49 protein-coding genes (2 of these 49 running past the window's edge) are annotated in these 57,671 nt (G+C 71.3%); 36 read left to right on the top strand and 13 right to left on the bottom strand.

Translation table 11 applies throughout. The annotated features are described in order from the left end of the window. A protein-coding gene (locus CGQ25_RS12750; protein WP_208710257.1) for a PTS mannitol transporter subunit IICBA crosses the window boundary here: on the top strand, positions 1-1,774 show its 3' portion. Its footprint begins 263 nt before the window's first position; 1,774 of the gene's 2,037 nt are visible here — the last part of the coding sequence; the start codon falls outside the window, past its left edge; the stop codon is at positions 1,772-1,774. Then, complete coding sequence (locus tag CGQ25_RS12745) at positions 1,771-2,958, top strand: mannitol-1-phosphate 5-dehydrogenase (protein WP_208710255.1); 1,188 nt, start codon at positions 1,771-1,773, stop codon at positions 2,956-2,958. The genes CGQ25_RS12750 and CGQ25_RS12745 overlap by 4 nt, the downstream gene beginning before the upstream one ends. A gap of 89 nt (positions 2,959-3,047) precedes the next feature. Here CGQ25_RS12745 and CGQ25_RS12740 read toward each other — a convergent pair whose 3' ends face one another. From CGQ25_RS12740 to CGQ25_RS12720, 5 genes are all read right to left on the bottom strand, one after another. Then, the gene (locus CGQ25_RS12740) at positions 3,048-4,172 is read right to left on the bottom strand and encodes a sorbosone dehydrogenase family protein (protein ID WP_208710252.1); all 1,125 of its coding nucleotides are present in this window, start codon (positions 4,170-4,172) and stop codon (positions 3,048-3,050) included. A gap of 124 nt (positions 4,173-4,296) precedes the next feature. Next, complete coding sequence (locus tag CGQ25_RS12735; protein WP_208710250.1) at positions 4,297-5,103, bottom strand: DUF427 domain-containing protein; 807 nt, start codon at positions 5,101-5,103, stop codon at positions 4,297-4,299. Positions 5,104-5,156: 53 nt separating this feature from the next. Then, entirely contained in the window at positions 5,157-5,810 is a 654-nt protein-coding gene (locus CGQ25_RS12730; RefSeq protein WP_208710248.1) for a TetR/AcrR family transcriptional regulator, read from the bottom strand. Positions 5,811-5,873: 63 nt separating this feature from the next. Continuing rightward, positions 5,874-7,148 (bottom strand): phenylacetate--CoA ligase PaaK, encoded by a 1,275-nt coding sequence (gene paaK, locus CGQ25_RS12725; protein ID WP_208713074.1) that lies wholly within the window; start codon positions 7,146-7,148, stop codon positions 5,874-5,876. 193 nt (positions 7,149-7,341) lie between these two features. Continuing rightward, a complete protein-coding gene (locus CGQ25_RS12720) occupies positions 7,342-7,806 on the bottom strand; it encodes a hotdog fold thioesterase (protein ID WP_208710246.1) in 465 nt (154 codons plus the stop codon). Between the two features lie 212 nt (positions 7,807-8,018). Here CGQ25_RS12720 and pta point away from each other — a divergent pair, with 212 nt between their 5' ends. The 3 genes from pta to CGQ25_RS12705 all read left to right on the top strand — a co-directional run bounded on the left by pta (position 8,019) and on the right by CGQ25_RS12705 (position 12,979). Then, positions 8,019-10,121 carry a phosphate acetyltransferase gene (gene pta, locus CGQ25_RS12715; protein WP_208710244.1) on the top strand — a complete coding sequence of 701 codons (2,103 nt, stop codon included), beginning with the start codon at positions 8,019-8,021 and terminating at the stop codon, positions 10,119-10,121. An 8-nt stretch (positions 10,122-10,129) separates the two neighbouring features. Next, positions 10,130-11,296: an acetate/propionate family kinase gene (locus tag CGQ25_RS12710; protein ID WP_208710242.1), complete on the top strand. Its 1,167-nt coding sequence runs from the start codon at positions 10,130-10,132 to the stop codon at positions 11,294-11,296. Between the two features lie 216 nt (positions 11,297-11,512). Continuing rightward, entirely contained in the window at positions 11,513-12,979 is a 1,467-nt protein-coding gene (locus CGQ25_RS12705) for an amino acid permease (protein WP_255405301.1), read from the top strand. A gap of 48 nt (positions 12,980-13,027) precedes the next feature. Here the strand turns inward: CGQ25_RS12705 and CGQ25_RS12700 are convergent, their stop codons facing one another. Then, positions 13,028-15,286 (bottom strand): S9 family peptidase, encoded by a 2,259-nt coding sequence (locus CGQ25_RS12700; protein ID WP_208710240.1) that lies wholly within the window; start codon positions 15,284-15,286, stop codon positions 13,028-13,030. 113 nt (positions 15,287-15,399) lie between these two features. Here CGQ25_RS12700 and CGQ25_RS12695 point away from each other — a divergent pair, with 113 nt between their 5' ends. From CGQ25_RS12695 to CGQ25_RS12680, 4 genes are all read left to right on the top strand, one after another. Beyond that, positions 15,400-17,235, top strand: a complete 1,836-nt coding sequence (locus tag CGQ25_RS12695; protein ID WP_208710238.1) for a DUF4012 domain-containing protein — start codon at positions 15,400-15,402, stop codon at positions 17,233-17,235. 173 nt (positions 17,236-17,408) lie between these two features. Then, positions 17,409-17,996: a peptidase gene (locus CGQ25_RS12690; protein WP_208710236.1), complete on the top strand. Its 588-nt coding sequence runs from the start codon at positions 17,409-17,411 to the stop codon at positions 17,994-17,996. A 102-nt stretch (positions 17,997-18,098) separates the two neighbouring features. Then, entirely contained in the window at positions 18,099-18,677 is a 579-nt protein-coding gene (locus tag CGQ25_RS12685) for a low molecular weight phosphatase family protein (protein ID WP_208710234.1), read from the top strand. 72 nt (positions 18,678-18,749) lie between these two features. Next, entirely contained in the window at positions 18,750-20,477 is a 1,728-nt protein-coding gene (locus tag CGQ25_RS12680; protein WP_255405300.1) for a polysaccharide biosynthesis tyrosine autokinase, read from the top strand. 50 nt (positions 20,478-20,527) lie between these two features. Here the strand turns inward: CGQ25_RS12680 and CGQ25_RS12675 are convergent, their stop codons facing one another. Next, complete coding sequence (locus CGQ25_RS12675) at positions 20,528-21,604, bottom strand: LCP family protein (RefSeq protein ID WP_208710232.1); 1,077 nt, start codon at positions 21,602-21,604, stop codon at positions 20,528-20,530. Between the two features lie 181 nt (positions 21,605-21,785). Here CGQ25_RS12675 and paaA point away from each other — a divergent pair, with 181 nt between their 5' ends. From paaA to CGQ25_RS12645, 6 genes are read left to right on the top strand one after another with little or no spacing between them, the layout of a single operon-like run. Further along, positions 21,786-22,808 carry a 1,2-phenylacetyl-CoA epoxidase subunit PaaA gene (gene paaA / locus CGQ25_RS12670; protein ID WP_208710230.1) on the top strand — a complete coding sequence of 341 codons (1,023 nt, stop codon included), beginning with the start codon at positions 21,786-21,788 and terminating at the stop codon, positions 22,806-22,808. Continuing rightward, entirely contained in the window at positions 22,809-23,102 is a 294-nt protein-coding gene (gene paaB, locus CGQ25_RS12665; RefSeq protein ID WP_208710228.1) for a 1,2-phenylacetyl-CoA epoxidase subunit PaaB, read from the top strand. Beyond that, complete coding sequence (gene paaC / locus CGQ25_RS12660; RefSeq protein WP_208710226.1) at positions 23,099-23,956, top strand: 1,2-phenylacetyl-CoA epoxidase subunit PaaC; 858 nt, start codon at positions 23,099-23,101, stop codon at positions 23,954-23,956. Before paaB ends, paaC begins: the two co-directional genes overlap by 4 nt. Before the next feature lie 22 nt (positions 23,957-23,978). Further along, positions 23,979-24,464: a 1,2-phenylacetyl-CoA epoxidase subunit PaaD gene (paaD, locus tag CGQ25_RS12655; RefSeq protein ID WP_208710224.1), complete on the top strand. Its 486-nt coding sequence runs from the start codon at positions 23,979-23,981 to the stop codon at positions 24,462-24,464. Then, entirely contained in the window at positions 24,465-25,700 is a 1,236-nt protein-coding gene (paaE, locus tag CGQ25_RS12650; RefSeq protein ID WP_208710222.1) for a 1,2-phenylacetyl-CoA epoxidase subunit PaaE, read from the top strand. Between the two features lie 35 nt (positions 25,701-25,735). Beyond that, positions 25,736-26,518, top strand: coding sequence for an enoyl-CoA hydratase/isomerase family protein (locus CGQ25_RS12645; protein ID WP_208710220.1), 783 nt, complete (start codon positions 25,736-25,738; stop codon positions 26,516-26,518). A 27-nt stretch (positions 26,519-26,545) separates the two neighbouring features. On the opposite strand, the gene CGQ25_RS12640 is transcribed toward CGQ25_RS12645, so the two are convergent. After that, positions 26,546-27,370, bottom strand: a complete 825-nt coding sequence (locus tag CGQ25_RS12640) for a hypothetical protein (RefSeq protein WP_208710218.1) — start codon at positions 27,368-27,370, stop codon at positions 26,546-26,548. A gap of 56 nt (positions 27,371-27,426) precedes the next feature. After that, a complete protein-coding gene (locus tag CGQ25_RS12635) occupies positions 27,427-27,912 on the bottom strand; it encodes an Lrp/AsnC family transcriptional regulator (protein ID WP_208710217.1) in 486 nt (161 codons plus the stop codon). 149 nt (positions 27,913-28,061) lie between these two features. On the opposite strand from CGQ25_RS12635, the gene pdhA reads away from it, so the two are divergent. The 6 genes from pdhA (at position 28,062) to CGQ25_RS12605 (ending at position 35,722) form a co-directional block, all read left to right on the top strand. After that, positions 28,062-29,243 carry a pyruvate dehydrogenase (acetyl-transferring) E1 component subunit alpha gene (gene pdhA, locus CGQ25_RS12630; RefSeq protein WP_208710215.1) on the top strand — a complete coding sequence of 394 codons (1,182 nt, stop codon included), beginning with the start codon at positions 28,062-28,064 and terminating at the stop codon, positions 29,241-29,243. Further along, positions 29,240-30,340 carry an alpha-ketoacid dehydrogenase subunit beta gene (locus CGQ25_RS12625; RefSeq protein ID WP_208710213.1) on the top strand — a complete coding sequence of 367 codons (1,101 nt, stop codon included), beginning with the start codon at positions 29,240-29,242 and terminating at the stop codon, positions 30,338-30,340. Before pdhA ends, CGQ25_RS12625 begins: the two co-directional genes overlap by 4 nt. A gap of 1 nt (position 30,341) precedes the next feature. Continuing rightward, positions 30,342-31,844 carry a dihydrolipoamide acetyltransferase family protein gene (locus CGQ25_RS12620; protein ID WP_208710211.1) on the top strand — a complete coding sequence of 501 codons (1,503 nt, stop codon included), beginning with the start codon at positions 30,342-30,344 and terminating at the stop codon, positions 31,842-31,844. Between the two features lie 56 nt (positions 31,845-31,900). After that, entirely contained in the window at positions 31,901-32,713 is an 813-nt protein-coding gene (locus CGQ25_RS12615) for an MBL fold metallo-hydrolase (RefSeq protein WP_208710209.1), read from the top strand. Positions 32,714-32,789: 76 nt separating this feature from the next. Next, positions 32,790-34,310, top strand: a complete 1,521-nt coding sequence (locus CGQ25_RS18485; RefSeq protein WP_255405299.1) for a MinD/ParA family protein — start codon at positions 32,790-32,792, stop codon at positions 34,308-34,310. Between the two features lie 215 nt (positions 34,311-34,525). Then, positions 34,526-35,722, top strand: coding sequence for an MFS transporter (locus tag CGQ25_RS12605; protein WP_208710207.1), 1,197 nt, complete (start codon positions 34,526-34,528; stop codon positions 35,720-35,722). 32 nt (positions 35,723-35,754) lie between these two features. Here CGQ25_RS12605 and CGQ25_RS12600 read toward each other — a convergent pair whose 3' ends face one another. Beyond that, a complete protein-coding gene (locus CGQ25_RS12600) occupies positions 35,755-36,708 on the bottom strand; it encodes a phosphatase PAP2 family protein (protein WP_208710205.1) in 954 nt (317 codons plus the stop codon). Positions 36,709-36,798: 90 nt separating this feature from the next. On the opposite strand from CGQ25_RS12600, the gene CGQ25_RS12595 reads away from it, so the two are divergent. The 7 genes from CGQ25_RS12595 to CGQ25_RS12565 all read left to right on the top strand — a co-directional run bounded on the left by CGQ25_RS12595 (position 36,799) and on the right by CGQ25_RS12565 (position 45,614). After that, positions 36,799-37,542 carry a M50 family metallopeptidase gene (locus CGQ25_RS12595; protein WP_255405298.1) on the top strand — a complete coding sequence of 248 codons (744 nt, stop codon included), beginning with the start codon at positions 36,799-36,801 and terminating at the stop codon, positions 37,540-37,542. Next, entirely contained in the window at positions 37,539-38,561 is a 1,023-nt protein-coding gene (locus tag CGQ25_RS12590; RefSeq protein ID WP_208710203.1) for an o-succinylbenzoate synthase, read from the top strand. Before CGQ25_RS12595 ends, CGQ25_RS12590 begins: the two co-directional genes overlap by 4 nt. Positions 38,562-38,719: 158 nt before the next feature. Next, positions 38,720-40,765 (top strand): PhoX family phosphatase, encoded by a 2,046-nt coding sequence (locus CGQ25_RS12585; protein ID WP_369802331.1) that lies wholly within the window; start codon positions 38,720-38,722, stop codon positions 40,763-40,765. 16 nt (positions 40,766-40,781) lie between these two features. Then, on the top strand, positions 40,782-42,473 hold the full coding sequence (gene menD, locus CGQ25_RS12580) for a 2-succinyl-5-enolpyruvyl-6-hydroxy-3-cyclohexene-1-carboxylic-acid synthase (protein WP_208710199.1): 1,692 nt from the start codon (positions 40,782-40,784) through the stop codon (positions 42,471-42,473). 392 nt (positions 42,474-42,865) lie between these two features. After that, positions 42,866-43,804 carry an ABC transporter substrate-binding protein gene (locus tag CGQ25_RS12575; RefSeq protein ID WP_208710197.1) on the top strand — a complete coding sequence of 313 codons (939 nt, stop codon included), beginning with the start codon at positions 42,866-42,868 and terminating at the stop codon, positions 43,802-43,804. 5 nt (positions 43,805-43,809) lie between these two features. Then, entirely contained in the window at positions 43,810-44,811 is a 1,002-nt protein-coding gene (locus CGQ25_RS12570; protein ID WP_369802221.1) for an amino acid ABC transporter permease, read from the top strand. Next, the gene (locus CGQ25_RS12565) at positions 44,808-45,614 is read left to right on the top strand and encodes an amino acid ABC transporter ATP-binding protein (protein WP_222703650.1); all 807 of its coding nucleotides are present in this window, start codon (positions 44,808-44,810) and stop codon (positions 45,612-45,614) included. The genes CGQ25_RS12570 and CGQ25_RS12565 overlap by 4 nt, the downstream gene beginning before the upstream one ends. A gap of 64 nt (positions 45,615-45,678) precedes the next feature. Here the strand turns inward: CGQ25_RS12565 and CGQ25_RS12560 are convergent, their stop codons facing one another. Next, positions 45,679-47,061, bottom strand: a complete 1,383-nt coding sequence (locus CGQ25_RS12560; protein ID WP_208710193.1) for an isochorismate synthase MenF — start codon at positions 47,059-47,061, stop codon at positions 45,679-45,681. Positions 47,062-47,104: 43 nt separating this feature from the next. On the opposite strand from CGQ25_RS12560, the gene CGQ25_RS12555 reads away from it, so the two are divergent. The 3 genes from CGQ25_RS12555 to CGQ25_RS12545 are packed head-to-tail and all read left to right on the top strand — an operon-like array spanning position 47,105 to position 50,328. Then, a complete protein-coding gene (locus tag CGQ25_RS12555; protein WP_369802220.1) occupies positions 47,105-47,872 on the top strand; it encodes a demethylmenaquinone methyltransferase in 768 nt (255 codons plus the stop codon). 10 nt (positions 47,873-47,882) lie between these two features. Beyond that, complete coding sequence (locus CGQ25_RS12550) at positions 47,883-49,214, top strand: geranylgeranyl reductase family protein (protein ID WP_208710190.1); 1,332 nt, start codon at positions 47,883-47,885, stop codon at positions 49,212-49,214. Between the two features lie 10 nt (positions 49,215-49,224). Continuing rightward, positions 49,225-50,328, top strand: coding sequence for a polyprenyl synthetase family protein (locus CGQ25_RS12545; RefSeq protein WP_208710188.1), 1,104 nt, complete (start codon positions 49,225-49,227; stop codon positions 50,326-50,328). Between the two features lie 57 nt (positions 50,329-50,385). On the opposite strand, the gene CGQ25_RS12540 is transcribed toward CGQ25_RS12545, so the two are convergent. After that, the gene (locus CGQ25_RS12540; protein WP_208710186.1) at positions 50,386-50,988 is read right to left on the bottom strand and encodes a hypothetical protein; all 603 of its coding nucleotides are present in this window, start codon (positions 50,986-50,988) and stop codon (positions 50,386-50,388) included. Positions 50,989-51,645: 657 nt separating this feature from the next. After that, positions 51,646-52,077 (bottom strand): SMI1/KNR4 family protein, encoded by a 432-nt coding sequence (locus CGQ25_RS12535; protein ID WP_208710184.1) that lies wholly within the window; start codon positions 52,075-52,077, stop codon positions 51,646-51,648. A gap of 71 nt (positions 52,078-52,148) precedes the next feature. Between CGQ25_RS12535 and CGQ25_RS12530 the strand changes: the two genes are divergently transcribed. The 5 genes from CGQ25_RS12530 to cysD form a co-directional block, all read left to right on the top strand. Then, positions 52,149-52,871: a sirohydrochlorin chelatase gene (locus CGQ25_RS12530; RefSeq protein WP_208710182.1), complete on the top strand. Its 723-nt coding sequence runs from the start codon at positions 52,149-52,151 to the stop codon at positions 52,869-52,871. After that, positions 52,868-54,076, top strand: coding sequence for an MFS transporter (locus CGQ25_RS12525; protein WP_255405297.1), 1,209 nt, complete (start codon positions 52,868-52,870; stop codon positions 54,074-54,076). The genes CGQ25_RS12530 and CGQ25_RS12525 overlap by 4 nt, the downstream gene beginning before the upstream one ends. A 111-nt stretch (positions 54,077-54,187) precedes the next feature. After that, the gene (locus CGQ25_RS12520; protein WP_208710180.1) at positions 54,188-55,945 is read left to right on the top strand and encodes a nitrite/sulfite reductase; all 1,758 of its coding nucleotides are present in this window, start codon (positions 54,188-54,190) and stop codon (positions 55,943-55,945) included. Between the two features lie 137 nt (positions 55,946-56,082). Next, the gene (locus CGQ25_RS12515) at positions 56,083-56,754 is read left to right on the top strand and encodes a phosphoadenylyl-sulfate reductase (protein WP_255405787.1); all 672 of its coding nucleotides are present in this window, start codon (positions 56,083-56,085) and stop codon (positions 56,752-56,754) included. Beyond that, on the top strand, positions 56,751-57,671 hold the 5' portion of the coding sequence (gene cysD, locus CGQ25_RS12510; RefSeq protein WP_208710178.1) for a sulfate adenylyltransferase subunit CysD. Its footprint extends 45 nt past the window's final position; 921 of the gene's 966 nt are visible here — the first part of the coding sequence; it begins with the start codon at positions 56,751-56,753; the stop codon falls past the right edge of the window. Before CGQ25_RS12515 ends, cysD begins: the two co-directional genes overlap by 4 nt.

Genomic DNA, 57,671 nt, shown 5'->3' with positions numbered 1-57,671 from the left:
CGGCGGCAAGGCTGTGTATGACATGCGCGGCGGCGTGGTCGGGGCCATCGCGACCATGGGCGTCATCGTCGGCGCCGGCATCCCGATGTTCGTCGGCGCCATGATCATGGGGCCGCTCGGCGGCTGGACCATGAAGAAGCTGGATGCGATCTGGTCCCACAAGATCCGGCCCGGCTTCGAGATGCTCATCAACAACTTCTCCGCCGGAATATGGGCCGCGATCCTGGCACTCATCGGCTTCTACGGCATTGCACCAGTCGTCGAGGCCGGCAGCAAGGTGGCCGGCGACGCCGTGCAGTTCCTCGTCAACAACGGGCTCCTCCCGCTCACCTCGCTCCTCATCGAGCCCGCGAAGGTCCTGTTCCTCAACAACGCCATCAACCACGGCGTCCTCACCCCGCTCGGCACCCAGCAGTCCCTTGAGCAGGGCAAGTCGATCCTGTTCCTCCTCGAGGCAAACCCCGGGCCGGGCCTGGGCGTCCTGCTCGCGTACATGTTCTTCGGCCGCGGCGCTGCGAAGGCCTCGGCCTCGGGCGCGGCGATCATCCACTTCCTCGGCGGCATCCACGAGATCTACTTCCCGTACGTGCTCATGAAGCCGATCCTCATCCTCGCCACCATCGGCGGCGGCATGACCGGCATCGCGACCCTCGCGATCACCCATTCCGGCCTCGTCGCCCCTGCCGCCCCGGGCTCCATCATCGCCGTCCTCGCGCAGACCTCGAGGGACAGCTACATCGGGGTGATTCTGGCCGTGATCCTCGCGTGCGCCGTCTCCTTCGTCATCGCGTCGATCATCCTGCGCACCTCCAAGGACAAGGGCGAGGGCGACCTGCAGGCCGCCACGACCCAGATGGAGAGCATGAAGGGCAGGAAGTCCATGGCCTCCAGCGTCCTCGGCGGTGCGGCCGCCGGCGGCGGCGTCGCGACCCTCACGGGAACCGGCGTCAGGAACATCGTCTTCGCGTGCGACGCCGGCATGGGCTCCTCCGCAATGGGCGCCTCGGTGCTGCGCAACAAGATCAAGGCCGCGGGCCACGACGAGGTCACGGTCACCAACTCGTCCATCGCGAGCCTCACCGACACGTACGACATGGTCGTGGTCCACCAGGACCTCGCCCTCCGAGCCCGTCAGAAGACGCCGAGCGCGCAGATCGTGACGGTCGACAACTTCATGGGCAGCCCCCGGTACGACGAGATCGTCGAGTCGCTCGACGCCGGGCCGGAGGCCTCGGCTGGCGAGTCGGCCCCGGCGGCAGGTGCGCCGGCCGCGGCCGCCGCGGCCCCGGCGTCGCCCGCCACGGCACCGTCCACCACGGCAGGCGAGGCGCCCGCTGAAGCCAGGCAGGTGCTGCGCCGCGAGTCCGTCCTCCTGCAGGGCGGGGCAGCGGACATGGCCGGAGCGATCGACGAAGCCGGGCGCCTGCTCATGGCCGTGGACGCGGTCGACGGGCAGTACACCGCGGCGATGCACGAGCGCGAAGGCTCCGTGTCGACCTACATGGGCAACTTCCTCGCCATTCCGCATGGCACCAACGAGGCGAAGGACCACATCAAGGCCTCGGCCGTGACGTTCGCCCGCTACGCCGACCCGATCGACTGGAACGGCAAGCCGGTCAAGTTCGTCGTCGGGATCGCCGGCAAGAACAAGGAGCACCTCGGCATCCTGGCCAAGATCGCCAAGGTCTTCGGCAACAAGGAGGAGGTCGCGCGCCTCGAGGCGGCCTCGAGCGTGGACGAGATCCTGGACATCCTCGGAAAGGTGAACGCGTGAGCGGCGCGCCGTCGGAACAGCAGAAGACCGCAGTCCACTTCGGTGCCGGAAACATCGGCAGGGGGTTCGTCGGGCTCCTCCTGCACAACGCCGGCTACCGACTCGTGTTCGCCGACGTCGCGGCGCCCCTCATCGACGCGCTCAACGACACGCCGTCGTACACGGTGCACGAGGTCGGCGAGGGCGGCACGGACCATGCCGTGGACGGCTACACCGCCGTGAACTCGGCCACCGACGAGGCCGGGCTGGTCGAGCGGATCGCGGCGGCCGACGTCGTCACCACCGCGGTGGGGCCGAACATCCTGAAGTTCGTCGCGCCGGCCATCGCCCGCGGGATCGCGGCGCGCCCCGCCGGCGCGGCGCCGCTCGCCGTCATGGCGTGCGAGAACGCGATCAATGCCACGGACATCCTGGAGAAGGAGATCCGCTCCGCTGCGGCAGGGGAAGGGCTGGACGACGGCGCGGTGGATGCCCGGGCGGTCTTCGCCAACACGGCGGTGGACCGGATCGTCCCGACCCAGGAGGCGGGCGGCGGACTCGACGTGCGTGTCGAGCCCTACTTCGAGTGGGCCATCGAGAAGGGTCCCTTCGGGGACGCCGCTCCCGAGATCCCGGGCGTGACCTGGGTCGATTCGCTCGGCCCGTACATCGAGCGCAAGCTCTTCACGGTTAACACCGGGCACGCCTCCGCCGCGTACTTCGGGCGCCGTGCCGGCGCCGAGAAGATCTCGGACGCCCTCGCCGACCCGGACGTCCGCGCGAAGGTCGAGGCGGTGCTCGCCGAGACGAAGGCCCTCCTCGTGGCCAAATACGGGTTCGCCCCGGAGCAGCAGCAGGCGTACGTGACGAAGATCCTCGGCCGCTTCGCCAACGCCGAGCTGCCAGACACGGTCGAGCGCGTGGGCCGTGCCCCGCTGCGGAAGCTGTCCCGGCATGAGCGGTTCGTCGGCCCCGCCGCCGAGCTCGCCGAGCGGGGCATGCCGGCGGATGCGCTCCTCGCGGCCATGGGCGCGGCCCTCGCCTTCGACGCGCACGACGACGAGGAGGCCGTCCGCCTCCAGGCCCTGCTCGCGTCGGGGGCGTCGGACGCGGAGCTGGCCGAGGAGATCACCGGCCTCGACGCCGGGCACCCGCTGCACGACCGCGTGGTCGCCCTCGTGACGGAGGCCCGCCGCTCCCGTTGAGGGGTCATGTCCCTGCCGGTAAGGAGCCGTCTTCCTCACATTGGCCACAGGGACATGACCCCTCAACGAGGGGACGGTGCGCCGGGCTGTCAGATCGCGACGGCGAGGATCCTCGAGTTCGAGCCCTCGTTCGTCGCGATCCACAGCTCCCGCTGGCCGGGCACCTGCACGACATCCCGGAGCCGGCCGTACTGGCCGCGGAAATGCTCGGTAGCCCCGGGGAGCTGCCCGCTGCCGTCCCCGGTCGAGCCCGCGGCCGGCAGGGGGAGGCGCCACAGCCGCTCCCCACGGAGGCACGCGACGTACGCGACGTCGTCGACGATCGCCAGCGCGCTGGGGGACGCGTCCGCCGTCGAGGGCCAGACGTGGACGGCGGGGACGCTCCCGTTGCTCGACCGGGCGCCGGTCACGGAGGGCCAGCCGTACTGCGAGCCGGCCTGGAGGAGGTTGAGCTCGTCGTCCCGGTCAGGTCCGAGCTCGCTGGCCCAGAGCCGGCCCGAGGAGTCCCACGCGAGGCCTTGGACGTTCCGGTGCCCGTAGGTGAAGACCCGGTTGCCGAAGGGGTTGCCGTCCGCCGGCGCGCCGTCGGACGCGACGCGCAGGACCTTCCCGTCGAGGCTTGCACGGTCCTGGGACGAGGAGCGGTTCGTTGCATCGCCGGTCCCGATGTAGAGGAACCCGTCGCGGCCGGCCTTGATCCGGCCGCCGTTGTGGATGGGGGCCTCGGGGATCCCATCGACGAGGACGCGCTCACCGCCCAGGGAGCTGCCGTCCCAGTGCAGGGAGACGACGCGGTTCGATCGCTCCGCTGTGTAGTAGGCGTAGAGGGTGCCGCTGCTGGCGAAGTCGGGGGCCGCTTCGAGGCCGAGGAGGCCGCCCTCGCTTGTGTCGGTGCGCACTGCGATCGGCGCCGCTTCGCGGGGGTCGCCGCCGGCTCCCAGGCGCAGGATCCGGCCCGAGTCCCGCTCCGAGACGAAGGCGGAGCCGTCGGGCAGGAAGGCGATCGACCACGGTGTGGAGAGCCGCTCGGCCACCGTGCGGGTGACCCGGGGCCCGCCGTCCCCGCCGGGCCCTCCCGTCCCCGAGCCCGCCGCGCCAGATCCGGGATTCGTCGGAGGGTTCGGGGCGTTCGACGGCGTGCACGCGGCGAGTGCCGCGGCGCCGCCACTGGCCCCGAGCAGCGCGAGGAACGTTCGGCGCGCAAGAGCGGGCACAACCTCACCTGCCTACCCGGAAGCAGGCAGAGAAAAACCTGCATCGCGCCGTTGAGATGCAGGTCACTTTCCGACTATAGGTCGGCTCGGCGCCGAAGCCAACCCCATGGCAACGCGTTGCCATCTAGGACCACGTCGTCCTCGGCCGCCCCTGGACGACCCCGTCGACCTCGACGTCCACGCGCTCGTCGAAGAATGCGATGCGGTCCTGGATCTGCAGCATCTCCGGGAAATAGGGGCCATAGCTCCAGGCCACGGGCCGCCCGTCGCCGAGGCCGGGCGCCGCCCAGTACTTCGCGACGCCCTTGTACGGGCACACCGTGCGCAGCGGGTCGGGGACCAGATGCTCCCACCGGATGTCGTCCGGGTGGAAGTAGCTGCGCGGCGGGAGCCGGCCCTCGAAGAGCCGCACCGTGGAGGCGGAGTCCGCGAGCACGACGCCGCCGAGCAGGACGCGCACGTGGGCCTTCGAGGCGCGCACGTCGATGCGGCTGAACGGGTCCCGGGGGTGCCCCAGGATGGGCTCCTCCTCCTCGAACCAGGAGAACGCATCGGTGTCGAAGGCCACGTACCCGGCCAGATCGGGGTCGGCGAGCCTGAACGCGGCACCGGGCACGAGGGTGCCGCCCACGCGGACGGCGAGCGGCTCGCCGTCGGCCGTGTGCGGCGCGAAGGGGAACGGTGAGCTCGGTGGCCCCGGGCGCTCCGGCGGGACGGCGCCGGGCGACGGGCCGGGCTCGAGGCGCGCGACGACGTCGTCCGCGGGCACCGCGTGCACCGGCAGGTACCGGTCCGGCTCCCAGAGCACGACGGCGCGCTGCGAGTCGAGCACGAGCGCGTCGCCGAGCTTCGCGCGGAGGCGCTTGGCGGTGGGCTCGTAGCGCAGCTGGGGGAGCAGCCTCTTGAGTTCCTGCGAGATCCGTACGGCCATGGACCCAGCGTGGGCACGGCGCTGGCCAAATATCAAGGACTGTCGGGCGGCTCTCAGCTGCGGGTGTGCAGGCCGTCGAAGACCACGGTCACGACGTCGTCCGCGAGCCTCTCGGGCGTGAGCGAGCCGCCGGGGCGGTACCACTCGACGATCGAGTTGATGGTGCCGAACAGGAGGCGCGAGACCGTGCGCGGGTCGATGTCCTTCCGCAGGGTGCCCTCCTCGCGGGCCGCGCCGATGAGCTCCGCGACCTTGCGGTCGAAGCTGCGCCGCCGTTCCAGGGCGGCGCGCTCGGTCTCGGTGTTGCCGCGCAGGCGCAGCAGGAGCGTGACGAACGGCAGCTTCTCGGTCAGGACCCGCACGGTGGAGCGGACCACGAATTCGAGGCGGTGCTCCGCTGTCCCGGACTGGGCCTCGGGCGAGGCCCACACCGATTCGAGGCCGCCCAGGGCTTCCTCGAGCGCGAGCGAGAGCAGGTCTTCCTTGGACGGCACGTGGTGGTAGATCGCGGACTTCGAGATGCCGAGGTTCTCGGCGAGGATGCCCATGCTCGTGGCGTCGTAGCCGTGACGGTTGAAGACCTCGACCGCGACGTTGAGCACGGTCTGCTGGTCGTATCCGGGGCGGCCGCGCCGGCCTGTGGTGGCACCGTTGGTGGTGGTGCCGCTGCTGGTGGTGCCGTTGGTGGTGGCGGGGAGGGTGGGCATGGGATCCAGTCTAGGGAGGCCGTGGCCGCCGGCAGGACCGGCGGCCACGGGGAGGAGTGGGTGCTACGCCTTCTGGTCGCGGAGGTCGTAGATGCGGCGGAGCTTGCCGTTGGAGCGCTCGAGCGAGCCCGGCTCGACGACGTCGATCGTGCAGGAGGACCCGATGTGGATCTTGATCTGCTGGCGCAGCGTGGAGCCGGCAGCCTGGCGCTGCTCCGGGGTGGTGCCCTCGCGCGGCTCGATCTTGATCGTGAGGTCGTCCATGCGGCGGCCCTCGGGGCGGGTGAGGATGAGCTGGAAGTGCGGGCTCAGCTCGGGGATCCGCAGGGCGATCTCCTCGATCTGGGACGGGAACAGGTTCACGCCGCGCAGGATGATCATGTCGTCGGTGCGGCCCGAGATGCGGCCCATACGGCGGTGGCCCGGGCGGGCAGTGCCGGGGAGCAGCGTGGAGAGATCCTTGGTCCGGTAGCGGATGATCGGCAGGGCCTGCTTGGTCAGGGACGTGAAGACGAGCTCGCCGGTCTCGCCGTCCGACTTGGTCTTGGCAAGGTCGAACGGGTCCACGATCTCCGGGCGGAAGTGGTCCTCCCAGATGTGCGAGCCGTCCTGGGTCTCGAAGGACTCGCCGGCCACGCCCGGACCCATGACCTCGGAGAGGCCGTAGATGTCGCTCGCCTTGAGGTCGAACATCTCCTCGAGCTCGGCGCGCATCTCGTTGGTCCACGGCTCGGCGCCGAGGACCGCGTACTTCAGCGAGGTCTTCCGCGGGTCGATGCCCTTGTGCATCATCGCGTCACCGATGGTGAGCAGGTAGGTTGGCGTGCAGCAGATCGCGTCCGGGGCGAAGTCCTCGATGAGCTGGATCTGCTTCTCGGTCTGGCCGCCGGACATCGGGATGACGGTCGCCCCGAGCTTCTCGATGCCGGAGTGGGCCCCGAGGCCGCCCGTGAAGAGGCCGTAGCCGTAGGCGTTGTGGACCTTCATGCCGGGGCGGACGCCGGCGGCGCGGAAGCAGCGGGCCACGATCGTGGCCCATGTGTCGAGGTCCTGCTTCGTGTAGCCGACCACGGTGGGGCGCCCGGTGGTGCCGGAGGAGGCGTGGATGCGGGTGACCTCGTTCATCGGCACCGCGAACATGCCGAAGGGGTACTCCTCGCGGAGGTCCTCCTTCGTGGTGTACGGGAACTTGGCGAGGTCGTCGAGCTCCTTGAGGTCCTCGGGGCGGACGCCGGCCTCGTCGAACTTGCGCGTGTAGTGCGGGACGCGCTCGTACGCGTACTTCACCGTCTCCTTGAGGCGGGTCAGCTGGAGGGCCTCGATCTCGTCCCGGCTCATCGTCTCCTCGGCATCGAGGACGGCGGGGCCGAAGGCGGAGGTCTTCGGGGTCTCGGGGGCGGATGCGGTCTGGGTCACGGCGGGCTCACTTCATTGTCGGGCTGGGTGGGGGCGGGGTTCGGGCGGGTCTGGGCGGCGCGCACGACGGCGAGCGGTCGCCGTCCTGCGCGGGTGCGGGTGATGGCGGCGCGGCTCAGCGCTTGGGGATGGTGCGCGAGCGGCCGCGGAACTCGGCGACCAGGCGACCGGGGGCCTCGGCCGTGTGGGGAGTGCCCGCGGGGGAGGAGAAGACCTGGACGTCGTAGATCCCGCTGCGGCCAGCGTGGGCCCGGCGGGCAGCAACTGCCGTGATGAGCTCGCCCTCGTGGGCGGGGGCGAGGAAGTTCACGTCGACGCCGGAGGCGACGGTGACCGTGTTGGCCTGCGCCTCGTCGGGCGTGTGCGGGTTGCAGGCGAGGGCGAAGGCGGAGTCCGCAATGGCGAAGAGCATTCCCCCGTGCGCGATCCCGAAGCCGTTGAGCATCTCCCGGCGCAGGGTCGTCGCCACCGTGGCCGTTCCGTCACCGAGCTCGAGGACGGTCAGGCCCATCCACTCTGTCGCGTAGTCGTCCGTGAGGATCGGGTGGGCAAGCGTGTGGGCGGGAGCAACTTCGCTCATGGGGACACCTCTCGCAATTTTTTACCGAATGTTCATTAGGTAATCTCATGAGCCGCGATGTGTCAAGGAGCACAGCCTGCCGTGAGCAGGCCCGCGGCGCGTCGGCGGGGCGTTTCCGGGGCGGGCCGCGCGGGCACCTGAGAGACTGGTCCAGAGCAGCCCGGAGGAGTCGAGCAGCGCCGCCGGGCCGACCGCCGAGAGCAGGAGCGCCCATGTCACGTGGCATCTACGTCAGCGCGACCACCCCGGGTTCGGGGAAGTCCCTCGTGGCCCTCGGAGTGGCCGAGGCGCTGCACCGCAGCACGGGCAGGATCGGCTTCTTCAAGCCCATCGTCATGGGCGATTCCCCGGACGCGGACCCGATGGTGGCCCTCATGCGCAGCCGCTTCGACCTCGGCGCGGACGTGTGCCGCGGTGGCCTCGGCGCGAGGGAGGTCAGGCGCCTGCTCGCCTCCGGCCAGCGCGAGGAGATCGACTCCCGGTGCGTCGAGATCTTCGCGGAGATCGCCGCGAAGGTGGACGTCGTCGTCGTCGAGGGGACGGACCTGACGGGGCAGGACTCCGCGGTCGAGTTCGCCCTCAACGCGCGGCTGTCCAACGACCTCGGGTGCCCGATGCTCGCCGTCGTGAGCGGCCGCAACCGCACCCCGGAGGAGATCGCGGACGCCGTCGACGTGGCCCGCAAGGAGCTCTACGCCGCGCGGTGCAGCCTCCTCGTGATGATGGTGAACCGCGCCGACCCCGAGCAGATGGACGAGATCAAGGCCGCCATCCGTCCCGGGGCATCCCACCGCCCGGTCTACGTCCTGCCCGAGCTCGCCGAGATCTCCCGCCCCACCACCGGCGAGGTCTCCGGCGCGCTCCGCCTGCGCCAGCTCGCCGGGAGCGCCGACATGGAGCGCGAGGTGCGCGGGGTGAAGGTCGCCGCGATGAACGTCGCAAACTTCATCGCCGCGCTGGACGACGGCGACCTCGTGATCGTCCCCGGCGACCGCGCCGACGTCATGGTCGGCGCCCTCGCCTCGACGTTCTCGCCCGAGTTCCCCGTCCCGGCCGCGATGGTGCTCACCGGCGGCCTCGCCCCGGACCCGCACATCCTCCCGCTCCTGGCCCAGGCCCCGTTCCCGGTCTTCGCGTACGACGAGGACACGTACCACGCTGCCCGCGGCGTCTCGGAGGTGCGCAGCGAGATCTGGACGGGGCACCGGCGCAAGGTCGCCTCCGCGCTCGGGGCCTGGGCCCGCTACGTGGACGACGCCGAGCTCCTCGAGCGGCTCGACCTGCCGCGGCCCGAATCCATGACGCCGCTGCGCTTCCTGCACGAGCTGATCGGCCGCGCGCGCGCCCAGCGCAAGCGGATCGTCCTGCCCGAGGGGACGGACGTGCGCATCCTGCGCGCCGCGGACATCCTGCACCGCCGCGACGTCTGCGACCTCACACTCCTGGGCAGCGAGACCCAGGTCCGCGAGATCGCTGCCGCCAACGGCATCGCGCTCGAGGGGATCGACGTCGTCGACCCCGCCACCTCGGACCTGCGCCAGAAGTTCGCGGAGGAGTACGCGCGGCTGCGCGCCCATCGCGGCGTCGACCTCGCCAAGGCCCTCGAGACGATGCTGGACGTCAGCTACTTCGGGACCATGATGGTCCAGCTCGGCGTCGTGGACGGCATGGTCTCCGGCGCCGCGCACACGACCGCCCACACCATCCGGCCGGCGCTCGAGTTCGTCAAGACCAAGCCCGGGGTGAAGATCGTCTCGTCGGTGTTCCTCATGCTGATGCCCGACCGTGTGCTCGTCTACGGCGACTGCGCAGTCAACCCGGACCCGAACGACGAGCAGCTCGCCGACATCGCCCTGGCCTCGGCCGAGACCGCCGCGCAGTTCGGCGTCGAGCCGCGGGTCGCGATGCTCTCCTACTCGACCGGCGGGTCCGGCTCGGGCGAGGCCGTCGACGAGGTGCGCCGGGCCACCGAGCTCGTGCGTGCCCGCCGGCCCGACCTCGCCGTGGAGGGCCCCATCCAGTACGACGCCGCCGTGGACGCGTCGATCGCGGCCTCCAAGCTGCCCGGCTCGGATGTCGCCGGCCAGGCGACGGTGTTCATCTTCCCGGACCTGAACACCGGCAACAACACGTACAAGGCGGTCCAGCAGTCCTCGGGCGCGGTCGCCGTCGGCCCCGTGCTGCAGGGCCTGAACAAGCCCGTCAACGACCTCTCCCGCGGGTGCACGGTCGAGGACATCGTCAACACCGTCGCCATCACGGCCATCCAGGCGCAGACCGCCGCGCAGGGCACGCCGCAGAAGACCGAGAGCTAGGAGCCCGCATGCTCGTCCTCGTCATCAACTCAGGTTCCTCGTCCCTGAAGTACCAGGTCAGGGACGTCGACGCCGGCACCGTGCTCACCGAGGGGCTCATCGAGCGCATCGGGATGGGCAACGGCGGCGGGGGCGACGGTGAGGCCATCGGGCCGCGCGACCACGCCGAGGCCCTCGACCACGTCGACCGGGCGCTGCACGAGGTCCTGGGGGACCGGGCCATCGACGCGGTCGGGCATCGGGTGGTCCACGGCGGCGAGCGGTTCTCCGAGCCGGTCCTCGCGAACAACGAGATCATCCGCGCCATCGAGCGGCTCAACCCGCTCGCGCCCCTCCACAACCCTGCGAACGTGCTGGGGCTGCGGGCCATCGCGTCGAAGTGGCCGGACATGCCGCAGGTGGCCGTGTTCGACACCGCCTTCCACCGCACCATCCCGGAGCACGCCTGGCGCTACGCCGTGCCGGAGTGGTTCTACACGCACCACGGGATCCGGCGGTACGGGTTCCACGGGACCTCGCACGAGTACGTCTCGCGCCGGGCGGCTGCCCTCCTGGGCCTCGCGCCCGAGGTGTTCGACGGCGTCGTGCTCCACCTCGGCAACGGTGCCTCGGCCACTGCCGTGGCAGGGGGGAAGAGCGTGGACACCTCGATGGGGTTCACGCCCCTCGAAGGCCTCGTGATGGGCACCCGGTCCGGCGACGTCGACCCCTCGATCCTCGTGTTCCTCGCCCGGCAGGGGCACAGCGCGGACGAGATCGACAGCCTCCTCAACCGCGAGTCCGGCCTCCGCGCGCTCGCGGGCTCGAACGACATGCGCACGGTGGTCGAGGCCGCCGAGGCCGGGGACCGGAAGGCGGAGGTCGCGCTCGACGTCGCGTCCTACCGGCTCGCGAAGTACGTCGGGGCGTACCACGTCTCGGTGGGCGGGGCGAAGGCGATCGTGTTCACGGCCGGGATCGGCGAGAACTCGGTGGCGTTCCGGGCCCGCGTGGTGGCCCGGCTCGGCGCGCTCGGCGTCGTGCTCGACGGCGACCGCAACGCCGAGCGCTCCAAGGAGCCGCGCGTCATCTCGGCGCCCGGCTCCGCCATCCCCGTCCTCGTGGTTCCCACCGATGAGGAGCGGGCGATCGCAGAGGCGACCGCCGCCGTCGTGCGCGCCGCCGTCCCGAGCTAGCCCCGCCGAGGTCACCCCGTGTGGCGCCGAGGTCACCGGGTGTGGCGCCGAGGTCACCCCGTGTGGCGCCGAGGTCACCCGGTGCCGGCAGGAGAGACGCGCGCCACAGGAGATCTGTGCCACATCGCCGAGGGGCGCGGTGCAAGGCGTGCCTACACTTGACGGCGGCCCGGCCCCACCGGTGCGGGCAAGCTCCCAGAAGGACAGTCTTTGCCTGTGCACCACCATTCCTCACCCGCCGAAGTCTCCGCCGAGGGCTACCAGAAGTCCCTCACCCGCCGCCATGTGCAGATGATCGCGATGGGAGGTGCGATCGGCGTCGGCCTGTTCATGGGCGCCGGCGGCCGCCTCGCATCCACGGGCCCCGCACTCGTGTTCTCGTACGCGATCGCGGGCGCCATCGCGTACCTGCTGATGCGCGCGCTCGGCGAACTGGTCATGTACCGGCAGACCTCCGGCTCGTTCGTGAGCTACGCCGGCGAGATGTTCGGTCCCAAGGGCGCCTACCTCTCGGGATGGATGTACTTCGTCAACTGGGCCATGACCGGCATCGCAGAGCTCCTTGCGATCGGCCTGTACTTCCAGTACTTCTTCCCGAATGTCCCGGTCGAGGTCTCCGCGCTGTGCGCCCTCGCCCTCCTCGTGGCCGTGAACCTGCTGAGCGTGAAGGCCTTCGGCGAGTTCGAGTTCTGGGCCTCCGTGCTCAAGGTCGGCGCGATCACCCTCTTCCTCGTGGCCGGGACCGCCATGGTCGTCCTCAACGCCCAGGTCGGCGCGACCCACGCCTCCCCGGCCAACCTCCTCGCGGGCGACGGCGGCATGTTCCCCCACGGCTTCTTCGCGATGATCCTCGTGCTCAACGCCGTGATCTTCGCGTACAACGCGATCGAGCTCGTCGGCATCACTGCCGGCGAGATGGAGGACCCGGAGCGGGAGGTGCCCCGCGCCATCCGCGCCGTGGTGGTGCGCATCGTCGTCTTCTACGTCGGGTCGGTGCTGCTGCTGGCTATGCTCCTGCCCTCGGATGACTACAAGGCCGGGGTGAGCCCCTTCGTCACCGTCTTCGACCAGCTCGGGCTCGGCTGGGTGGGGTCCGCGATGAACCTCGTGGTCATCACGGCCGCGCTCAGCTCGTGCAACACGGGCCTGTACTCGATCGGCCGGATCTTCCGCACCATGGCGGCCAACGGCCACGCCCCCGGCTGGCTCACGCGCATGTCGTCGCGCCACGTGCCCTACGCCGCGGTCCTCGCTATCGGCGCCGTGTACCTCGTGGGCATCGTGGTGAACATCTGGGCAGGCGGAACCCACGCGTTCGACCTCGCGCTGAACACCGCCTCGATCGGCGTGATCTTCACGTGGGGTTCCATCTTCGCGTGCCAGATCATGCTGCGGAAGAAGAAGGGCGACGCCGCGTCCACCCTTCCCATGCCCGGCTCACCGTGGACGAGCTGGCTGGGTCTGGCCGCCCTCGCCGCCATCACGGTCCTCATCGCGTTCGACACGATGACGGACAAGGCCACCGGCGAGGTCTTCCCGATCGGCCTCTACACGATCCTGTGCGTGCCCGCGGTCGGCGTTCTCCTGTGGCTCGGATGGCTGCTTGTGAAGCGCGCGGGGGCCAAGCGCTCCGAGGCCTCGGAGCAGGCGGACGACGACGAGCGGGTCGACGCCCGCGCCTAGCGAGCCCCGGACGGCGAGGCGGTGACCTCCAGGAGGTGACCTCCAGACTCAGGGGAGGAGGTCCCTCGCGCCCAGGGCGTCGGCGATGAACGCGTAGTCCCAGGCGCGGTCCTTCCACGCCTCGTACCGGCCCGAGGCGCCGCCGTGGCCGGCGTCCATCTCGGTCTTGAGCACGATCGGCTGCCCCGACGTGGACGCCTCGCGCAGGGCCTGGACCCACTTGGCCGGCTCGACGTACAGCACGCGCGTGTCGTTGAAGCTCGTCACGGCGGCGATCTTCGGATACGGCGCCGCGTGGACGTTCTCGTACGGCGAGTACGACTTCATGTACGCATACACCTCGGCGTCCTCGATCGGGTTGCCCCACTCCTCCCATTCGAGCGCCGAGAGCGGCAGGGCAGGGTCGAGGATCGTAGTGAGCGCGTCCACGAACGGGACCTGCGCAACGGCCGCCGCGTACTTCTCCGGAGCGAGGTTCAGCACCGCGCCGATCAGGAGCCCGCCGGCCGAGCCGCCCATGCACGCGATCCGCCCAGGGTCCGCCCAGCCCGACGACGCGACCCAGTCCGTGGCGGCCACGAAGTCGGTGAACGTGTTCCTCTTGTGCAGCTTCTTGCCGTCCTCGTACCACTTCCGGCCGAGCTCGCCCCCGCCGCGCACGTGCGCGATCACGAAGACGATCCCCCGGTCCAGCAGGCTCAGCCGCGGGATCGCGAAACCGGGATCCATGCTGACCTCGTAGGAGCCGTACCCGTAGACGAGCGCGGGGTTCGTCCCGTCCTGCCGCACCGAGGCGCGCCGGAGCACCGAGAGCGGGACGCGGGTGCCGTCGTCGGCCGTCGCCCAGGCCCGCTCGGCCACGTAGTCCGCCGGGTCGTACCCGCCGCGCACTGGGGTCTCCTTGCGCAGGAGCAGCTCGCCTGTCGCCAGGACGTAGTCGTACACGCGCGGCGGCGTGAAGTAGGACGTGTAGCTCAGGCGCGCCACCGGCGCCGTGAAGTCGGTGACGGCCGCCCCGGCCGTGTAGAGCTCCTCGCCGAACTCGGGCTCCACGAACGACGGCGCGTGCCCGCCGTCCGCCGCCGCGACGGCATCCGCGAGGGGAGCGAACCGGACGGTCGTGATGGTGTCCCGGCGCAGCGAGACGACGAGATGCGTCGCGGTGACGTCGGCACCCTCGACCTTCACGGCGTCGTCGTGGGCGATGAGCGTGGTCCACTCCTGCTCGCCGACGGGCTTGCCGAGCTCGTCCGGGTCGACGAGCGAAACCATGTTGTTCGGCGCCGTACTCGTCGGCACGGCGTCTTCCGGCACGGCTTTGTCCGGCGCGGCGCTCTCCCCGCCCCGGCGCCCGTTGTGCGTCACGAGCAGCCTCGTGCGGCCCGCATGCTCGAACGGCTCCACGGAATGCAGGATGCGCGCCTCACGGCCCAGGACCAGCTGCAGGGCAGCAGCCGGCTCCGTCAGGTCCAGCATGCGGGTCTCGGAGTAGTCCGAGTTGCCGATCCCCACGAGCAGCCACCGCCGGTCGGAGGACAGGTCGATGCCCGTCCACTGCGCGACGTCGTCCTCCTGGTACAGGACCGTGTCCTGCTCGACGGGTGTCCCGATGATGTGCACGCGCACCTGGTAGGGGCGCCACGACTCGTCGGCGACCATGTAGAAGAGCCGCGACCCGTCCGGGTCGAACTCGAGCCCGTAGAACACGCCCTCGATCTGCTCGGGCAGGAGATCTCCCGTGCGCAGGTCCTTGACCCGCAGGGTGAACGTCTCATTGCCTGCCGTGTCGACCGAGTACGCGTAGAGGCTACCGTCCCTGGTCACGGCCGCCCCGCCGAGGGCGAAGAACGGGTGCCCCTCCGCCTCGGCGTTCCCGTCCAGCAGGATCTCCTCCCCGGGGACCGGGGTGCCGGGCACGACGGCGGGCGGGGTCCACGCGCTCAGGACGTCGCCGCCGTCGTGCGTGCCCTCGGCGGGCTCCGCTGCCTTGACACGGCAGTAGATGGGGTACTGCTGCCCTTCGACGGTGCGGGAGTAGTACCACCAGCCGTCCTTGCGCGCGGGGACGGAGAGATCCGTCTCCTGGGTGCGGCGCCTGATCTCCTCGAAGATCGCGTCGCGGAGGGGCTGCTGGTGCTCTGTGACGGCCTCGGTGTAGGCGTTCTCAGCCTTCAGGTGCGCCACGACGTCGGGGTTCTCCTTGTCGCGCAGCCACTCATAGGGGTCGACGAACGTCTCCCCGTGGTGCTCGCGCGTGGCGGGGACCTTCTTCGCGACAGGCGCGGCCGGGGCCGGAGCTTCACTCATGGGCCAACCCTATCCGCCGCACCCTCTCCGCCGCGGCGGCTGTCGGGTTGGGGGCCGCCGCGGGGACCACTAGCATCGGCAGGGGACGATCGGACAAGCGGAAGAGGCAGCAGATGGGGGACCTGCGCAGGGACGGGCGCGCCCGCAGGAGAGCGCGGCGGTCCCGGCGGGCCTGGGCCTTGGCCGCGGCCGCGCTGCTCGCGGCCGTTGTCGTGTGCGGAGCCGTCGTCGCAGTGCAGGCGATGAGCACCCGCGACGAGCTCACGCGGGTGGCAGCCTTGGTGCCTGTCCTCAAGGGCCAGGCTGAGGACGGGCGCTTCGACGACGCGCGTGCCACTGTCCGCGAGATCCAGCAGCACGCGAGCGCGGCCCGAGGAGCGTCGTCCTCGCCCCTGTGGGCACTCGCGGAGGCACTGCCGTGGGCGGGCCCGAACCTGCGGGCGGCCCGGGAGGTGTCCGTGGCGGCCGACGGGCTCGCCACGTCCGCCCTGCCGGCCCTGATGGACGCCGCTTCGGCGGTTGGACCCTCGCTGCTCGCCCCGCCCGGGGGACAGCGCGACCTGTCCGCGCTCGCGGGCGCGGCTCCCCGTCTCGCGGAGGCGGCAGACGCGGTCGACGCCGCCGCGTCACGTCTGCGGGGCATCGACGATTCGGGGGTCCTGCCGCAGCTGCGCGAACCGCTGGCGGAGGGCAGGAAGCAGCTCGACGCCGTGGAGGGTGCGGTCCAGACCGCCGAGGCTATGGCCCGGATCGGCCCGGGCATGCTGGGTTCGGACGGGCCGCGGAGGTACCTCGTCCTCATCCAGAACAACGCAGAGACCCGCGCCGGAGGCGGCATCCCCGGAGCCCTGGTCGAGCTCGTCGCGGAGCGTGGAGCGGTCTCGGTCACGGCCCAGGGCTCTGCCGGCGGGCTGGGCGTCTTCGCGCCGCCCATCGCCGTGGACCCCGTCCAGACGCGCATCTACAGCTCCCGGCTCGGCCGCTTCATGCAGGACGTGACGCTGACGCCCGACTTCCCGACGGCGGCCGCGACCGCGGCGGCCATGTGGGAGGCCTCGACCGGACGGAAGGTCGACGGCGTGGCGTCGCTGGACCCGGTCGCCCTCGCCCAGCTCCTGCGCGCGTGGGGCCCGGTGGACCTTTCGGGGCCGGAATTGTCGCGTTTCCGTGGCGACGGGCTGCCGACGGCGCTCACGAGCGACAATGCCGTGCGGACCCTGCTCTCCGACATCTACCGGATCGAGTCCCCGAAGGAGCAGGACGCCTATTTCGCGGCTGTGGCGCGAAGGGTGTTCGATGCCTTCTCCGCCGGCCAGCCGAAGGAGAAGGCCCTCCTTTCCGCGGTCGGGACAATCGTCGGGGACGGCCGCATGCTCCTCTATTCGACGCATCCTGAGGAACAGGCTGCCCTGAGCGGCTGGGACATTTCCGGGACCGTGGCGGGGCCGGAGCGGGGGGACGCTCGGTTCGGTGCCTATTTCAATGACGGCACGGGCGCAAAAATGGACTATTACGTCCGAAGAACCGTCTCTGTCGTCCGGACGTGCGATTCCCAGGGCTCCCACGCAGTTCTGCGGATCTCGCTGAGGAATGATGCCCCGGCGGATGCGGCGCACTCATTGCCGGCATACGTGACCGGAAATGGGGTGTTCGGAATTCCGCCGGGAATGGTGCAGACGAATGTCGTGGCCTACGGGCCGGCGGGAGCGTACGTGGAGAACGCCGTGGTCGACGGCACACCGGGAGGCATGGCGTCCGACCGGCACGCAGGACGCCCTGTGGGCGTGCTCACAGTTCGGCTCGCCCCCGGGCAGACCACCCAGCTCGAGTTCCGATTCAGCGGGGTGCCGGATGCGCCGCTGCGCATCGACACGAGCCCGGGCGTGCAGCCCCATGCCGAGGTCGTCCAGGACGCTTCCGGCACTGGCTGCGCACCGGGCGCCGGATGAGTTCGGGGAGCGGTTTATTGCGCGTTTTCGGCCTTTTCTCCGGACGTGTTAGTCTCCGAGGGTCCGGGTGAACTCTGAGGTCATCTTCGTGACAGGGGCCGTAGAGAATGATGGTGTGCCCCGTACAGCCGTTGACAGGCGGCGAAACCACTATCGCTAGGGGGAGTTAGACCATGAAGAAGAAGATCGGCGCCGCACTCGCGCTGTCTGGAGCAATCGTTCTCGCCGGGGCACTCCCGGCCGTCGCGGGCCAGTACCCCGCGCCGTCGCCGTCCGCAGTCGTCTCGGATTCGACGGTTGCCCCGGGAGAGGCATTCACCTTCACCGCCTCCGGCTTCGCGCCCGGTGAGACCGTGACGATCAGCTTCAGCCTCGTCGGAGGCCCGCAGGCTGCCGGCGGCGGCCGCGGCGGGGCCAACCTCAGTGTTCCCGGAATCCTCTCTGCGGCTCCCGCGCCGCTGTCCGTCGTCGCCGATGCCAAGGGCGTCGCGACTGCGACCATCGTCCTCAATGAGCCGGGCACCTACCTCATCACCGCCGTCGGAGCGACCTCCGGCCACACGGCGACGGCGCGCGTCGTCGTGGTGGGTTCGGCCGAAGTGGCGCAGGTCAGCGACCAGGGCCAGACCGGGGGCCAGGCCCTCGCCCAGACGGGCGCCGACCCGGCGCTCATCGGCTGGTCCATCGCCGGCGTCGGTGCTGTCGCGGCCGGTGCCGCTGTCACGATCGTCGCCCGCCGCCGCAGCGCGGCCCGCCAGTAGCGACACCCGCATGGGCAACAACGCCGCAGGGACGGGCGCGCGGGAGGGGCATCCCTTCCGCGCGTCCGCCCTCGGACGTTGACCAGCAGCGTGGATCCGGCCATGGATGCGGCGCAGCCCTTCAACATCCTCGTGGTCTGCACGGGCAACGTGTGCCGTTCTCCCCTTGCCGAGCGGTGGCTCCAGCACAGGTTCGACATTCTCGCCCCCGGACGCACCCGCGTCGCGAGTGCCGGGACCCACGCTCTCGTCGGAGAGCCTGTTGCCGGCCCGATCGCGGCCATCGGCCTCGCCGAGGGGGTCACGTTCGACGGGTTTGCCGCCCGTCAGCTCGAGCCCCAGAGCATCCGCGCGGCGGACCTGGTGCTCACGGCAGGCAGGGAGCACCTGGCAGAGGTGCTGCGGGCCGAGCCGGCGGCACTCAAGCGCACGTTCCTGATCCGGGAGCTCGCGCGGATCCTCGGCGATGCATCGTTCGGCGCCGAACGCCGGGGCGTTGCCGAGTGGCGTCCGGGATGGAAGCAGGCCATCACCCGGGCCTCGGCGTTCAGGCGGGCACCCAGCCGGGACGACGAGGTGACCGACCCCTTCCGCAGGGGACACGCCGCCTATGAGGCGATGGCATCGCAGCTGCTTCCAGCGTTGGACGCTCTGCAGGTATACGGCGAACGCCTCGTGTGACGCGGCATGGCGCGCCTTCGGTAGACTCGATCGGGGTATCCGCGGAAGCGGCCAATGGGGAGGACAGTTTTCGTGGAGCATGAGACGGACGCGCGCAAGGGCGGGGAATTGACCCTTGGCGACTATGTGGCGGTCATGCGGCGGCATTGGCGGGGAATCCTCCTGATCACCACGCTCGCGACCGCCATGGCCTTCGGCTGGTATCTCGTCCAGCCCCGCCAGTATGCCGCCGAGGCGAGCGGCGTCGTCATCACGGTGGGTGGCGACAACCTGAGCCTGTCTCTCGCTGGCGACAACCTCGCCAAGTCCCGGGCCAAGAACTACAAGTCGGTCGCCGAGTCGGCGCTCGTCGCCGAGCGCGTGGCCCGCGACCTCGGCCTGGACCGCAGCCCGCAGGACCTCGCCTCCGCCGTCACGGTCACCGTGCCCGTGGACACGACCGAGATCCGCGTCTCGGCGAAGTCCACTGATCCGTCGGAGGCACAGCGCGTTGCCGACGCCTGGATCTCCGCACTCTCCGCCCAGGTCTCGGAGATCGAACGCTCCGCTGGCCAGACCGGCCTCCCCCCAGTCCGCGTCGTGACACTGAGCCGTGCGGTGCTGCCGACCGAGCCGGTCTCGCCCAACATCCGCCTCACCCTCGGCGTCGGGGTGGTCGGTGGCCTACTCCTCGGGTTCGCGTACGCCATGGTCCGCAACCATGTGGACCGTCGCATCCGCACTGCCGCCGAGGTCGAGCGGCAGTTCGCCGTGCCGGTGCTCGGCACCCTTCCCGTCGACCACGACTTCGGGCCGCAGGCCGAGGTCATCGGGGCGGACCAGTGGGGGAGCGCGCTCGGCGAGGCGTTCCGCGAGCTCCGCACGAACCTGCAGTTCGTCGATGTGGACCAGCCTCCGCGGGTCATCCTCGTCACGAGTGCCATGCCCTCCGAAGGCAAGTCGGCCGTGGTGGCCAACCTCGCCGCCGGCATGGTGGCGGCGGGGGAGAAGGTCGTGGTCGTGGACTGCGATCTCCGTCGGCCCATGGTCGACAAGGTCTTCGACCTCGTCCCGGGAGTGGGGGTCACCGACGTCCTCTCGGGCCGCGCGGACATCGAGGATGTCCGGCAGGGCTGGGCGGGCTCGGAGAACCTCACGCTGCTCGGTTCGGGGCGCATCCCCCCGAATCCCGCAGAGCTCCTCGGCTCGCGCGCCATGCAGGCCCTCCTGCGCCGTCTCGCCGAGGACGCGATCGTCCTGGTCGACGCGCCGCCGCTGCTTCCGGTGACCGACGCGGCCGTGCTGTCCCGGGCCGTGGACGGCACCCTCGTCGTCGCCCGCGCGGGCCAGACCACGACCGACCAGCTGGAGCGCGCGTTCGGGAACCTGAGCAGGGTCAACGGCCGGATTCTCGGCGTCGTCCTGAACTGCGTGCCCACCGCGGGTCCGGAGTCCTCGGCCTACTCGTACTACGGCACCTACGGCGAGGACGCCCCCGGGGGGCGGACGAAGGGCCGCCGGCCCTCGGTCAAACGCAAGCCTTCCCGCGCCCCGCGCCGGCCCGTGGACGCCCCCAACGCCGAGCTGCACGAGCCGGCCCCCGACAGCCGGCCTCTGGCTGAGGCCCCGTACGAGCCCGCCTACCGCCCGGCGGCCGTTCCGGGGCACTACGCGGACAGGCAGGACCGCCACGCGCCGGCCTCCGAACGCCTAGGCCAGCTCGCGGACGCGGACGACAGGCTCGGCGAGGACGGTCTGGCCGACGACCTCTGGCTGCCGGCGCAGCTGAGGGATCAGCGCGGCCGCAGGTCGGCCGGCTGAGGAGGCATCTGAGCGAGCGGTCCGACACGGCGTCCACCGCCGTGGACTGCTCAGTTGCCGTTCTGGAGGTTCCGCTCCGCCACGTACTGGGCGACCGTGCCACCGCTCATCGCGGCTGCCAGTGCCTCCGTCGCCCCGTCGTCCATGATCACGATCGACTGCCCGTCGGGTGAGACGCCCGTCCCCGCCGTAGGCAGCGTGAAGCTCACGATGCCCGACGGGCGGATGTCCTTCAGCTCGAAGGCGAGCGCAGACACCGCCTGCGACGTGAAGCCGCTGTCCACCGTGAGGTAGGGCGCGAGCTGCGTGACCACGCGGCTGAGAGTGAAGGGATTGGCCAGCGTCTCCGGCCGCGCGACCTGGCCCACGAGCGACTTGACGAAGATCTGCTGGTCCCGCACGCGCTGGTAGTCGCCGTCCGGGAAGGCATACCGTTCACGGACGAAGGCCAAGGCCTGGTCGCCGGTGAGCTTCTGCCGACCGGCCGCGAACCGGTAGCCCGGGGACTGGGCGGCTGTGAAGGGCACCGGGACGTCCACGTCCACGCCGCCGACGGCATCGGTGACTGCCCTGAACCCCTCGAAGTCGACGAGCGCCACGTGGTCGATGCGCTGATGGAGAAGTGATTCGACGGTCTCGACCATGAGCGGCACGCCGCCGAAGGCGAAGGCGGCATTGACCTTCGCGTTCCCCCGGCCAGGGATGGGCACCCAGGTATCCCGCATGATCGAGATGACGTAGGCGTTCGTCCTGTCGGCGGGGATATGGACCAGCAGCATGGTGTCCGAACGCTGGTCCGAGGGAACGCCGGCTTCGGCCTGCGAGAGGGCGGCCCCCCGGCTGTCGCTGCCGACCAGAAGGATGTTGACGGCGGTCTTGCCGTCTGCGGCCGGCTCCTCCGCGGGCCGCGCGACGTTCTGCGGGAATGCTGTCGGGATCTTCTGCGTCGCGGAGTCGAAGGCCGTCGCGAGCGATCCCAGGAAGACGACGGCGGCGCACGCGGCACCGACGACGGCGGCGAGCGCGACGAGGAGGACCACTGTCCCGCGCCGGGGCCTACGCCTGATGCGATGCTGGACCGGCCGGGCCTCATCGCCGAGCGCCTGGTCGCTGGTCGTCGGGATCATGGAACCAACGGTGACGCCGCGTGAGGGAGCCCGGACAGGGCTCTCCCCCGAAACGAGTAGGGAACCCACCACATTCGAGTGCCGCGGGCGTCTGCGGGGCAAACAGGCTGCGTACCTTGACGGCAGTAGAATCGACCCATATTCTGAACGAACGGTCGGTAATTATTTCTGAGGAGGAGACATGGCAGCTGCGACCCTGCAGTCCGTGCCCCAGCCCCAGCCTGGACAGGGTGACGAGGCCCCGTCGGCTGAGGACATTGCGGGTCAGGCTTACTTTGATCGCATCATCGCCGAGGACTCGCGCATCGAGCCTCGCGACTGGATGCCCGCGGCCTACCGCAAGACGCTCGTGCGCCAGGTGTCCCAGCACGCGCACTCCGAGATCATCGGCATGCAGCCCGAGGCGAACTGGATCACCCGCGCCCCGAGCCTCAAGCGCAAGGCCATCCTGATGGCGAAGGTCCAGGACGAGGCCGGCCACGGCCTCTACCTCTACTCGGCGGCCGAGTCCCTCGGCACCCCGCGCGACGTCCTGAACCAGCAGCTGCTGGACGGCAAGGCCAAGTACTCGTCGATCTTCAACTACCCGGCCCGCACATGGGCCGACATGGGTGCGATCGGCTGGCTCGTGGACGGTGCGGCGATCGCCAACCAGGTCCCCCTCTGCCGCGCGAGCTACGGCCCCTACGGCCGCGCCATGGTGCGCATCTGCAAGGAGGAGTCGTTCCACCAGCGCCAGGGCTTCGAGATCCTGCTCGAGCTCTCGAACGGCACCCCGGCCCAGAAGCAGATGGCCCAGGATGCGGTCAACCGCTTCTACGCCCCGGCCCTGATGATGTTCGGCCCGCCGGACGCCGACTCGCCGAACTCGAAGCAGTCCATGGCCTGGAACATCAAGCGCTTCTCCAACGACGAGCTGCGCCAGCGGTTCGTGGGGATGATCGCCGAGCAGGTCAAGGTCCTCGGCCTGACCCTCCCGGATCCGGAGCTCCGCTACGACGAGGTGAACGGCAGGTGGATCCACAAGGAGCTCGACTGGCAGGAGTTCCACGAGGTCATCGCGGGTCGCGGCCCGTGCAACGCCCAGCGCATGGCGCGCCGCCGCGAGGCGCATGCGGACGGGACGTGGGTCCGCGAGGCGGCCCGGGCGTACGCAGAGAAGCAGGCCGCCAAGGCCGCGAAGAACGAGATCGGAGCAGCTTAAGTGAGCGAGCAGACCAACATCTGGCCCCTCTGGGAGGTTTTCGTCCGCTCGAGCCGCGGACTCTCCCACGTCCACGCCGGTTCTCTCCACGCCCCTGACGCGGCAATGGCGCTGCGCAACGCGCGGGACCTCTACACCCGCCGCAACGAGGGCGTGTCCATCTGGGTCGTCCCCTCGGATGCCATCGCCTCGTCCGACCCGGACTCCAAGGGCGCGTTCTTCGAGTCGCCGCAGGGCAAGGACTACCGCCACGCGACGTACTACACCAAGAGCGAGGGTGTGAAGCACCTGTGACGACGCATACCGACCACTCGCTCGACAGCTTCGGCGACTCCGCGGCGTCGGCCACCCGTGTCACCCCCGGCAACGCGCTGCGTCCGGAGGACATCGCGATCGCCAAGGACAAGCCCACCGAGGACGTGGCGCAGTACGCCCTGCGCCTGGGCGACGACGCCCTCATCCTCGCCCAGCGCCTGAGCCACTGGATCTCACGCGCCCCCGAGCTCGAGGAGGACATCGCCCTCGGCAACATCGCCCTGGACGTCCTCGGCCACGCGCGCTCCTTCCTCTCCTACGCGGGCCACGCGTGGGACAAGACCGAGGACGACCTCGCCTACTGGCGGGAGGAGGACGAGTTCCGCTCGCTCTGGATCGTCGAGCAGCCCAACGGTGACTTCGGCTACACGATTGCGCGCCAGCTCATCGTCTCCGTCTACCAGTACCTCCTCTACACGGAGCTGCTGGCCTCGACCGACGCGACCCTCGCCGCGATCGCCGCGAAGGCCCTCAAGGAGGTGGCCTACCACCGCGACCACGCCGTGCAGTGGACCCTCCGCCTCGGCGACGGCACGGAGGAGTCGCACCGCCGGATGCAGGACGCCCTCGAGCTCGTGTGGCCCTACGTCGACGAGATGTTCGACGACGACGCGCTCATCGACGCTGTCGGCGACGCCGGTGTGCGCCCCTCGAGCCTGCGGGCCGCCTTCGACGCCCAGATCGCATCGGTCCTCGAGGAGGCCACCCTCAGCGTCCCCAACGTCCCGCGTGCCAGCGGCGGCGGCCGCCGCGGCGAGCACACCGAGCACCTCGGCTACATCCTCGCCGAGATGCAGGTCCTCGCGCGCAAGCACCCCGGGGCAACCTGGTAGAGGACCGAGGCAAGGAACTGCCATGATCACCACTGACGACGAGGTCCGCGAGCTCGCGGCCACGGTGACCGACCCCGAGATCCCGGTGCTGTCCATCGCGGACCTCGGGATCCTGCGGGACGGCCGCCTCGACACCGACGGCACGGTCCGCCTCACGATCACCCCGACCTACTCGGGGTGTCCCGCCATGGACACGATCCGGGACGACCTCACGGCGGTGTTCGCCAAGGCCGGCCATTCCAAGGTCGAGGTCGACCTCGTGCTCTCCCCGGCCTGGACCACGGACTGGATGAGCGAGGAGGGGAAGGCCAAGCTCGAGAAGTACGGCATCGCCCCACCTAGTGGAAAGTCCCACGCCGGCCCGATCAAGCTCGGCCTCGCCGTCAAGTGCCCGCAGTGCCACTCCCTCAACACACGCGAGATGTCCCGCTTCGGTTCCACGTCCTGCAAGGCCCTCTACGTCTGCCAGGACTGCAAGGAACCCTTCGACTACTTCAAGGTGCTCTAGATGACTGACCAGCTGAACGAGACCGCCGCTGACGTCGCAGAAGACGCGGCCGCCGGCTCGGACGCGGGGGGGACCACGCGGCGTCGTGCGTCCTTCCACAAGCTCGAGGTGAGCGACGTCCGCAAGCTCACAAACGACGCGATCGAGGTGACGTTCGCGGTTCCCGCCGAGCTCGCCGACGAGTACGACTACATCCCCGGCCAGTACGTGGCCCTCCGGGCCGAGCTGGAGGACCCGAACCAGGGCGGCGAGAAGCGGGAGGTGCGCCGCTCGTACTCGATCTGCGCGGCCCCCCGGCGCTTCGACGACGGCTCGACCGAGATCAAGGTGGCCATCAAGCGTGACCTCGGCGGCATCTTCTCGACCTGGGCGAACGAGAGCCTCGAGCCCGGCACCGTGCTCGACGTCATGAGCCCCGCCGGCGCGTTCATCTCGAAGCACAGGATGACCGGCCTCAACGACCCCTCGAGCATCGACACCGATGTCGAGCACACGTTCGTGGCGGTCGCGGCCGGCTCCGGCATCACGCCCATCATGGCGATCGCGAAGACCGTCCTCGCGGCGGACGAGAACGTCCGCTTCGACCTCATCTACGCGAACAAGGCGGCCATGGACGTCATGTTCGTCGAGGAGCTCGCGGACCTGAAGGACCGCTACCCGTCCCGCTTCGCGCTCCACCACGTGCTCTCGCGCGAGCAGCGCATCTCCCCGCTGCTGTCCGGCAGGGTCGACGACGAGAAGCTCACCACGCTGCTCAACACCGTGATCCACGCCGACGACGTCGACGAGTGGTTCCTGTGCGGCCCGTTCGAGCTCGTCCAGCTCGTGCGCGACACGCTCTCGGCCCGCGGCGTGGAGCCCGAGAAGGTCCGCTACGAGCTCTTCACCACCGGCACCCCGACGAACCTCGAGGGCAACATCGGCCGGCCGGTGGTCGAGGACGCCTCGGGCAAGAACTTCGAGATCGAGTTCCGGCTGGACGGACTCCAGGGCACGGTCAAGTCCCCGGTGTCCGCGAACGAGACGATCCTCAACGCGGCCCTGCGCGTGCGCCCGGACGTGCCGTTCGCGTGCGCTGGCGGCGTCTGCGGGACGTGCCGTGCGAAGCTCGTCTCGGGCACGGTGGAGATGACGGAGAACTACGCGCTTGAGCCGGACGAGGTCGAGCGCGGCTACGTCCTCACGTGCCAGTCCCACCCGACCACGGACAGCGTGTCCGTCGACTTCGACGCGTGACGGCGGTTGAGCAGAGCCGAAACCAAGGAGCCTGAATGATCAACCTCACCATCGCCGGCGGGGTCGCCGAGGTCGTCCTCGACGCGCCCGCCAAGCTCAACTCCCTCGACGAGACCGCGCTCGGCGAGCTCTCGGACGCGTACGACGACGCCGCTGCCGCCGCCTCCCGCGGCGACGTGCGGGTCCTCCTCCTGCGCGGCGAGGGCCGGGCCTTCTGCGCCGGCCGGGACATCTCGGGAGTCGTCCCCGCCGACGACGACGTGCTGGGGTACCTGGGCGGGAAGGTGCAGCCGCTGCTGCAGAAGATGGCGGCCTTCCCGGCGCCCACGTTCGCGGCCGCCCAGGGCGCGTCCCTCGGGGTCGGCCTCGGGCTGCTGCTCGCGACCGACGTCGTGTACGTGGCCGAGAACGCCAAGATCGGCTCGCCGTTCGCGAACCTCGGGGCGACCCTGGACTCTGGCGGCCACTGGTACTTCACCGAGCGCCTCGGCATGCACCGCACGCTCGACCTCGTGTACACAGCCGAGCTCATGAGCGGGGCGGACGCCGTCCGCTCCGGAATGTTCTCGCGTGCCTTCCCGGCCGAGGAACTGCTGCCGCGCACGCGCGAGATCGTCGGCCGTGTCGCCGAGGGTGCCACCGGCGCGTTCGTCGCGTCGAAGGAGCTCGTCGCGCAGATCCGCGACCGGCGCCTCGGGCTCTGGGAGTCCATGGAGGCAGAGAACAAGGCACAGGCCCAGCTCTGCTCCTCGGAGGACTACGCCGAGGGGTTCAAGGCCTTCCAGGAGAAGCGGAAGCCCGCCTTCACCGGCCGCTGACCTGCCAGACCTCTCTCAGCCGGGGCGTCAGCGCGTGGCGATGAAGGCGTGCACGCTCGCGTGGTTCATCGCTGTGGCGGCCTCCTCGGGGGTCGCGCACTCGGCGGACACCTGGAAGGACGCCTGAGCGGACGGCACGGCGCGCACGGCCAGGCGGACGTGCGTGACGGTGCCGTCCGCGTGCTCGACCCGCAAGGTGGCCCCGGCCATGTCGACGAGGGGCCCCGTGAGCGACCCGAGGGTCACGACGACAGGAAAGCCCCTCCCCGTCACCGCGCCGCCGGTACCACTCGCGAGCACGGTGGCCGCCGCGCCCTCGAGCGCTGCGGCCGTCGCCGCCGTCTCGGGATCGTCCGACGCCGCGGCGCCGGCGCTGCCCGAGGGGCCCGAGGACAAGGAGCCCGAGGACGGGGGGCCCGAGGGCGTGGGCGAGCCCGCGGCGGGTGGCGAGGCGGCCGCCGTCGTGCGCGCCGAGGGTGAAGGCGACGGCACGAGCGGGCCGGTGCGGAAGACGAGGGTGCACCCGTTCGAGCCCACGTAGCGGAATTCGCCGGGGGCCGCGGTCAGCGTGTACAGGGCGCTCGGGGCGGCGTGCCAGACAGGGGCGGACGAGAACGGCAGCGGATCGCTGAGCCGGTAGGCGGACAGCTCGCTGTCCCGGGTCGGCGGCGGGGCACTGGCCGTGCCCGGTGCCGGCGCGGGCGGCTGCGGCGGGGCCGCAGTGAACAGTCCAGCGACGGCGACGACGAGTCCCACGCCCACCGCCGCGCAGGCGGCGATGAGCACCCACATCCACACGGGCCTCCCGCGCGACGGGGCGTCCGCTCGCTCCGTCCCCGCATCGCTGCTCATGGTTCTCCTCGTCACGGCTCCCTGCCTCTACCTTCCCACGCCGGACGGGTGAGAGGTCAGCGCGTGTCCAGGTCCTCGAACACCAGGAACGTCTGCGTGTCCAGGACGCCGGGCATGTTCTGCAGCTGGTCGAACACGACGCGGCGCAGGTCGGTGTTGTCCAGCGCCCGCACGAGGATGATGACGTCGAAGTCCCCGCCCACGAGGGCGATGTGGTGCACCTCCGGGATGGCGCGCAGCCGCTCGCGCAGCTCGCGCCACGTCTGCTGGCGCACCTTGAGGGTCACGTACGCGCTCGAGCGCAGGCCAGCCCGCAGCGGGTCGACGAGGGCCGTGAACTTCGTGATGACGCCGTCTGCCTGGAGCCGGGAGATCCGGTTGTAGGCGTGCGCGCGGGAGATGTGCACGTTCTCCGCGATGGTCGTCACGGAGCGGCGGGCATCTGCGGTGAGCTCGGCCAGGATGGCGCGGTCGACGTCGTCGAGCGGCCGCGGCTCCACGGCCCGGGGCGGTGCCTCCCGGCCGGGGTGCAGATCGTCCATGGAACCCTCCTGTGATCCACGTCATTGTGACGTTTCGTCTCTGAATGTGCGCGGTCTGGATCCAGTCTTCCACGATGTGCCCTTCAACGGCATACGAATGGCTACGGAAGCGGATACTTGAGTCAACACGTCCGGCACGAGGAGGAGCCATGACCATTCCCGCCGAGGCACAGGAGGCCATCCGCAGCTTCGGGATCAGCATCGAGGACTACATGCTTCCGGTGCACGGCCGGGTGGCCCAGATCCAGATCCTCGACGAGCACGGGTCGCTGCGCCCCGAGGACGAGCGCGGCTCAGCCCCCGGCCATGAGTACCCGATCCCCGCTGCGGACGAACTGCTCGAGGCGTACCGCCGGCTCGTCATCGGCCGCCGGGTCAACGACCAGAACTCGGCGCTCGTCCGCCAGGGCCGCATGGCGGTCTACCCGTCGAGCCACGGCCAGGAGGCCTGCCAGGTTGCCGCGGCGCTGTGCCTGTCCGACGGTGACTGGATGTTCCCGACGTACCGCGACGCGGTCGCCGTCATGACGCGCGGGGTGGACCCGGTCGAGGCCATGACCATCTTCCGCGGTGACTGGCACGGCGGCTACGACCCGCACGAGCACAAGGTCGGCATCCAGTCCACGCCCCTGACCACGCAGCTGCTGCACGCCGTCGGCGTCGCCCACGCGGCGAAGCTGCGCGGGAAGGACACCGTGGTCCTCGCGATGTGCGGCGACGGCGCCACGAGCGAGGGCGACTTCCACGAGGCGCTCAACTTCGCCGCCGTGTTCCACCTGCCGGTCGTGTTCTTTGTGCAGAACAACCAGTACGCCATCTCGGTGCCGCTCGCCCACCAGACGGTCGCGCCGTCGCTGGCCCACAAGGCGATCGGCTACGGCATGGCGGGGGAGCGCGTGGACGGGAACGACGCCGTTGCCCTCCTCGCCGTCCTCGACCGCGCCGTGCGCCTGGCCCGCTCGGGCTCGGGGCCCCTGCTCGTCGAGGCGTACACCTACCGGATGCAGGCGCACACGAACGCCGACGACGCGACCCGCTACCGCGAGGACGCCGAGGTGGCGGCCTGGGCCGTCAAGGACCCCCTCAAGCGCATGCGCGAGTACCTGCGCACCGAGGGCGTGCTGACCGACGACGTCGAGTCCGCCGTCGCCGCCGACGCCGAGGACGTGGCCCGGCAGCTGCGCGAGGGCCTGGGCGAGGACACCGCCGTCGACCCCCAGGACCTCTTCCGCTTCGTCTACACCGAACCCACCGCGCAGCTGCGCGAGCAGGCCGCCCTCGTGGCCGACGAGCAGTCCCGCGACCTTTCCGGAAAGGAGCACGGAGCATGAGCACCGTCGCCGAGGCCGCCGCGGCCCGCGCCGCCGCCCGCCCCGCAGGCCCCGAACCCCTGACCTTCGCGAAGGCCCTGACCACTGCCATGGCCGACGAGATGCGCGCCGACGCGGGCGTCGTGGTGTTCGGCGAGGATGTCGGAACGCTCGGCGGGGTCTTCCGCGTCACCGACGGCCTCCAGAAGGAGTTCGGCGCGGACCGCTGCTTCGACACGCCGCTCGCCGAGTCCGGCATCGCCGGGATGGCGATCGGCATGGCGATGAACGGCCTGCGCCCGGTCATCGAGATGCAGTTCGACGCGTTCGCCTACCCGGCGTTCGAGCAGATCGTGAGCCACATCGCCAAGATGCACAACCGCACCCGCGGACGGGTCCGGCTGCCTCTCGTGATCCGCGTCCCGTACGCGGGCGGGATCGGCGGCGTCGAGCACCACTGCGACTCCTCCGAGGCGTACTACGCCCACACGCCGGGCCTGAAGGTCTTCACGCCCGCGACCGTCGCGGACGCGTACCGCATGCTCCGCGAGGCCATCGCGAGCGACGACCCGGTCGTGTTCATGGAGCCCAAGAAGCTGTACTGGTCCAAGGACCTTGTGGACCTCGAGGCGCTTCGGTCGGAGTTCGCGGGCCGGGGCGGCGAGGGCCGTGGCGCCGGTGGCGCGCACGACGGCGCGCGGCGGCTCAGCGTCGACGGCGCTGCCGCCGTCGCACGCTCCGGTACGGACGCGACGCTCATCGCCTACGGCCCCTCGGTGCCGACGGCGCTCGCTGCGGCGGAGGCCGCCGCTGCGGAGGGCCGGTCCGTTGAGGTGATCGACGTGCGCACGATCGTCCCCTTCGACGACGAGACCGTGTCCGCGTCCGTGCGCAAGACGGGCCGCGCCGTCGTCGTGGCCGAGGCCGCGGGCTTCGCGTCGGTCGCGTCCGAGATCGTGGCCAGGGTGCAGGAGCGCTGCTTCCACTCGCTCGCCGCGCCCGTGCGGCGCGTGACCGGGTTCGACATCCCGTACCCGGCGCCCAAGCTCGAGCACTGGTACCTGCCCAGCGTCGACCGCATCCTCGACGCCCTCGACGACCTTCAGTGGGAGGACTGACATGGCGACCGCCGTGAGCGCCCAGAACAGCACCGCGCAGAGGACCTTCAGGCTCCCCGACCTCGGGGAGGGCCTGACCGAGGCCGAGCTCGTCCGGTGGCTCGTCGCCGCTGGCGACACCGTGGCCGTGGACCAGCCGGTCGCCGAGGTCGAGACCGCCAAGGCCGTCGTCGAGGTGCCCACGCCGTACGCCGGGACCGTTTCCGAGCTGCACGGCGAGCCGGGCGCCACGATCGACGTCGGCGCCCCCCTCATCACCATCGCCGAGGTCACCCCTGGTGGCGCCGATGTCACCCCGTCTGGTGCCGAGGTCACCCCTGGTGGCGCCGAAGTCATCCCGTCTGGTGCCGAGGTCACCCCGTCTGTGGCTCGGGCAGCCGCCCGGGAGGCGTATCGCGAGGAGGAACGCGCCGGAGCCCGTCCGCCAGCGCCCGCTGAAGCCTCCGGGTCGGGGAATGTCCTCATCGGCTACGGCACGCCTGGTGGGGCGGCAGGCGGCCGCACCCGACGGCGCAAGGGGGCGGCGCCGTCGTCCGCTCCCGTTGCGGAACCGGCGCGCACGACGCCGCCCGCGAACGCCGTGCGCGTCGTCTCACCGCTCGTCCGCAGGCTGGCCCGGGACCTCAACGTCCAGCTCGCCCGGATTTCGGGGTCCGGCCCGGATGGGCTCATCATGCGCCGCGACGTCGAATCGGCAGGGGTGACCTCGGCGCCGCAGGGGGTGACGTCGGCGCCGCAGGGGGTGACCTCGGCGGCAGAGGAGGTGACCTCGGCGGGGGAGGCGGACACCCGGACGGGCCTCGCGATCGCGGCGCGGACCCCCGTCAAGGGAGTGCGCAAGGCAGTCGCGCAGGCCATGGTCCGGTCGCGGACGGAGATCCCCGAGGCGACGGTCTGGGTCGACGCGGACGCGACGGCGCTCGTGGACCTGCGCCACGGCCTCAAGCACCGCGACCCCGGCAGCACGCCGAGCCTGCTCGCCTTCATCGCACGGTTCGTGGTGGCGGGCCTGCAGAAGTTCCCCGAGCTCAACACCAGGATCGAGGAGACAGGCGACGGCCAGGAGATCGTCCAGTTCGACGGCGTCAACCTCGGCTTCGCGGCCCAGACCGACCGCGGGCTCGTGGTCCCGGCGATCCGCAACGCCCACACCCTGAGCGCCCGCGGCCTGGACTCCGAGCTGCGCCGCCTCACGGCCGTCGCCCGAGAGGGGAAGGCCACCCCGGCGGACCTCACGGGAGGCACCTTCACGCTCAACAACTACGGCGTGTTCGGTGTGGACGGCAGCGCGGCGATCATCAACCATCCCGAAGCCGCCATCCTCGGCGTCGGCCGGATCATCGACCGGCCGTGGGCCGTCGACGGCCAGCTGCAGGTCCGCAAGGTCGTCCAGCTCACCCTCACGTTCGACCACCGAGTGTGCGACGGCGGCACGGCCGGCGGCTTCCTGCGGTTCGTCGCCGACGCGGTCGAGCAGCCGGGGGGCGTCCTCGCAGACCTCTAGAGGGCATGGCAGAATCAAGCTCAACCCTGACCCGCCGACGAGAAGGAATGCATCACATGGCGCAATGGCGAGAACTCGGAGCCAGCACATACGTCCTCGCCACCGAGCCGCTGCGGATGAACGTCGGGCTCGTGGTGGGCACCGAACGGGCCCTCGTGGTCGACACGGGACAGGGCCCGCGGCAGGGCGCCGAGATCCTCGCGGCCGTGCGGGAGAAGACGGAGCTGCCGCTCGTCGTCGTCAACACCCACGCCCACTACGACCACTACTTCGGCAACGCGGTTTTCGCCGCGGCGGGCGTGACGGAGTTCTACGCTCACGAGAACGCGGCGGCGGCCATCGCCGAGACGGGCGACGCCGAGCGGCAGTCGGTGGCCGAGGCGGAGCCGGAGATGGCAGCGGGGGAGGGCGAGAACACCCAGATCGTGGTCCCGACTGCGATCGTCCGCGACCAGCCCGTGCTCGTCGACCTGGGCGGGACCTCGGTCACCCTGTTCCACCTCGGCCGCGGCCACACGGACGGCGACCTCCTCGTCGGGACCCAGAGCACGCTCTTCGCCGGCGACCTCGTCGAGGAGGGCGCGTACCCCGAGTTCGGCGACTCGTACCCCGAGGAATGGGCGGACGTCCTGCGGCATATCTCGGCGCTGCGGCACCGCTACGACAACCTGGTCCCGGGGCACGGGGAGCTGTGCAGCGACGCGCTCGTGCGCACCATGGCGGATACGATGGCGACGGCGGTGCGCTCGGCCAGGCAGGCCACGCGCGAGACTCCGGACGACGCCACCAAGGCCGTCCCGATCCTCCCGTACGGCCCCGAGCAGTCCCGCCTGTTCATCCGCCGGCTCAAGGCCAGCAGCCTGAGCTGACGTTCCGGCAGGGCGAGGAAGAGGGGGCAGCATGACGGACGGTCCAGTCGAGCCTGAGGCTGCTTCCCCTGCGCCCATGACTCGGCGGGAGGCCCGGCGGCTGCGCGAAGCCGAGGAAGCGGCGCGGCGGGCGGCGCACGTCGACGAGTCGGCTCCTCCCACCCAGCCCGGCGCCGCGACCACCGGCGCGCACGACGCCGACGGGTCGCCCCGGGCGGCCGCCGCATCCGCGCCGTCGGAGGCGGCCGCCAATCCGGCGGACGCCGTCCTACCTCCGGCGGACACCGCCCAGCCCTCGGGGGACACCGCCCAGCGCACCCGGGACGGCGCCTTGCCTGTGACCGGCGACGAACCGGTCGCCGGCGGCCGACCAGACGCCGAGACCACGCCCGCGACACGCGCAACCGCCGTGGCCGCTGGCCGCAGGCGCCTGCCTCGCACCGTCGGCGAGCCCCCGCCGGGGACTGGCGACAGTGGGAGTCGATCTGTGGAGCCGAGCGCGGGGCCCACAGCCGGGCTGGCACCCGAGCCTGCGCCACAGGCGTCGCCCGTGCCTGAGGCCTCGCCTGCGGCCCAGACCTCACCTGCGCCGACGGCCGCGCCTGCGCCGGCGGGACGGCCAGCACCGCCGCGTCCGGTGCGCGAGCCCACGCCAGTGCCGGCTGCGCCTGAGCACGCGGAGGAGCCGGCGGGCTTCGTCCGCCCGGGCCCGGCCCACCCGCCGAAGGGCCTGCGGGGCCTCCTCTACCGCATCACCGGCGGTGCCGTGAACCTCGGCCCGAGCGAGCGGGAGCGCCGGGAGGAGCTGCTCGAGCGGCAGATCGCGCGGCGCCTCGAGGGCAGCTGGAACACCGCGTTCCTGTCCCTCAAGGGCGGCATCGGCAAGACCTCGACCACTGTGGGCGTCGGGCTCACCCTTGCCGAGCTGCGGCCGGAACCCCCGTGCGCCATCGACGCGAACCCCGACGCAGGGGACCTGGTCGAGCGTGCCCTCGGCGAGGGGGCCTACGAATCCGAGCGCAGCCGCTCCATCACGAGCCTCCTGCGGGACTTCGACTCGGTCACCTCGCGTGCCCGCCTCGTGTCCTACCTGCACCAGGCCGGCAGCCTGCACCTTCTCGCGGGGGAACAGGACCCCGAGCTCTCCGACTCGCTGACGGCAGAGGACTACCGCCGCGTCCACGCGCTCGTGGCCAGGCACTTCGGCGTCACGCTCACCGACTGCGGCACGGGTGTGAGCCGGCCGGCCATGCGGGGCATCCTGCAGGAGGCGGACAACATCGTCGTGGTCGCCGGCTATGCCGTGAGCGGCGCCAAACGGGCCCGGGACACACTGCGCTGGCTGTCGGCCCACGGCTACGACCGCCTCGCGAAGGGCGCGATCGTCGTCGTGACCGACAAGGACGACGTCTCCGCGCGCGTGGACAAGGGCGCGATCGAATCAACCCTCTCGGGCCTGTGCCGCGCCCTGATCACCGTGCCGCACGACCGCTCCATGGCTGACGGCGACCTCGTCTCCCTCCCGGCGCTCCGCCCCGAGACGCGCCAGGCGTACCGCGAGATCGCGGCCGCGATCGTCTCCGGCTACCAGCGCTGACCCTCGTCCGGGGCCGCTGGCCCCAACCGAGCACGAGCCCGAACCGAGCCCCACTGCAGCACGGAGGCGCGGCCGCCCCCAATAGCGGCCGCGTCTCCGGCGTGGTCTCGGCCCGGCAAGAGACGAGATTAGTCCAAGGACTGGATTTACTCTAGCCACTGCGCCCCGTGCGTGCAATGGGGAGGCGCGACCGCGCGCGTCACTAGAGTGGGGGAGTGCAGCGGCCCGGACAGTTCTCCCTCCTGTCGATCGCCGTCCCCGCCTTCGGCCCGTCCGTCCTGTTCTTCCTCGGCGAGGGGGCCGTGCTGCCGGTCGTCGCACTGTCGGCGCGGGACCTCGGCGCGTCCGTGGCCGTCGCTGCGCTGACGGTCACGCTCGTGGGGCTGGGCTCGCTCCTGTTCAACCTGCCCGCGTCCTACCTCACCCTGCGCTTCGGGGAACGCTGGGCGATCGTCGGAGCCCAGCTGGCGGGCGCGGTGGCCCTCGTGCTCGCGGCCCTCGCCCAGGAACTGTGGCAGCTCGTCCCCGCGCTCGTCGTGCTCGGCATGTCGGGCAGCGTGACCGGGCTGGCCCGCCAGAAGTACCTCACCGAGGCCGTCCCGGTGGACTACCGCGCCCGCGCGCTCTCGACCCTCGGCGGGGTGAGCCGCATCGGCATCTTCATCGGCCCCTTCCTCGGCGCGGCGGCGATCCAGTTCTGGGGCCTGCGCGGCGCCTACTGGCTCGGCGCGGTGGTGCTCGCCGGCGCATCGGTGGTCGCCCTGTGGATGCGGGACCTCGCCGTGGACGACGGCGACGGGCCGCGGGCGCCCGAGCCGCGCCTCGCGCAGGTCGCGGCGGGGCACTGGAGGGTGCTGACGACGGTCGGGCTCGGCGTCCTGTTCGTTGCCGCGGTGCGCCAGTCCCGCCAGGTCGTCATCCCGCTGTGGGCGGACCACCTCGGACTCGACGCGACCACCGCCGCTCTCGTCTACGGTATCGCCGGGGGCATGGACCTCCTGCTCTTCTATCCGGGCGGCCGGACCATGGACACCCGGGGCCGACTCGCCGTCGCGGTGCCCTCGATGACCCTCATGGGACTCTCCCTCATCGCCATGCCGTGGACGGGCACGTTCTGGCCCTTCCTTGCCGCCTCGTGCGCGCTCGGCATGGGGAACGGCATCGGCTCGGGAATGGTCATGACCCTCGGAGCGGACTTCTCACCGAGCCCCGGCCGTGCGCAGTTCCTCGGGCTCTGGCGGCTCATGGCGGACGCGGGCACGACGGCGGGACCAGTCCTGCTCTCGGCCGTCACCGCAGCGTTGGGCCTCGGGGCCGGGGTCGCGGCCTCCGGCGGGCTCGGCCTGGCCGCGGCGGCCGTGCTCGCGTGGGCCGTCCCCCGGGCCCAGCGGCGGCAGGCCGGCGGCGCCTGAGCCGTGCCGGGCCGACCAAGCGGGGCGCCGTCTCAGCGGCGGGGACGCGAAGCGTGCGCCATGAGCCACGATGCCCCTACGGCGACCAGGTAGCCGCTGATCACGATGAACGCCAGGCCGGCCCAGAAGTAGTTCGTCGTGCTCACCTCCCGCCCCGCCAGCGGCGCGATCCGCACGAGCGCGACGACGGCGACTCCCGCCGCAGCGAGCCCCGCGGCGGTCGGCAGGGCAAGCCACAGCCGTGACGAGCCCACGTGGCGCCCGAACCCGTCCCACTCGTTCCACACCATGCCCGTGCGCAGCACGAGCCACGCGGCGGGGGCCATGAACACCGCGACGACGAGGAACGCGGACACGACGTCGGCCGGCCGGTGCCACTGGTTCACGAGGGTCGACACGCCGGTCGCCACGGCGTAGGTCCCGCCCGCGAAGGCTACGAGGGGGCGCCAGCGCGGGGACGCGACGAGGAAGACCGCGGCCGCGGCGGAGGCGGCGAGGGTCGTGTGCCCCGAGGGGAGCGAGTTCTCCATGTAGGTCTCGATGCCGCGGTAGGGGCGGGTCAGGATGTCGTTCTTGAGCAGCTGGGTGGCGAGGTTGGCGCACAGCGCCGCGGCGAGGGCGACGGCGGAGGCGGCCCAGCGCCGTCGTGCGAGCGCCGCGTATCCCAGCGCCCCCAGCGCGAGGGCGACCGAGAGCGCGGGGAGGAAGTCGAGGAACCGCAGCGAGGCCTTGCCTGCGGCCCCGTAGAGCTCGGTGGCCTCGACGAGGGCGGATTCGTCGATGTACTGCCCCGTGGTGGTGCGGACGAAGAACAGGTAGGTGCACAGGAGCGCGGCGACGGCCGCGAGCGAGGCCAGCAGGAACGGCCCGACGCCAACCGAAGGGCGTGGAACACGCCTCCGATCCCCGCCAGACAGCAGTGCAGACGGGTCCCGGCGGCCGCGGGGGCCGGGGACCTCGGAGCGTGCGTGGGTGGGTGCAGCCATCCGTTCCAGCCTGCCACACGCGGCTGGACGGCTCCTGAAGGTCGACGGCGCGCGGCCCCCTCCCAGCGTCCGCCGGTAGGCTCGGTGCCCGTGATCGAACAGTGGTGGCAGGCCTTCGTCAACGGGTTCCTCTCCGGGTTCGGGCGCTCGAGCCCGCTCGTGGTGCCCGCGGCGGAGCTGCTGTGGATCCTCGGGGGAGCGGCGGCGCTGTGCGTCGTCCCGGTCCTGTGGCGGTTCTTCGGCCGCTTCGTCACCGTGGTCCACGAGCTCGGCCACGCCTTCGCGGGGCTCGCGACCGGCATGCGGGTCACGGGCATCACGCTGCGCATGGACCAGGGCGGAACGACCCACGGCGTGGGCCGCGGCCGGGCCGTGTGGTTCGGCTTCTGGGGCTACCCGGCGCCGGCAGCCGTCGGCGCCGTGCTCGTGTGGGCCTCCGCGGCCGGGTGGGGGAGGACGGCGCTGTCGGTGTCCGTGATCGTGCTCGCGCTCGTGTTCCTCTTCATCCGGAACCTCGCCGGCGTGCTCATCCTCGCCGGATCGATCATCGCAGTCGCGGCCATCGTCGCCGCGGTGCCCGCCGACCTCCAGGGCCACCTGACGCTCGCCGTCGGGCTCGCGCTCGTGATGGGCGCCGCGCGGGACTGGTGGAACCTCGTCTCAGTGCACACGCGCCGCCGGCGGGAGCTGGCGAGCTCGGACGCGTTCATCCTCTCCCGAAAGACCGGCGTCCCCTCGGCCGTGTGGCTGTTCGCATTCGCCGCCGTCATCGCCCTCGCCGGCGTCGCCTCGTGGGCCGTGCTGACGGGGTCCCTGCGTACAGTGGGCGCATGAGCTGCACCCGGCGCCCCGTGCTCCCCGACCTGCCAGAGCTCGAGGCGGCGGCCGCCGTCGTGCGCGTCCCGCTGACCGTCAGGTTCCGCGGCGTGACCGAGCGCGAGGCGCTCGTGCTGCGCGGGCCGGCCGGATGGGGCGAGTTCGCCCCGTTCCTCGAGTACGACGACGCGGAGTCGTCCCGCTGGCTCGCCTCCGCCGTCGAGGCCGCGTGGGAAGGCTTCCCCGCGCCGGTGCGCGAGCGCGTGCCCGTCAACGCGACCGTCCCGGCCGTCCCCGCGGGGCGCGTCCCCGAGGTGCTCGCCGCCTTCGGGCCGGTGACCGCCGTCAAGGTCAAAGTGGCCGAGGCCGGGCAGAGCATCGCGGACGACGTCGGCAGGGTCGCCGCCGTGCGGGAGGTGCTGCCGGACGCGGAGCTGCGGGTCGACGCGAACGGGGGCTGGTCGGTGCCGGAGGCCGTCGAGGCGCTCGGGCAGCTCGAGCCGTTCGGCCTCGAGTACGCCGAGCAGCCCGTCCCCGGCATCAATGCCCTCGCCGAGGTCCGCGCCCTGCTCGAGGCACGCGGCACCCCGGTGCGCATCGCTGCGGACGAGGCGGTCCGGAAGGCCGAGGACCCCCTGCGCGTCGCCCGCGCCGGCGCAGCGGACCTCATCGTCGTCAAGGCCGCCCCGCTCGGGGGAGTGCGGCGCGCCCTCGAGATCGTCCGCGAGGCCGGGCTGCCCGCCGTCGTGAGCTCGGCTCTCGACACCTCGGTGGGGCTCGCCGCCGGCGTCGCGCTGGCCGCCGCGCTCCCGCAGCTGCCGTACGCCTGCGGGCTCGGCACCGGGGCCCTGCTGGCGCACGACGTCGTGCGGTCGCCACTCGTGCCCGAGGCCGGCTACCTCCCCGCCGGTGCCGAGCTGGCCCGACGGTCGGAGCCGGACCCCGGGCTGCTGGCCCGGTTCGCCGTGAGAGCGGAGCGGCGCGCCTGGTGGATCGAGCGGCTCCGCCGGTGCCACGCGGTCCTCGCCGGGCGTTGATGGCCGCGTGTGCCTCAGGTCTCCCACGGCATTTACCTTGAGTTAACCTCTGGCTTAGCTGGATTTTTGCTGGGAATGGTCGGGTGGAGGACATCGCTATCCGATCGCACCCGTAAGGATGATTCCCCTTGACTGAATCCCGCCGTACGCTCCTGCCGATGCTGGGCCATGTCCGCGGCAAGCGAAGCGCCGTGACCTGCGCGCTCAAGTGCGACAACGCCTGCCTCGGCGAGGTGTGCAACACCTCGGACAACGGCTACTTCCGCGACATCGCCGCCGGGGCGATCTCGCGCCGCTCCGCTCTGGGCCTCGGCCTCGCCGGCGCGCTCACGCTGGCCTTCACGGGCGCGGGCGCCGGCCGCTCGGAAGCCGCCGGCCTCGCCCCCGCGGCCAAGGGCGTCACCAGCAAGCTCGACTTCACCCCGATCAGCCCCGTCCACTTCACGGTCGACGAGTTCACCGTCCCGTCGGGCTACAGCTGGACGCCGGTCATCCGCTGGGGCGACCCGCTCTTCAACGACTCTCCCGCGTTCGACATCGCGAACCAGACGGAGGCCGCCCAGGCCCGCCAGTTCGGCTACAACAACGACTACACGGACATCATCCGGATCGACGGCGAGAACGGCCGCCGCGCGGTGCTCTTCACGAACCACGAGTACACCAACGAGGGCATCATGTTCCCGAAGGCGCAGCTCGACGCCGACCCGGCACGGGTCCGCGCCGTCGCCCGCGCCGCCCACGGCCTCTCCGTCGTCGAGCTCACGCGCCGCGACAAGAACAGCGCCTGGACCTACGTCAAGGGGGCCCCGCTCAACCGCCGGTTCCTCATCGACACCGAGTACGAGCTGACCGGCCCTGCGGCCGGGTCCGCGCTGCTGAAGACCGCCGCCGACCCGACCGGCCGCAAGGTCAAGGGCACCCTCGGCAACTGCTCCGGCGGCACGACGCCGTGGGGCACCATCCTCTCGGGCGAGGAGAACTTCAACGGCTACTTCCGCTCCGCCGGCACCTCGGCGGCCCAGAAGCGCTACGGCCTCTCCGACAAGGCGACCGGCCGCGGCTGGGAGCTCGACGACCCGCGCTTCGACACCCGCACCGCGGGCTACGAGAACGAGGAGAACCGCTTCGGCTGGGTCGTCGAGGTGGATCCGATGGACCCGACGTCGACCCCCAAGAAGCACACCTCGCTGGGCCGCTTCAAGCACGAGGGCGCGAACGTCCGCATCGCGGCCAACGGCAAGGCCGTGGCGTACTCGGGCGACGACGAGCGCTTCGACTACCTGTACAAGTTCGTCTCCAAGGACACGTACAGGGAGGGCGACCGGGCCCACAACATGACCCTCCTGTCCGAGGGCGACCTCTACGTCGCCAAGTTCACGGGCAACTCCGCCGGCGAGATCGACGGCTCCGGCGCACTCCCGTCCGATGGCGCGTTCGACGGCCGCGGCGAGTGGCTCCCGCTCGTCGTCGGCGGCAAGCCCGGGCACGAGGCGCTCAGGGACATGACCGTGGCCGAGATCCTGGTCTTCACCCGTCTGGCCGCCGACAAGGTGGGTGCGACCAAGATGGACCGCTGCGAGGACGTCGAGCCGCACCCCACCTCGGGCAAGGTCTACGTCGTCTGCACGAACAACTCGAACCGCGGCAAGGGCACCAACGCGCCGGCGGACGAGGTCAACCCGCGCACCGCGAACCGCGACGGCCACATCGTCGAGATCACCGAGGACGGCGGCGACCAGACGGCCACCGCGTTCGGCTGGAACCTGCTCCTCGTCGCCGGCGACCCGGCGAAGAACAAGACCGCGTACTTCGCGGGCTACCCCACGGACAAGGTCTCCCCGATCTCGTGCCCCGACAACGTGGCGTTCGACTCCTCCGGGTACATGTGGCTCGCCACGGACGGCGCGCCGAGCTCGATCGGCTACAACGACGGCCTCTTCCGCGTCACCCTCGAGGGCCCCGAGCGCGGCAAGGTCGAGCAGTTCCTCTCGGTCCCGCGGGACGCCGAGACCTGCGGCCCGATCGTCCACGACGCCGAGCGCCACGTCTACGTCTCGGTCCAGCACCCGGGCGAGGAGGGCACCTTCGAGGAGCCGCACTCGCTGTTCCCGGACTACGTGAAGGGCGGCACGCCCGCCGCCGGCCAGGTCCGCGCCCCGCGCCCGGCCGTGGTGCAGGTCCTCCCGGCCCAGCACGCGAAGTAGTACATACGATGGGGGCGTGAGTGCCCTCAGTTCCCTGGACGCCGCCCGCGCAGCAGTCGACGCGCTGCTCGCGGGCGGCGTCCGCTGCGTCGTCGTGTGCCCGGGATCCCGCAGCGCCCCGCTCGCCTACGCCCTGGCCGAGGCTGAGGGCCGGGGCCACCTCGAGCTCGTGGTGCGGGTCGACGAGCGCGTGGGCGCCTTCACTGCCCTCGGCGCGGCCCTCTCCTCGGGACGGCCGGCCGCCGTCGCGACCACGAGCGGCACGGCCGTGGGCAACCTGCTGCCCGCCGTCATGGAGGCCAACCACGCCGAGGTGCCCCTTGTGGTCCTCTCGGCGGACCGGCCCGAGGAGCTCCACGGGACCGGTGCGAACCAGACCACCGAGCAGTTCGACCTCTTCGGCGAGCACGTGCGCTTCGCGACGAGCGTCGCGGCCGGTGCGTCGCCGTCGTCGTCCGTCCGGACCGCACTCTCCGCGGCGACGGGCGCGCTCGAGGGGATCCCCGCCGGCCCCGTCCAGCTCAACCTCTGCTTCCGGGACCCCCTCGTGCCGGAACCCGGCTGGGATCCGCCCGCCGGCGGAGGCTGGGAGCCGCCCCCCGTCCAGCCGTACGCCTACCGCCGGCCGCCGGTCGCGGCCCTCGGCGGGCTGCCGCCGCGGCGCACCGTGGTCCTCGCCGGCCACGGCGCGGGCCCGCTCGCGGAGGCCTTCGCGGCAGCGCACGGCCTCCCGCTGCTCGCGGAGCCGTCCTCGAATGCCCGCTTCGGCGGCCACGCCGTGGGCCCCTACCGGCTCCTCCTGGACGGGCATCCCGGGCTGAGGATCGAGCGCGTGGTGCTGTTCGGCCGGCCCACCCTGTCCCGGCCCGTCACGGCGCTCCTGGCGCGCGACGGCGTGCAGACGGCGCTGTACCACCCCCGCCCGGTCGCGTGGTTCCGGGAGGGCCGACGCCGGGAACGGCTCGTGGACGACCTCGACATCCTCTCGGGCTTCGCCGGGCGCGGGGCCGAGGGGTGGCTCGACTCGTGGCTCCTCGCCGGCGCCGCGGCGCAGGAGGCGGTGGACCGGATCGTCGGCGGCCCCGGCGCGCCCCTGACGGGGCCGAGGCTCGCCCAGCTCGTGTGGGAGACCGCGCGGGGGCAGCTGCTGCTCGGCTCGTCCAACGGGATCCGCGATGTCGACCTCGCGGCGGCCCCTCCGCCGCAGCCGGCTGCCCGGGTCTTCGCCAACCGCGGCCTGTCCGGGATCGACGGTACCCTCTCGACCGCCACCGGCCTCTGGCTGGGGCGCCGCACCGAGACCACCGCGTTCCTCGGGGATCTGACCTTCCTGCACGACGCCGGCGGGCTCCTCCTCGGCGACGGGGAAGCGGAACCGGACCTGCGCGCCGTCGTGCTCAACGACGCCGGCGGGGCGATCTTCGGCCTGCTCGAGCACGGGCGCGTGGGCGACCCGGCGCTCCCGGGGGCGGCGGCCGCCGTCGAACGCCTCTTCGGCACGCCGCACCGCGCCGACCTCCGGGCGCTCGCGGCCGCCTACGGTGTGCGGCACACGCTCGTGCGCACCGCGGCAGAGGCGTCCGCGGCGCTCGGCGCTCCCCGGCGACGGGGGCGGGAGATCATCGAGGCCCGGGTGGACAGGGCGTCCCTGCGCGACCTCCACGAGCGGATCCGCCTCGCCGTGGGCAGGGCCGTGAGCCACAACTGACGTCTCGGGTGCCGTTTCGGGTACGCCAAAGTCGCCCCTGTGCCGTTTCGGGTACGCGAGGGAGCTCCGCCTGGAGGGACGTCCTAGCGCGGCGGATCCTCTGCGTACCCGAAACGGCGGAGGGGGGAAGTTCGCGTACCCGAAACGGCGGAAGGGGGAAGTTCGCGTACCCGAAACGACGGAGGCGGGGGAGCTGGGGCCTCGCGGCCGATGGGGCGGGTGTCTGGGATTTCGGAAACCTCCTCGTGACAGAGCTTGATTACCCTTCAGGGGTGTTGTCCAATAGGGAAACATAAGTTGCCTGTGATGCACATCTCATCGCACCCTGGTCAAGGGTAGGATGGGACGTCGCCTAGCACCTCTGACATGTACCTCCAAGTAAAGGTAGAGATATGACTTTCTCCGCGAAGCTCGCCGCCAAGGGCGCTGCGGTCCTCGCCGTCGGCGCCCTCGCGCTCACGGCCTGCACGAACGCCTCCGAGACCGGGGGAGCGGCACAGCCGAGCGGCTCGGGGTCGGCATCGGCGTCCTTCGACCCGTCGTCGGTGAAGAAGGACGACAGCCTGGCCTCGCAGGTTCCGGACGCGATCAAGTCCAAGGGCAAGCTCGTCGTCGGCTCCGACACGTCGTACGCGCCGGCAGAGTTCCTCGGCGGAAGCGACAACGCCACGCCGATGGGCTACGACGTCGACCTCGCCAAGGCCATCGGCGCCAAGCTCGGCCTCAAGACCGAGGTCCAGACCGCGGAGTTCACCGGGATCCTGCCCGCCCTCGGCCCGAAGTACGACCTCGGCATGTCCTCCTTCACGATCAACTCCGAGCGCCTCGCCGCGGTGAACTTCGTGAGCTACTTCAAGGCCGGCACCGCGTGGGCCGTGCAGAAGGGCAACCCGAAGAAGTTCTCGCTCGATGACATCTGCGGAAAGAAGGTCGGCGTCCAGACCGGCACCGTCCAGGAGGACCCGGACCTCAAGGAGCGCAACGCCAAGTGCACCGCCGCGGGCAAGCCCGCGATCGAGGTCGTCTCCCTCAAGGCGCAGACGGACCTCAACACGCGTCTCGTGAACGGCTCGCTCGATGCAATGGCCGCTGACTCGCCGATCGTCGGCTACGCGGTCCAGCAGACCAACGGTGCCGTCGAGAAGCTCGGCGACACCTACGACTCGGCCCCCCAGGGCATCGCCGTGGCCAAGAGCGACACGGCGTTCGCCCAGCTCATCCAGAAGACGGTGACGAGTCTCATGGAGGACGGCACCTACAAGAAGATCCTGGACTCGTGGAACAACGCCGAAGGCGCTCTTCCGAAGTCTGAGGTCAACCCGGCAGTCTGATGACTATGACTGTTCACAAGGCTGACGCCCCAGCCTCCACGGCAAGCGCACCGGAACTGATCAAGGCGGTTCCGGTGCGCCACCCCGGCCGGTGGGTCGGCGCCGCCGTCATCGTGCTCCTGCTGGCCCTGGCCGTCCAGAGCCTGGCCACCAACCCCAACTTCCACTGGGACACCGTCGCGCTCTACATCCTGGACGTCAACGTGGTCCGCGGCGTGGGCTGGACGCTCCTGCTCACGGTCCTGTCGATGATCCTGGCGATCGTGCTCGCCGTCGTCCTGGCGTTCATGCGGCAGTCGGACAACCCGATCTTCCGCTGGTCCGCGTGGGCGTGGGTGTGGTTCTTCCGCGGCACCCCGGTCTACACGCAGCTGATCTTCTGGGGCCTGGTCACGGTCCTGTACCCGACCGTGTCCCTGGGCGTCCCGTTCGGGCCGGCGCTGGTCACCTGGGTCCTCGAGGATCCCACCCGCGGGTTCCTGCCCGCGGTGATCGGGCTGGGCCTGAACGAGTCCGCGTACCTCGCCGAGATCTTCCGTGCGGGCCTGAAGTCCGTGGACAAGGGCCAGATGGAGGCCGCCGAGGCCTTGGGCATGCACCGGGGCAAGATCATGCGGCGCATCATCCTCCCTCAGGCCATGCGCGTGATCGTCCCGCCGACCGGCAACGAGACGATCGGCATGCTCAAGACCACCTCGCTGGTCCTGGCAGTGCCGTTCACCCTCGACCTGACGTTCGTGACGAACTCGCTCGCGAACAAGACCTACCTGCCGATCCCGCTGCTGATCGTCGCGGCTCTGTGGTACCTGCTGGTCACGAGCATCCTGATGGTCGGCCAGCACTTCATCGAGAAGCACTACGGCAAGGGCGTGGACAACCTCGCACCCGCCGCGGTGGTCAACCCCGCAGCGACCAAGGCCGCGGCCGCGGGTCTCGGCTCCGCGGCGGACACCATGCCCGGCGGCCCGACCGTGGCCGGCAAGGACATCGAGGAGAGCGGACGATGAGCGCACCGGCGCCCGAAGGCACCCACCGCATCCCCTCCGGGGCTGGCGAACTGGTCCGGATCGAGGGAGTGCACAAGTACTACGGCCAGCACCACGTGCTGCGCGGGATCGACATGACGGTCCGCCAGGGCGAGGTTGCCGTCCTGATCGGGCCCTCGGGGTCCGGCAAGTCCACCCTGCTCCGGTGCATCAACCACCTCGAGACGATCAGCGCGGGACGGATCTTCGTCGACGACGAGCTCATCGGCTACCGCGAGCACGGCGGGCGGCTGCACGAGCTGCGGGTCAAGGAGATCGCCCGGCAGCGACGCAACATCGGGATGGTGTTCCAGCGCTTCAACCTCTTCGGGCACAAGACGGCGGTCGAGAACGTGATGGAGGCGCCCGTCCAGGTCAAGGGCCACGACAGGGCGTCCGCGCGGAAGCGTGCGCTCGAGCTCCTTGACCGGGTGGGGCTCTCGGACCGGGCCAACCACTACCCGGCGCAGCTCTCCGGCGGGCAGCAGCAGCGCGTCGCGATCGCCCGCGCCCTGGCCATGGACCCCGAGCTCATGCTCTTCGACGAGCCGACCTCGGCCCTGGACCCCGAGCTGGTCGGGGACGTCCTGAACGTCATGAAGGACCTCGCCGCCTCGGGGATGACCATGATCGTCGTGACCCACGAGATCGGCTTCGCACGCGAGGTCGGCGACACCCTGACGTTCATGGACGGAGGCGTGGTCGTCGAGTCGGGCAACCCGCGCGACGTCATCGCCAACCCCCAGCACGAGCGCACCAAGGGCTTCCTGAGCAAGGTGCTCTGAGGCCAGGGACCCCGCAACCACAACGGCGGTTGCGGGGTCTCTGCCGTGCGCTTGCGGGTCCCGGTCAGCGCTCGACGCCGAGCGCCTCGAGCATCGGGCGGAACTTGGCCCACGTCTCGGCGAGCTCGGTCTCCGGCACGGACGCCTCGACGATCCCGCAGCCCGCGTACAGGCGGATCGTCGTCGGGGACTCGATGACGCCCCCGCGCAGCGCGATGCCCCACTCGCCGTTCCCGGCGGCGTCGAGCCACCCGACCGGCCCGGCGTACGGCCCCCGGTCCATCGACTCGAGCTCGCGGATGATCGCGCCGGCGGTCTGGGTCGGCGTCCCGCACACCGCCGCGGTGGGGTGCAGGGCGTTGATGAGGGCGAGCGAGGTGGGTACGTGCCCCTCGACCTCGGCGAGCTCCGCCTTCACATCGCTCGCGAGGTGGAAGACGTTCGGCAGCTCGAGGATGAACGGCTCGTCGTGGGCGTTCATGGCCTCCGAGAACGGCTCGAGCGCCACGGTGAGGGACTGGATGGCGATGTCGTGCTCGTGCCGCTGCTTCGCCGAGCCCGCGAGCACCCGGGCGGGGTAGTCCTCGCTCTTCCCGAAGGCGTCACGGCGGTCGAGGGTCCCGGCGAGCACGCGCGCCTGCGCGGTGCGCCCCTCCACCTGGATGAGCATCTCGGGCGTGGCGCCCACCAGCCCGTCGACGCCGTAGACCCACGTGTCCCAGTAGGCGGACGACAGCCGCCGCAGCACCCCGCCGCGGTCGATCCCCGAGCCGTCCTCCACGACGATGTCCCGCGCGAGCACGAGCTTCTCCAGCTCGCCCGCCGCGATCCGCTCGACTCCCGAGGAGACCGCGTGCATCCACCGCTGCTCCCCGAGCGAACCGGGTCCGAGGCGCACGGGCCTGCGCGCGGCCCGGCCCCCCGCCTGCCCGTTGCCGCCCGCGAGGTCCGCGCGCGCCGTCGTGCGTCCGGCCGCCTCGGTGCCGCGCGTGCGGTCGGCGAGGGCGCGCACGACGGCGCCGCGCACCTCGTCCTCGGAGGGGCGCCTGCCGTCGGCGGCCGCGAGGGTGGCCCAGGCGCGGCCGTCCCGGATGCCGACGACGAGCTCGGGCACGATCAGCCGCGAGAGGAAGTGGGAGGTCTTGGAGAAGGCGAAGCTGCCGAAGGCGACCAGACCGGTGCCAGGGTGCTGGATCGGGTCCTCGATGTCCGCCTCGATCACGAGGTGCTTCCACCAGGCCTCGGCCTCGATGAAGCGCTCTGGCCCGGTGACGGTGAAGCGGGCCACCTCCCCGAAGCCGACCTGCCCCTCGCCGCGGCGGATCCAGCACTGGGTGCCTGCCCCTCCCAGGAGTGCCGCCAGATCGTCGGGGACGTCGCCCTGGCCGGTGGTGCCCGGGCCGGTGGGGCCCAGATCAACCGTGAGGGCGCGCAGAGGGTGGCTCATGATGGATCAAGACTACGCGGTAATCTTTGGCAGAATGGTGCGGGTGAGCAGCGCAGGCAGCAGGGCATCCCTCGACAAGCGACCCGACGAGGTCGCCTCCATGTTCGACGAGGTGGCACCGCGCTACGACGTCGTCAACGACCTCCTCTCCCTCGGCCAGACCCGCCGGTGGCGCAAGGTCGTGGTGGACGCCGTCGCGGCCAAGCCGGGCCAGCGCGTCCTCGACCTCGCGGCCGGGACCGGCACCTCCGCGGAGCCCTACGCGGACGCCGGGATCGACGTCGTGGCCTGCGACTTCTCGCTCGGGATGCTCAAGGTCGGCAAGCGGCGCCGCCCCGACATCGACTTCATCGCCGGCGACGCCACGAACCTGCCGTTCGCCGACAACTCCTTCGATGCCGTCACGATCAGCTTCGGCCTGCGCAACGTCAACGAGCCGCACAAGGCGCTGGCCGAGATGCTGCGGGTGACGAAGCCGGGCGGCCGGCTCGTCATCGCCGAGTTCTCCTCGCCGGTCAACCCGATCTGGCGGACCATGTACCTCGAGTACCTCATGCGCGCACTGCCGGAGATCGCGCGCCGCGCCTCCTCGAACCCGGACGCGTACGTGTACCTCGCCGAGTCGATCCGGGCGTGGCCGGACCAGGACAACCTCGCCGCGTGGCTCGCGATGGACGGGTGGGAGAACATCGCCTACCGAAACCTGACGGGCGGGATCGTGGCCGTCCACCGCGCCTACAAGCCCGTTTCGCCGGCATCCTCCACCGGTCCGCTCGCGAAGGTGCGCCGCACCCGCCGCGCGTCGCGCTGAGCTGAGCCCCATGGAGGTCCTCGTCATCGGGGCCGGCCCTGCCGGCTCGACCGCTGCCCATTACCTCGCGCGCTCCGGCGTGCCCGTCACGGTCCTCGAGAAGACCCGCTTCCCGCGGGAGAAGGTCTGCGGCGACGGGCTCACGCCCCGCGCAGTGCGCGAGATGCAGCTCCTCGGCCTGCCGCATGCCGCCGAGGACGGCTGGCGCCGCAACCGCGGCCTGCGCCTCATCGCCGGCGGCCGCACGCTCGAGCTCCCGTGGCCCGCGCTCGGGGACTTCCCCGACTACGGGCTCATCCGCACCCGCCTCGGCTTCGACGAGGCCCTGGCCGAGCACGCCCGCGCCGCGGGCGCCCAGATCCTCGAGGGGCACTCGGTCACCGAGGTCATCACGGACGACGGCGGCCGCGTCATGGGTGCCCGCGCCCAGCTTCTCGACGGGGACGGGAAGAAGACGGGGGAGACGCGCGAGTTCCGCGCCGACGTCGTCCTCGCCGCCGACGGCAACTCGACCCGCGCCGCCGTGTCCCGCGGCCTGGCGAAGCGCGACGACCGGCCCCTCGGTGTCGCCTACCGCACGTACTTCACGAGCCCGCGCCACGAGGACGACTGGATGGAGGGCTGGCTCGAGCTCCCGGGCGCCGACGGCAAGCCGCTCCCCGGGTACGGGTGGGTGTTCGGCGTGGGCGACGGGACCTGCAATGTGGGCCTCGGGATCCTGAACTCCTCCAAGGAGTTCGGCAGGCTCGACTACCGGCAGGTGCTGCGCGAGTGGACTGCCGGGATGCCGGGGGAGTGGGGCTTCGACGAGGCGAACCAGGTGGGTCCGATCCGCGGCGCCGCGCTGCCGATGGGCTTCAACCGCACCCCCCATGTGGTCCCCGGCATGGCGCTCCTGGGCGACGCCGGCGGAATGGTGAGCCCGTTCAACGGCGAGGGCATCTCCTACGCGATGGAGTCGGGGCGCTTCGCGGCGCAGTACCTCGTCGACGCGGCAGCAGCCCAGCGCGCGGCGGGCCGGGCGCGGGCGGACGCGGCCGACGTCGACCGTCGCCTCGCCGCGTACGCAGACCGGGTGCGCCGCGAGTGGGGCAGCCACTTCACGCTCGGCCGCATGTTCGCCGCGCTGATCGGGCACCCCGCCGTGATGCGCGCGGCGCTCGCGACCGGGATGCCGGTACCGCCGCTCATGCGGTTCGTGGTCCGTCTGCTGGCCAACCTCACGGACCGTCCCGGCGGGACCCTGCCCGACGCCGCGATCCGGGTCCTCGAATCGCTCGTCCCCGCCACGTCCAACACCGTCCCTCCCCGCGATGCGTCCGCGCGGCGCCACGAAAGCTAGGCTTGAGACCGTGACTGAATCTGCAGACAGCCGCTGGACGCACGCGGGGCACGGCCGCCCCGAGTCCGCCGAGCCGCCCCCCACCACCACGGCGATCGCCGTCGGCATGCAGCTGCCTGCCGGCTTTGCCGCGATTGCCGAGGACGATGTCCTGGGGCCTGCGATCACCACGAGCATGGCGCGCGTCGAGAAGGTCCTCCGCGAGGCCATCTCCAACTCCGACCCGCTGGCCGACGCGACCAGCAGGCACCTCATGGAGGCCGGGGGCAAGCGCATCCGCCCGCTGCTGACGATCCTCGCCTCCCACCTCGGCGACCCGGAGCGGGCCGAGGTGCTGCAGGCCGCCGCAGTCGTCGAGCTCACGCACCTCGCGACCCTCTACCACGATGACGTCATGGACTCCGCGCCCTACCGCCGTGGGGCGCCTACCGCGCACGAGGTATGGGGCAACACCGTCGCGATCCTCGCCGGCGACCTCATCTTCGCGCGCGCCTCGATCCTCGTCTCCGACCTCGGCGGCCGCGCGCTCGCCATCCAGGCGCGCACGTTCGAGCGGCTGTGCCTCGGACAGCTCCACGAGACGGTCGGGCCCCGCGAGGGCGAGGACCCCGTGGCGCACTACATCTCCGTCCTGGCCGACAAGACCGGTTCGCTCATCGCCGCCTCGGGGCAGTTCGGCGTGATCTTCTCGGGTGCGCCCGCCGAGTTCGAGTCCGTCCTGGTGGAGTACGGCGAGAAGGTCGGCGTCGCGTTCCAGCTCGCCGACGACGTCATCGACGTCACCGGTGGGCGTGCCTCCTCGGGCAAGATCGCCGGGACCGACCTCCGCGAAGGGGTGCCGACGCTACCCGTGCTGCTGCTGCGTCAGGCCGCGGCCGACGGCGATGCCTCCGCCGCGCGCGTCGTCGCCCTCGTCGACGGTGACCTCACGGACGACGATGCCCTGGCCGAGGCCGTCGAGGCACTGGCCGCGCACCCCGCCACGGAGCAGGCGTGGGCCGTGGCGCGGGACTGGGCCGACGCCGCGAAGGCCGCCCTGGAGCCGCTGCCGGCAGGCGTCGTGAAGGACTCGCTGGCGGCCTTCGCCGATGCCGTGGTGGAACGCCAGGCCTGACCCTGCGGTTGAGGGGTCATGTCCCTGTGTTGAGGGGTCATGTCCCTGCCGGGGGCTCTAGTCGGCCCGAGTGGCGAAGATGGCGCGGAGCTCGGCACGGACGCAGGCGAAGTCATCTCTGGCATCTTCCGCGGTGACGACGATGACGGACCATCCCGCGGCGCGGAATGCCGCATCGCGACGGACGTCGCGTCGGCGCTGGTCGTCGGCGAGGTGATGGCCGCCGTCGTACTGGATCGCGACCTTGATCCCCGGGTATCCCATGTCGGCGCTGGGCGAGAAACGGTCAGAGGGCTTCAGGACGATCTGCAGCTCAGGCTCGGGGAAACCGTGGGCGAGGAGGCAGAGCCGTAAGAGGGTCTCGGGGACAGAGTCGGCGCCGACGCGCATGTCTTCCAAGGCTGCCCGGCACTTCGCGACACCTTTCATCTTCGGGTGGCCGCGGAGCATCTCGGCGAGGGCACTCCTGGTGGTGTAGGGCTCCGAGCGGCCCTCGAAGTCAGGCCGCGGCTGGCGGATGAGCTGGTCTCCGAAGGCCACGAGTGACACGGGCCCGAGCTCATTCGCCAGCTCGAGCCAGGTCCTCGCTGGCGAGCTGGCCAGGACGCCGGGCCCGTGCTCGAGGACCTCTCCGGCAAGTGCTCGGACACGGTGCCCCACGACACCCTCCCGCCTGACCCTCGGCAGATGGGCGGGTTTGCTGAGGTGGAGCATCGAGTGGTCGTCGAGATGGTGGGGCAGCCATAGTCCGTACAGTGAAGCGGCTGTGCGGTGTGACGCCCACGCCCCCGGAGTCAGTTCCAGATGCGTTCTGACCCGGTCAACGAGGGCCGTTTCGGCGCCTTCGGGCATGTACAGTCCCCGGCTGGCATGTCTCACGTCGTGTCGGAGCAGGTCGAAGTAGTCCAGGCCGTGACGCCGTGCGTCGACTGAGGTGAATGGTTTGCTGAGCAGAAGCTCGAGGGCAGTGGGCGTGGTCATGGCCGCATCGTGGCACCGATTCCCAGTTCCTGCTCTGAGTTATCCACAGGCTCGCTGCTAGCCCCCGGCATCCCGGGGAAGTCCCTCTTGTCCTCCACAGCGCTTCGTCCAGGGACATGACCCCTCAACGCGGGGATATGACCCCTCAACGGGACCCCTTAAACGGGTGGCCCCGGGACTCGGCTTCTGCCGATTCCCGGGGCCGTTTTCCGTTCGCACCCGGATTCACTGGAGGCTAGTAGTGAACCCATGAACAAGCATATGACAGATCTGTAAAAAGTCCAGTGATAGACGTAAATCAGTTTTCAGAACGGTTACTGGACGGTAGCCGGCCCGTCAGTCGGCCTGCTCGTCGTCCTCGCTGAAGACCCACTCGAACATGTCGAAGGTGAACTCGGAGAAGGTGCCGTCCTCCGACACCCACTCGCCGCGGGCGTTGTTCTTGCGGTAGACGATCGGGTCTGGGACGCGCAGGTCCCCGGCGCGGAAGCCCCAGGTGAACTGCTCCTCCTCGTCCTCGAGGAACATGAGGAACCCCTCCTCGTCGATCTCGAGCTCCTCGGGGTCCCAGAAGTAGTGGTACGCCTCCATGAGCTCGGAGCCGCCGAGCGCGAGGTAGAACTCGCGCAGGACCAGCGGGATCGTGAACGCATGCTCTTCGAGCGCCGCATCGAGCTCGTCCTCCGAGAGGCCGTCTGCCGGCTGCCAGGGATCCTCGAGGTACTTGGGGACAAGCGCACGGAACTTCTCCAGGAACATCTCGTTCATGCTGCTCATCCTAGTCGCGCCCCCGGCGCACGTTTCGGCGGCGTAAACAGCCCCGGGAGTAGGCTCCCCCCATGACCCAAGACATCCTCGTGGCGTGCGCCCACGGCACCAGCAGTGCGGAGGGGCGGGCGGCCATCCTCGCGGCCGTCGACCAGATCCGCGCGGCACGCCCGGAGCTGTCTGTGCTCGACGCCTACGTGGATGTGCACGGCCCCGAGCTTCCCGAGGTGGTGGCGGGCCTCCCCGAGGGGGCGCGCGCCGTCGTCGTGCCCCTCCTGCTCAGCGTCGGGTACCACGTGCGCGTCGACATCGCGAAGGCCGCCGCCTCCCGGCCCGGCACCCTGAGCGCGGGCCCGCTGGGCCCCGACGAGCGGCTCGCCGGCCTCCTCGCCCAGCGCCTCGGCGAGGCGGGGCTGGGAGCGGACGACGCCGTCGTGCTCGCCGCCGCCGGGTCGAGCAACCCCGAGGCGGCGGCGGACGTCGAGCGCCTCGCCGACATGCTCCGGCACCGCATCCCGAACCGCATCCTGCCGGGCTACGGGGCCAGCGCCTCCCCGACCGTCCCCGAGGCCGTCGCCGAGCTGCGCGCCGAGGAGGCCACCACCGCCGCGGACGGCACGGCGGGCGACGGCGTGCGCGTCGTCATCGCGTCCTACCTCCTTGCGCCGGGCTACTTCCACGACCAGCTCGCCAAGGCCGGGGCGGACGCCGTCACGGCGCCGCTGCTGCCCTCGGAGGTCATCGCGCAGATCGCCCTCGACCGCTACGACGCGGCCATCGCGGAGGCGAGGTGACGCAGCAGACCAAGGGGCCGTCCGCGGCCCTCCTGTTCGTCCTCGTCTGCGCCATGGGGGTCGGCCCGCTGCTCAACTACGGCATGAGCGCGCTCAGCCCGCTCATCATCGCCGACCTCGGCATCACCCAGTCGCAGTTCGGCCTCCTGGCGGGGGCCGTCTTCGCGTCGGCGGCCGTGAGCAGCTTCTCCCTCGGCCGGCTCAGCGACCGCGCGACGACCCGCACGCAGCTGGTCCTGATCTTCGGCGGCACCGTGCTCGCGCTCGTGATCGCGGCGCTCGCCCACAGCTTCTGGGTGCTGCTCGTCGCGGTCATCCTCGCCGGCCCGTCGCAGGCGATCTCCAATCCGACCACAAACCGGGTCATCGTCGCCTCGGTCCCGCAGGCGAAGCGGCCCGGCTGGATCGGCATCAAGCAGTCCGGGGTGCAGGCGAGCCAGCTGTTCGCCGGCCTGTTCTTCCCGGCGGTCGCCCTGTGGCTGGGCTGGCAGTGGTCGTTCGGCCTCACCGCCGTGATCGCGGCGGCCCTCCTCGCGTACGGGCTCGCCACAGTGCCGGGGGACTCCGCCGCAGCGCGCACGACGGCGGCGCGCGCCCACGGCGGCCGACTCCCGTTCCCGGTCTGGCTCTTCGCCGGGTTCGCCTTCTTCGCGGGCATGGGCATGCAGGCCACCAATGTCTACCTGCCGCTCTTCGCCGTGCGCGAGCTGGACTTCCCCCTCGTCCTCGCGGGGGCCGCGGCCGGCGTCTCCGGGATCGTGGGCGTCTCCTCCCGCATCGTCTGGGGGCGGCGGATGGCCCTCGGAGCACGGCCGTCGGTGCTGCTCCTCACTCTCGCGGCGGGGGCCATCGTGGGTGTGCTCTGCCTGCTCGCGGCCGGTGCGTGGGACGTGCCGGCGCTCCTGTGGGTCGGTGTGGCCCTGCACGGGGCGACCGTGCTGGGGGCGAACGTCATCATGAACGCGGCCGTGCTCGTCGTCGTGCCCCGCGAGCGTATCGGCGCGGCGTCGGGCGTCCTCGCGGCCGGGATGTACACGGGCTTCGCGCTCGGCCCGCTCATGATGGGCGTGCTCGCCGACGCGACGGGAACGTTCGACGCCGGGTGGCTCGCCGTGGGCGCCGGGTACGCGGTGTGCGCGGGGCTGGCCGTGTGGCTCATGCGCTACGGTGCGACCCACCCGTGGACCTCGTTCAGCGGGAAGTGAGTCAAGCCTTTCCCGCGATGTTGCGCGCGAGTGCGACGAAATGTGTCCTCTCGTGACCGCGCGTTGCAGTGGCCTAGGGACGCGCCGAGGAGGCTCCGTACCCTCGAAGGCATGACTGAGACTGCTGCACCCGCACGCACCGCCGGCACCGAGCGCCCCGCTCGCGCCGAGACGGCACGGCCTGCGCGTCCCCGCGCCGCCAAGCCGAACGGGCAGTGGAAGGTGGACGGCACCGCTCCGCTGAACTCCAACGAGGTGTGGAAGCAGGAGGACGGCGGCCTCAGCGTCCGCGAGCGGATCGAGTCGACCTACGCAGCGGGCGGGTTCGACTCGATCGACCCGACGGACCTCCACGGCCGCTTCCGCTGGTGGGGCCTCTACACCCAGCGCAAGCCCGGGATCGACGGCGGGAAGACCGCCACGCTCGAGCCGCACGAGCTCGAGGACCGCTACTTCATGATGCGCGTCCGGATCGACGGCGGCGCGCTCACCACCGAGCAGCTGCGCGTCATCGGCGGGATCTCCCGCGACTTCGCCCGCGGCACCGCGGACATCACCGACCGGCAGAACATCCAGCTGCACTGGGTCGAGATCGAGAACGTCCCGGAGATCTGGCGCCGCCTCGAGTCGGTGGGCCTGCGCACCACCGAGGCGTGCGGCGACGTCCCCCGCGTCATCCTGGGCTCCCCGGTCGCGGGGATCGCCGCCGACGAGATCCTCGACCCGACCCCGCAGATCCGCGAGATCGCGGACCGCTACATCGGCGACGACTCCTTCGCGAACCTCCCGCGCAAGTACAAGACCGCCATCACCGGCCACCCGTCCCAGGACGTGGTCCACGAGATCAACGACTTCGCCCTCATCGGCGTCGTGCACCCGGAGCTCGGCCCCGGCTACGACCTGTGGGTCGGCGGCGGGCTCTCGACGTCGGCGCACCTCGCCGTCCGCCTCGGCGCGTTCGTCGAGCCTTCGCGGGCTGCCGAGGTGTGGGTCGGCGTGACGAGCATCTTCCGCGACTACGGCTACCGGCGCCTGCGCAACCGCGCCCGCCTCAAGTACCTCGTGGCGGACTGGGGCGCCGAGAAGTTCCGCGAGGTCCTCGAGACCGAGTACCTCTCCGCGCCGCTTCCGGACGGCCCCGCCGCCGAGACGCCCACGACGCCGGGGGACCACGTGGGCGTGCACCGCCAGAAGGACGGGCGCTTCTACATCGGCGCGACGCCGACCGTGGGTCGTGTCTCCGGCGATGTGCTCGTCAAGCTCGCCGACCTCATCGAGGCCCACGGCTCCGCCCGGCTGCGCACCACTCCCCACCAGAAGATCGTGGTGCTCGACGTCGATCAGGACCGCGTGGACTCGCTCGTCGCCGGCCTCGAGGAGCTCGGGCTGTATGCGAACCCGAGCCCGTGGCGCCGCTCGACCATCGCGTGCACCGGCATCGAGTTCTGCAAGCTCGCGATCGTGGACACGAAGGACACCGCGACCGAGGCGATCGCCGAGCTCGAGAAGCGCTTCGCCGGCGACGCCGGTGCGAACCAGCTCCTGCGGCCCCTGACACTGCACGTCAACGGCTGCCCGAACTCCTGCGCCCGCATCCAGACGGCGGACATCGGCCTCAAGGGCCAGCTCCTCCCCGACGGCAACGGCGGGCAGACCCCGGGCTTCCAGGTCCACCTCGGCGGCGGCCTCGCCTCCGACACCCGCGAGGAGGCCGGTACCGGCCGCACCGTGCGAGGCCTCAAGGTCACGGCCGAGGACCTGCCGGACTACGTCGAGCGCGTCACCCGCCGGTTCCTTGCGGACCGCGCCGACGAGAACCAGACGTTCGCCGAGTGGGCCCTCGCGGCCGAGGAAGAGGCACTCCAGTGAGCACCGAGCAGGTTCCGACTCCGGTGGTTGAGCGGCGTTCGTCGAGCGAAGCGAAGCGAAGTCGAGACGCAGAAGCGGAGCCGAAACCCCGGGTTTCGGCTGCGCTCAACCGCCGCTCGGCCGAGGAGCTCAAGGCCCTGGCCGAGGCCGGCGCCGCCGCGCTCGGCTGGGACGCGTCCGCCGAGGAGGTGATCGGCTGGGTGGCGAGGAACTTCGCGGTGGAGGCGACCGCCGTCGCCTGTTCGATGGCCGACGCCGTGCTGCCCGCCCTCGTCGCGGACCAGCTCCCGGGCGTCGACGTCCTCTTCCTCGACACCGGCTACCACTTCCCGGAGACGTACCAGACCCGCAACGAGGTGGCCGAGAACCTGCGCGTCACCATCGTCGACGTGACGCCGAAGCAGACCGTCGCCGAACAGGACGCCGCTGAGGGCAAAAACCTCTTCGCCCGCGACCCCGGCCGCTGCTGCGCCCTGCGCAAGGTCGAGCCGCTGCACCGCTCGCTCGCAGGCTACGAGCTGTGGTTCACGGGCGTGCGCCGCGACGAGGCCCCCACGCGCACGAACACGTCGCTCGTGACGTGGGACGAGAAGAACGGCCTCGTCAAGGTCAACCCCGTCGCCCCGTGGTCCTTCGAAGCGCTCGTGCAGTACTCCGAGGACAACCTCCTGCCCGTCAATCCCCTCCTTGCCCAGGGCTACCCCTCCATCGGCTGCGCGCCCTGTACCCGCGCCGTCGCCCCCGGAGAAGACCCCCGAGCCGGCCGCTGGTCCGGCTCCGACAAGACAGAATGCGGACTCCACGTATGAGCATCACGACAGAAACGCTGGTCGAGCCGGCCCGAAGCCAGAATGGGGTTTCGGCCCCGCTCAACCCCCGGGCGCTGCCCCTCCTCGACGCCCTCGAGGCCGAGTCGATCCACATCATCCGCGAGGTCGTCGCCGAGTTCGAGCGCCCCGCGATGCTGTTCTCCGGCGGCAAGGACTCCGTCGTGATGCTGCACCTCGCGGCGAAGGCGTTCTGGCCAGGGAAGATCCCGTTCCCTGTCCTGCACGTGGACACGGGCCACAACTTCCCCGAGGTCCTGGACTTCCGCGACCGCACCGTGGCCCGGCTCGGGCTCAAGCTCGTGGTCGGCTCCGTGCAGGAGTTCATCGACCGCGGCGAGCTCGCCGAGCGCGCCGACGGCACGCGCAACCCGCTCCAGACCGTCCCGCTCCTGGACGCCATTGAGCGCAACCGGTTCGACGCCGTGTTCGGAGGCGGCCGCCGCGACGAGGACAAGGCCCGCGCCAAGGAGCGCATCCTGTCCCTACGCGACGAGTTCGGCCAGTGGGACCCGCGCAACCAGCGCCCCGAGCTGTGGAACCTGTACAACGGCCGCCACACCGTGGGCCAGCACGTGCGTGCGTTCCCCATCAGCAACTGGACCGAGCTGGACATCTGGCGCTACATCGAGCGCGAGAACATCGAGCTGCCCTCGATCTACTACGCCCACGACCGGGACGTCTTCGTCCGGGACGGGATGTGGCGCGCCGTCGGCGAGGTGAGCCAGCCGCGCGAGGGGGAGGACGTCGTCGTGCGCACCGTGCGGTACCGCACGGTGGGCGACATGTCCTGCACCGGCGCCGTGCTCTCGGACGCCTACACCGTGGCCGACGTCGTGCGCGAGGTCGCCGCGTCGACCCTCACCGAGCGCGGGGCCACCCGCGCGGACGACCGCATC

The organism is Sinomonas sp. R1AF57 (genome assembly GCF_002224485.1).
Lineage (GTDB): Bacteria > Actinomycetota > Actinomycetes > Actinomycetales > Micrococcaceae > Sinomonas > Sinomonas flava.
The sequence above is the reverse complement of the archived record's forward strand: the minus strand, read 5'-3'. Positions and strand labels throughout refer to the sequence as shown.

Coding starts and splice junctions, on each gene's coding strand:
- CGQ25_RS12735 (WP_208710250.1), bottom strand. CDS start 5,103: ATGGCCGTACGGATCTCGCAGGAACTCAAGAGGCTGCTCCCCCAGCTG.
- CGQ25_RS12520 (WP_208710180.1), top strand. CDS start 54,188: ATGACTGAGACTGCTGCACCCGCACGCACCGCCGGCACCGAGCGCCCC.
- CGQ25_RS12700 (WP_208710240.1), bottom strand. CDS start 15,286: ATGAGTGAAGCTCCGGCCCCGGCCGCGCCTGTCGCGAAGAAGGTCCCC.
- CGQ25_RS18485 (WP_255405299.1), top strand. CDS start 32,790: ATGACTCGGCGGGAGGCCCGGCGGCTGCGCGAAGCCGAGGAAGCGGCG.
- CGQ25_RS12570 (WP_369802221.1), top strand. CDS start 43,810: ATGACTGTTCACAAGGCTGACGCCCCAGCCTCCACGGCAAGCGCACCG.
- paaE (WP_208710222.1), top strand. CDS start 24,465: ATGACTGACCAGCTGAACGAGACCGCCGCTGACGTCGCAGAAGACGCG.
- paaK (WP_208713074.1), bottom strand. CDS start 7,148: ATGAGCCGGGACGAGATCGAGGCCCTCCAGCTGACCCGCCTCAAGGAG.
- CGQ25_RS12690 (WP_208710236.1), top strand. CDS start 17,409: ATGAAGAAGAAGATCGGCGCCGCACTCGCGCTGTCTGGAGCAATCGTT.
- pdhA (WP_208710215.1), top strand. CDS start 28,062: ATGACCATTCCCGCCGAGGCACAGGAGGCCATCCGCAGCTTCGGGATC.
- CGQ25_RS12645 (WP_208710220.1), top strand. CDS start 25,736: ATGATCAACCTCACCATCGCCGGCGGGGTCGCCGAGGTCGTCCTCGAC.
- CGQ25_RS12535 (WP_208710184.1), bottom strand. CDS start 52,077: ATGAACGAGATGTTCCTGGAGAAGTTCCGTGCGCTTGTCCCCAAGTAC.
- CGQ25_RS12625 (WP_208710213.1), top strand. CDS start 29,240: ATGAGCACCGTCGCCGAGGCCGCCGCGGCCCGCGCCGCCGCCCGCCCC.
- CGQ25_RS12635 (WP_208710217.1), bottom strand. CDS start 27,912: ATGGACGATCTGCACCCCGGCCGGGAGGCACCGCCCCGGGCCGTGGAG.
- CGQ25_RS12675 (WP_208710232.1), bottom strand. CDS start 21,604: ATGATCCCGACGACCAGCGACCAGGCGCTCGGCGATGAGGCCCGGCCG.
- CGQ25_RS12730 (WP_208710248.1), bottom strand. CDS start 5,810: ATGCCCACCCTCCCCGCCACCACCAACGGCACCACCAGCAGCGGCACC.
- CGQ25_RS12710 (WP_208710242.1), top strand. CDS start 10,130: ATGCTCGTCCTCGTCATCAACTCAGGTTCCTCGTCCCTGAAGTACCAG.
- CGQ25_RS12695 (WP_208710238.1), top strand. CDS start 15,400: ATGGGGGACCTGCGCAGGGACGGGCGCGCCCGCAGGAGAGCGCGGCGG.
- CGQ25_RS12600 (WP_208710205.1), bottom strand. CDS start 36,708: ATGGCTGCACCCACCCACGCACGCTCCGAGGTCCCCGGCCCCCGCGGC.
- CGQ25_RS12550 (WP_208710190.1), top strand. CDS start 47,883: ATGGAGGTCCTCGTCATCGGGGCCGGCCCTGCCGGCTCGACCGCTGCC.
- CGQ25_RS12640 (WP_208710218.1), bottom strand. CDS start 27,370: ATGAGCAGCGATGCGGGGACGGAGCGAGCGGACGCCCCGTCGCGCGGG.
- paaD (WP_208710224.1), top strand. CDS start 23,979: ATGATCACCACTGACGACGAGGTCCGCGAGCTCGCGGCCACGGTGACC.
- CGQ25_RS12590 (WP_208710203.1), top strand. CDS start 37,539: ATGAGCTGCACCCGGCGCCCCGTGCTCCCCGACCTGCCAGAGCTCGAG.
- CGQ25_RS12720 (WP_208710246.1), bottom strand. CDS start 7,806: ATGAGCGAAGTTGCTCCCGCCCACACGCTTGCCCACCCGATCCTCACG.
- CGQ25_RS12575 (WP_208710197.1), top strand. CDS start 42,866: ATGACTTTCTCCGCGAAGCTCGCCGCCAAGGGCGCTGCGGTCCTCGCC.
- CGQ25_RS12685 (WP_208710234.1), top strand. CDS start 18,099: ATGGATGCGGCGCAGCCCTTCAACATCCTCGTGGTCTGCACGGGCAAC.
- pta (WP_208710244.1), top strand. CDS start 8,019: ATGTCACGTGGCATCTACGTCAGCGCGACCACCCCGGGTTCGGGGAAG.
- CGQ25_RS12585 (WP_369802331.1), top strand. CDS start 38,720: ATGCTGGGCCATGTCCGCGGCAAGCGAAGCGCCGTGACCTGCGCGCTC.
- CGQ25_RS12615 (WP_208710209.1), top strand. CDS start 31,901: ATGGCGCAATGGCGAGAACTCGGAGCCAGCACATACGTCCTCGCCACC.
- paaA (WP_208710230.1), top strand. CDS start 21,786: ATGGCAGCTGCGACCCTGCAGTCCGTGCCCCAGCCCCAGCCTGGACAG.
- CGQ25_RS12565 (WP_222703650.1), top strand. CDS start 44,808: ATGAGCGCACCGGCGCCCGAAGGCACCCACCGCATCCCCTCCGGGGCT.
- CGQ25_RS12530 (WP_208710182.1), top strand. CDS start 52,149: ATGACCCAAGACATCCTCGTGGCGTGCGCCCACGGCACCAGCAGTGCG.
- CGQ25_RS12620 (WP_208710211.1), top strand. CDS start 30,342: ATGGCGACCGCCGTGAGCGCCCAGAACAGCACCGCGCAGAGGACCTTC.
- CGQ25_RS12560 (WP_208710193.1), bottom strand. CDS start 47,061: ATGAGCCACCCTCTGCGCGCCCTCACGGTTGATCTGGGCCCCACCGGC.